This is a genomic window from Nocardioides daeguensis (assembly GCF_019192965.1).
GTDB classification, from domain to species: Bacteria; Actinomycetota; Actinomycetes; order Propionibacteriales; family Nocardioidaceae; genus Nocardioides; species Nocardioides daeguensis.
The window spans coordinates 56,080-112,508 of record NZ_JAHTKU010000001.1 but is presented as its reverse complement, the minus strand read 5'-3'; the positions used below and the strand labels follow the sequence as shown (position 1 = coordinate 112,508).

General features: G+C 71.2%; 53 protein-coding genes (2 of these 53 only partly in view). 40 read left to right on the top strand and 13 right to left on the bottom strand.

Annotated elements, in window-relative coordinates; translation table 11 throughout:
• The 9 genes in view from KU893_RS00555 to KU893_RS00515 are tightly spaced (each overlapping or abutting the next) and all read left to right on the top strand, a layout consistent with a single transcriptional unit that may run on beyond the window.
• Nucleotides 1–906, top strand: partial view of an MCE family protein gene (locus tag KU893_RS00555; protein ID WP_218232355.1) — the 3' portion only. The gene continues 75 nt to the left of window position 1, outside the view; 906 of the gene's 981 nt are visible here — the last part of the coding sequence; its start codon lies beyond the left edge, outside the window; it ends in the stop codon at nucleotides 904–906.
• Entirely contained in the window at nucleotides 903–2,027 is a 1,125-nt protein-coding gene (locus KU893_RS00550) for an MCE family protein (RefSeq protein ID WP_218232354.1), read from the top strand. The genes KU893_RS00555 and KU893_RS00550 overlap by 4 nt, the downstream gene beginning before the upstream one ends.
• On the top strand, nucleotides 2,024–3,280 hold the full coding sequence (locus KU893_RS00545) for an MCE family protein (protein ID WP_218232353.1): 1,257 nt from the start codon (nucleotides 2,024–2,026) through the stop codon (nucleotides 3,278–3,280). The genes KU893_RS00550 and KU893_RS00545 overlap by 4 nt, the downstream gene beginning before the upstream one ends.
• Nucleotides 3,277–4,629 carry an MCE family protein gene (locus KU893_RS00540; protein ID WP_218232352.1) on the top strand — a complete coding sequence of 451 codons (1,353 nt, stop codon included), beginning with the start codon at nucleotides 3,277–3,279 and terminating at the stop codon, nucleotides 4,627–4,629. Before KU893_RS00545 ends, KU893_RS00540 begins: the two co-directional genes overlap by 4 nt.
• Nucleotides 4,596–5,114: an Rv1363c family protein gene (locus KU893_RS00535; RefSeq protein ID WP_218232351.1), complete on the top strand. Its 519-nt coding sequence runs from the start codon at nucleotides 4,596–4,598 to the stop codon at nucleotides 5,112–5,114. Before KU893_RS00540 ends, KU893_RS00535 begins: the two co-directional genes overlap by 34 nt.
• The gene (locus tag KU893_RS00530; RefSeq protein ID WP_218232350.1) at nucleotides 5,111–5,656 is read left to right on the top strand and encodes an Rv1363c family protein; all 546 of its coding nucleotides are present in this window, start codon (nucleotides 5,111–5,113) and stop codon (nucleotides 5,654–5,656) included. The genes KU893_RS00535 and KU893_RS00530 overlap by 4 nt, the downstream gene beginning before the upstream one ends.
• Nucleotides 5,656–6,411 carry a hypothetical protein gene (locus tag KU893_RS00525; RefSeq protein WP_218232349.1) on the top strand — a complete coding sequence of 252 codons (756 nt, stop codon included), beginning with the start codon at nucleotides 5,656–5,658 and terminating at the stop codon, nucleotides 6,409–6,411. Before KU893_RS00530 ends, KU893_RS00525 begins: the two co-directional genes overlap by 1 nt.
• Nucleotides 6,408–7,028: a cytochrome c oxidase subunit 3 gene (locus KU893_RS00520; protein WP_218232348.1), complete on the top strand. Its 621-nt coding sequence runs from the start codon at nucleotides 6,408–6,410 to the stop codon at nucleotides 7,026–7,028. The genes KU893_RS00525 and KU893_RS00520 overlap by 4 nt, the downstream gene beginning before the upstream one ends.
• On the top strand, nucleotides 7,025–7,276 hold the full coding sequence (locus KU893_RS00515; protein ID WP_218232347.1) for a cytochrome C oxidase subunit IV family protein: 252 nt from the start codon (nucleotides 7,025–7,027) through the stop codon (nucleotides 7,274–7,276). Before KU893_RS00520 ends, KU893_RS00515 begins: the two co-directional genes overlap by 4 nt.
• A 23-nt stretch (nucleotides 7,277–7,299) precedes the next feature.
• On the opposite strand, the gene KU893_RS00510 is transcribed toward KU893_RS00515, so the two are convergent.
• From KU893_RS00510 to KU893_RS00500, 3 genes are all read right to left on the bottom strand, one after another.
• A complete protein-coding gene (locus tag KU893_RS00510; RefSeq protein WP_218232346.1) occupies nucleotides 7,300–8,004 on the bottom strand; it encodes a nitroreductase in 705 nt (234 codons plus the stop codon).
• An 86-nt stretch (nucleotides 8,005–8,090) separates the two neighbouring features.
• Nucleotides 8,091–8,498, bottom strand: a complete 408-nt coding sequence (locus KU893_RS00505; protein WP_218232345.1) for a helix-turn-helix domain-containing protein — start codon at nucleotides 8,496–8,498, stop codon at nucleotides 8,091–8,093.
• A 708-nt stretch (nucleotides 8,499–9,206) separates the two neighbouring features.
• A complete protein-coding gene (locus KU893_RS00500) occupies nucleotides 9,207–10,175 on the bottom strand; it encodes an alpha/beta hydrolase (RefSeq protein WP_218232344.1) in 969 nt (322 codons plus the stop codon).
• Nucleotides 10,176–10,313: 138 nt separating this feature from the next.
• On the opposite strand from KU893_RS00500, the gene acmB reads away from it, so the two are divergent.
• On the top strand, nucleotides 10,314–11,516 hold the full coding sequence (gene acmB, locus KU893_RS00495) for a methyl acetate hydrolase AcmB (RefSeq protein WP_218232343.1): 1,203 nt from the start codon (nucleotides 10,314–10,316) through the stop codon (nucleotides 11,514–11,516).
• A 13-nt stretch (nucleotides 11,517–11,529) separates the two neighbouring features.
• Here the strand turns inward: acmB and KU893_RS00490 are convergent, their stop codons facing one another.
• On the bottom strand, nucleotides 11,530–12,105 hold the full coding sequence (locus KU893_RS00490) for a dihydrofolate reductase family protein (protein ID WP_218232342.1): 576 nt from the start codon (nucleotides 12,103–12,105) through the stop codon (nucleotides 11,530–11,532).
• Nucleotides 12,106–12,263: 158 nt separating this feature from the next.
• Between KU893_RS00490 and KU893_RS00485 the strand changes: the two genes are divergently transcribed.
• Entirely contained in the window at nucleotides 12,264–14,174 is a 1,911-nt protein-coding gene (locus KU893_RS00485; protein ID WP_218232341.1) for an ABC transporter ATP-binding protein, read from the top strand.
• Between the two features lie 131 nt (nucleotides 14,175–14,305).
• Entirely contained in the window at nucleotides 14,306–17,125 is a 2,820-nt protein-coding gene (locus KU893_RS00480; RefSeq protein ID WP_218232340.1) for an aconitate hydratase, read from the top strand.
• A gap of 90 nt (nucleotides 17,126–17,215) precedes the next feature.
• Here the strand turns inward: KU893_RS00480 and KU893_RS00475 are convergent, their stop codons facing one another.
• Nucleotides 17,216–19,621 (bottom strand): alkaline phosphatase family protein, encoded by a 2,406-nt coding sequence (locus KU893_RS00475; RefSeq protein WP_218232339.1) that lies wholly within the window; start codon nucleotides 19,619–19,621, stop codon nucleotides 17,216–17,218.
• Nucleotides 19,622–19,914: 293 nt separating this feature from the next.
• Between KU893_RS00475 and KU893_RS00470 the strand changes: the two genes are divergently transcribed.
• The 3 genes from KU893_RS00470 (at nucleotide 19,915) to KU893_RS00460 (ending at nucleotide 21,144) form a co-directional block, all read left to right on the top strand.
• Nucleotides 19,915–20,106 (top strand): hypothetical protein, encoded by a 192-nt coding sequence (locus KU893_RS00470; RefSeq protein ID WP_218232338.1) that lies wholly within the window; start codon nucleotides 19,915–19,917, stop codon nucleotides 20,104–20,106.
• Between the two features lie 13 nt (nucleotides 20,107–20,119).
• Nucleotides 20,120–20,419 carry a thiamine-binding protein gene (locus KU893_RS00465; protein WP_218232337.1) on the top strand — a complete coding sequence of 100 codons (300 nt, stop codon included), beginning with the start codon at nucleotides 20,120–20,122 and terminating at the stop codon, nucleotides 20,417–20,419.
• A 137-nt stretch (nucleotides 20,420–20,556) separates the two neighbouring features.
• The gene (locus tag KU893_RS00460) at nucleotides 20,557–21,144 is read left to right on the top strand and encodes a thioredoxin-like domain-containing protein (RefSeq protein WP_218232336.1); all 588 of its coding nucleotides are present in this window, start codon (nucleotides 20,557–20,559) and stop codon (nucleotides 21,142–21,144) included.
• On the opposite strand, the gene KU893_RS00455 is transcribed toward KU893_RS00460, so the two are convergent.
• Nucleotides 21,145–21,900 carry a class I SAM-dependent methyltransferase gene (locus tag KU893_RS00455; protein WP_218232335.1) on the bottom strand — a complete coding sequence of 252 codons (756 nt, stop codon included), beginning with the start codon at nucleotides 21,898–21,900 and terminating at the stop codon, nucleotides 21,145–21,147.
• 44 nt (nucleotides 21,901–21,944) lie between these two features.
• Here KU893_RS00455 and KU893_RS00450 point away from each other — a divergent pair, with 44 nt between their 5' ends.
• From KU893_RS00450 to KU893_RS00425, 6 genes are all read left to right on the top strand, one after another.
• On the top strand, nucleotides 21,945–22,883 hold the full coding sequence (locus tag KU893_RS00450) for an SMP-30/gluconolactonase/LRE family protein (RefSeq protein WP_218232334.1): 939 nt from the start codon (nucleotides 21,945–21,947) through the stop codon (nucleotides 22,881–22,883).
• An 18-nt stretch (nucleotides 22,884–22,901) separates the two neighbouring features.
• Nucleotides 22,902–24,824 carry a 1-deoxy-D-xylulose-5-phosphate synthase gene (gene dxs, locus KU893_RS00445; RefSeq protein WP_218232333.1) on the top strand — a complete coding sequence of 641 codons (1,923 nt, stop codon included), beginning with the start codon at nucleotides 22,902–22,904 and terminating at the stop codon, nucleotides 24,822–24,824.
• Nucleotides 24,805–26,058, top strand: a complete 1,254-nt coding sequence (locus tag KU893_RS00440; RefSeq protein ID WP_218232332.1) for a gluzincin family metallopeptidase — start codon at nucleotides 24,805–24,807, stop codon at nucleotides 26,056–26,058. The genes dxs and KU893_RS00440 overlap by 20 nt, the downstream gene beginning before the upstream one ends.
• A gap of 55 nt (nucleotides 26,059–26,113) precedes the next feature.
• Nucleotides 26,114–27,061 (top strand): proteasome assembly chaperone family protein, encoded by a 948-nt coding sequence (locus tag KU893_RS00435; protein WP_218232331.1) that lies wholly within the window; start codon nucleotides 26,114–26,116, stop codon nucleotides 27,059–27,061.
• Nucleotides 27,061–27,939 (top strand): acyl-CoA thioesterase, encoded by an 879-nt coding sequence (locus tag KU893_RS00430; RefSeq protein WP_246591394.1) that lies wholly within the window; start codon nucleotides 27,061–27,063, stop codon nucleotides 27,937–27,939. Before KU893_RS00435 ends, KU893_RS00430 begins: the two co-directional genes overlap by 1 nt.
• 148 nt (nucleotides 27,940–28,087) lie before the next feature.
• The gene (locus tag KU893_RS00425; RefSeq protein WP_218232330.1) at nucleotides 28,088–30,166 is read left to right on the top strand and encodes an elongation factor G-like protein EF-G2; all 2,079 of its coding nucleotides are present in this window, start codon (nucleotides 28,088–28,090) and stop codon (nucleotides 30,164–30,166) included.
• 5 nt (nucleotides 30,167–30,171) lie between these two features.
• On the opposite strand, the gene KU893_RS00420 is transcribed toward KU893_RS00425, so the two are convergent.
• Nucleotides 30,172–31,017, bottom strand: a complete 846-nt coding sequence (locus KU893_RS00420; protein WP_218232329.1) for a MaoC family dehydratase — start codon at nucleotides 31,015–31,017, stop codon at nucleotides 30,172–30,174.
• Between the two features lie 2 nt (nucleotides 31,018–31,019).
• Complete coding sequence (locus KU893_RS00415) at nucleotides 31,020–32,354, bottom strand: 3-oxoacyl-ACP reductase (protein ID WP_218232328.1); 1,335 nt, start codon at nucleotides 32,352–32,354, stop codon at nucleotides 31,020–31,022.
• A 96-nt stretch (nucleotides 32,355–32,450) separates the two neighbouring features.
• Between KU893_RS00415 and KU893_RS00410 the strand changes: the two genes are divergently transcribed.
• Entirely contained in the window at nucleotides 32,451–33,731 is a 1,281-nt protein-coding gene (locus tag KU893_RS00410) for an acetyl-CoA C-acetyltransferase (RefSeq protein WP_218232327.1), read from the top strand.
• Nucleotides 33,732–33,831: 100 nt separating this feature from the next.
• Here KU893_RS00410 and KU893_RS00405 read toward each other — a convergent pair whose 3' ends face one another.
• The 4 genes from KU893_RS00405 to KU893_RS00390 form a co-directional block, all read right to left on the bottom strand.
• The gene (locus KU893_RS00405) at nucleotides 33,832–34,518 is read right to left on the bottom strand and encodes a TetR/AcrR family transcriptional regulator (RefSeq protein ID WP_218232326.1); all 687 of its coding nucleotides are present in this window, start codon (nucleotides 34,516–34,518) and stop codon (nucleotides 33,832–33,834) included.
• 361 nt (nucleotides 34,519–34,879) lie between these two features.
• Nucleotides 34,880–35,182, bottom strand: coding sequence for a hypothetical protein (locus tag KU893_RS00400; RefSeq protein ID WP_218232325.1), 303 nt, complete (start codon nucleotides 35,180–35,182; stop codon nucleotides 34,880–34,882).
• A gap of 22 nt (nucleotides 35,183–35,204) precedes the next feature.
• On the bottom strand, nucleotides 35,205–36,716 hold the full coding sequence (locus KU893_RS00395; RefSeq protein WP_218232324.1) for an ATP-dependent DNA ligase: 1,512 nt from the start codon (nucleotides 36,714–36,716) through the stop codon (nucleotides 35,205–35,207).
• A gap of 4 nt (nucleotides 36,717–36,720) precedes the next feature.
• The gene (locus KU893_RS00390) at nucleotides 36,721–37,326 is read right to left on the bottom strand and encodes a TetR/AcrR family transcriptional regulator (RefSeq protein WP_218232323.1); all 606 of its coding nucleotides are present in this window, start codon (nucleotides 37,324–37,326) and stop codon (nucleotides 36,721–36,723) included.
• Between the two features lie 150 nt (nucleotides 37,327–37,476).
• Between KU893_RS00390 and KU893_RS00385 the strand changes: the two genes are divergently transcribed.
• From KU893_RS00385 to KU893_RS00310, 16 genes are all read left to right on the top strand, one after another.
• Nucleotides 37,477–38,433, top strand: a complete 957-nt coding sequence (locus tag KU893_RS00385) for a DNA-3-methyladenine glycosylase family protein (protein WP_218232322.1) — start codon at nucleotides 37,477–37,479, stop codon at nucleotides 38,431–38,433.
• A 100-nt stretch (nucleotides 38,434–38,533) separates the two neighbouring features.
• Nucleotides 38,534–39,358, top strand: a complete 825-nt coding sequence (locus tag KU893_RS00380; RefSeq protein WP_218232321.1) for an MlaE family ABC transporter permease — start codon at nucleotides 38,534–38,536, stop codon at nucleotides 39,356–39,358.
• On the top strand, nucleotides 39,358–40,227 hold the full coding sequence (locus KU893_RS00375; RefSeq protein WP_246591392.1) for an MlaE family ABC transporter permease: 870 nt from the start codon (nucleotides 39,358–39,360) through the stop codon (nucleotides 40,225–40,227). The genes KU893_RS00380 and KU893_RS00375 overlap by 1 nt, the downstream gene beginning before the upstream one ends.
• Before the next feature lie 9 nt (nucleotides 40,228–40,236).
• A complete protein-coding gene (locus tag KU893_RS00370; protein ID WP_218232320.1) occupies nucleotides 40,237–41,295 on the top strand; it encodes an MCE family protein in 1,059 nt (352 codons plus the stop codon).
• Nucleotides 41,292–42,308, top strand: a complete 1,017-nt coding sequence (locus KU893_RS00365; RefSeq protein WP_218232319.1) for an MCE family protein — start codon at nucleotides 41,292–41,294, stop codon at nucleotides 42,306–42,308. The genes KU893_RS00370 and KU893_RS00365 overlap by 4 nt, the downstream gene beginning before the upstream one ends.
• A gap of 5 nt (nucleotides 42,309–42,313) precedes the next feature.
• The gene (locus KU893_RS00360; protein WP_218232318.1) at nucleotides 42,314–43,288 is read left to right on the top strand and encodes an MCE family protein; all 975 of its coding nucleotides are present in this window, start codon (nucleotides 42,314–42,316) and stop codon (nucleotides 43,286–43,288) included.
• On the top strand, nucleotides 43,285–44,340 hold the full coding sequence (locus tag KU893_RS00355) for an MCE family protein (protein ID WP_218232317.1): 1,056 nt from the start codon (nucleotides 43,285–43,287) through the stop codon (nucleotides 44,338–44,340). The genes KU893_RS00360 and KU893_RS00355 overlap by 4 nt, the downstream gene beginning before the upstream one ends.
• Before the next feature lie 16 nt (nucleotides 44,341–44,356).
• Entirely contained in the window at nucleotides 44,357–45,616 is a 1,260-nt protein-coding gene (locus KU893_RS00350) for an MCE family protein (RefSeq protein WP_218232316.1), read from the top strand.
• 3 nt (nucleotides 45,617–45,619) lie between these two features.
• The gene (locus KU893_RS00345) at nucleotides 45,620–46,708 is read left to right on the top strand and encodes an MCE family protein (RefSeq protein WP_218232315.1); all 1,089 of its coding nucleotides are present in this window, start codon (nucleotides 45,620–45,622) and stop codon (nucleotides 46,706–46,708) included.
• The gene (locus KU893_RS00340; RefSeq protein ID WP_218232314.1) at nucleotides 46,705–47,268 is read left to right on the top strand and encodes a hypothetical protein; all 564 of its coding nucleotides are present in this window, start codon (nucleotides 46,705–46,707) and stop codon (nucleotides 47,266–47,268) included. The genes KU893_RS00345 and KU893_RS00340 overlap by 4 nt, the downstream gene beginning before the upstream one ends.
• A gap of 31 nt (nucleotides 47,269–47,299) precedes the next feature.
• A complete protein-coding gene (locus tag KU893_RS00335; protein ID WP_257440712.1) occupies nucleotides 47,300–48,562 on the top strand; it encodes a phospholipase D-like domain-containing protein in 1,263 nt (420 codons plus the stop codon).
• A gap of 41 nt (nucleotides 48,563–48,603) precedes the next feature.
• Nucleotides 48,604–49,296 carry a TetR/AcrR family transcriptional regulator gene (locus KU893_RS00330; protein ID WP_218232313.1) on the top strand — a complete coding sequence of 231 codons (693 nt, stop codon included), beginning with the start codon at nucleotides 48,604–48,606 and terminating at the stop codon, nucleotides 49,294–49,296.
• Nucleotides 49,271–50,152 carry an SDR family oxidoreductase gene (locus KU893_RS00325; RefSeq protein ID WP_218232312.1) on the top strand — a complete coding sequence of 294 codons (882 nt, stop codon included), beginning with the start codon at nucleotides 49,271–49,273 and terminating at the stop codon, nucleotides 50,150–50,152. The genes KU893_RS00330 and KU893_RS00325 overlap by 26 nt, the downstream gene beginning before the upstream one ends.
• Nucleotides 50,149–50,709 (top strand): carboxymuconolactone decarboxylase family protein, encoded by a 561-nt coding sequence (locus KU893_RS00320; RefSeq protein ID WP_218232311.1) that lies wholly within the window; start codon nucleotides 50,149–50,151, stop codon nucleotides 50,707–50,709. Before KU893_RS00325 ends, KU893_RS00320 begins: the two co-directional genes overlap by 4 nt.
• 147 nt (nucleotides 50,710–50,856) lie before the next feature.
• Nucleotides 50,857–52,983: an excinuclease ABC subunit UvrB gene (gene uvrB / locus KU893_RS00315; protein ID WP_246591390.1), complete on the top strand. Its 2,127-nt coding sequence runs from the start codon at nucleotides 50,857–50,859 to the stop codon at nucleotides 52,981–52,983.
• A 299-nt stretch (nucleotides 52,984–53,282) separates the two neighbouring features.
• Entirely contained in the window at nucleotides 53,283–54,614 is a 1,332-nt protein-coding gene (locus KU893_RS00310; RefSeq protein ID WP_218232310.1) for an MFS transporter, read from the top strand.
• On the opposite strand, the gene KU893_RS00305 is transcribed toward KU893_RS00310, so the two are convergent.
• On the bottom strand, nucleotides 54,595–55,281 hold the full coding sequence (locus KU893_RS00305; RefSeq protein ID WP_257440711.1) for an ion channel: 687 nt from the start codon (nucleotides 55,279–55,281) through the stop codon (nucleotides 54,595–54,597). The two genes, KU893_RS00310 and KU893_RS00305, sit on opposite strands and share 20 nt — an antisense overlap.
• A gap of 181 nt (nucleotides 55,282–55,462) precedes the next feature.
• On the opposite strand from KU893_RS00305, the gene KU893_RS00300 reads away from it, so the two are divergent.
• Both KU893_RS00300 and KU893_RS00295 read left to right on the top strand, forming a co-directional pair.
• Nucleotides 55,463–56,236 carry an MlaE family ABC transporter permease gene (locus tag KU893_RS00300; RefSeq protein ID WP_257440710.1) on the top strand — a complete coding sequence of 258 codons (774 nt, stop codon included), beginning with the start codon at nucleotides 55,463–55,465 and terminating at the stop codon, nucleotides 56,234–56,236.
• Nucleotides 56,236–56,429, top strand: partial view of an MlaE family ABC transporter permease gene (locus KU893_RS00295; protein ID WP_218232309.1) — the start only. It continues 646 nt past the right edge of the window; only the first 194 of its 840 coding nucleotides appear in the window; it begins with the start codon at nucleotides 56,236–56,238; its stop codon lies off the right edge, out of view. Before KU893_RS00300 ends, KU893_RS00295 begins: the two co-directional genes overlap by 1 nt.

Sequence of the window (56,429 nt, the reverse complement as noted above, 5' to 3'; positions counted from 1 at the left end):
CGCCTCGACAGCCTCCCGCTGGTCGGCGACAACGACCTGGTGCGGGCCGACTTCGGCGAGGTCGGAGGGCTGACGCCCGGCGACGACGTGATCATCTCCGGCGCCACCGTCGGCAAGGTCAAGGAGGTCGAGCTCGACGGCGCGAAGGTGCGGGTCGGGTTCACGCTGGCCGACCGCACCGCCGACCTCGGCGACCGGACGGAGGCCAAGATCGTCACCGTCACCCTGCTCGGGCACGCCGCGCTCGAGCTGGTTCCCGGCGGCGAGGGCGAGTTCGACCGGGACCGAACCATCCCCGTGGAGCGGACCTCCTCGCCGTACGACGTCACCAGCGCGCTCGGCGACCTGGCCACCGAGGTGGACGAGATCGACGTCGACCAGCTCTCCGCGTCGCTGACCAGCATCAGCCGGACCTTCGAGAACACGCCGCAGGACGTCCGCAGGGCGCTCGCCGGCATCGACCAGGTCGCGGCCAACCTCGGCGACAACGCGCAGGTGCTCCAGCAGCTCCTCGACCGGTCCGCCCGGGTGAGCGGGGTGCTGGCCGATCGCAACGAGCAGGTGACCACCCTGCTCACCGCCGGGCAGAGCCTCTTCACGCAGGTGCAGGACCGGGAGGCGGTGCTGGTCAGCCTCCTCACCGAGGTCCGCCAGCTGGCCCGCACGGTACGCGCGGTGATGCGCGAGAACGACGCCGACCTGGGCCCCGCGCTCAAGGAGCTCACCGCGCTCACCCAGCAGCTGAATCGCAACCGTAAGAACATCCTCGGGGCGATCGACGGGCTGCGCGGCTACGCGTACCCGTTCGCCGAGGCGGTCTCCTCCGGTCCGTTCTTCGACGCCTACATCCAGAACCTCACCGCGCCCACCACCCTGCTCCCGATCGTGTCAGGACTCGTGCAATGACCAACCTCCTCCGCTCCTCGCGTGCACTGGTCGTGGTCGGCACGGTGCTCGCGCTCGGCCTTGCCCTGCTGCTGTGGGACGGCGCCGGCGGCAAGCAGACCTTCACCGTGCAGTTCGCCTCCACCTCCGGCCTCAACGTCGGCGACGACGTCCGGGTGCTCGGTGTCCGGGTCGGCCGGGTCACCGAGATCGAGCCCGGCGCGGAGCGCGTCGACGTCACCGTCGAGGTGGACGGGGACCGACGGGTGCCGGCCGAGGTGAAGGCCGCGATCGTCGCGCCCAGCCTGATCTCAGGTCGGTTCATCCAGCTCAGCCCCGCCTGGACCGAGGGACCCACGCTCGAGTCCGGCGCGGTCGTCTCCGTGGACCGCACGGCTGTGCCCGTCGAGTTCGACGCGGTCAAGGAGGAGCTGACGGCTCTCGCGACCGCGCTCGGTCCGGACGGCCCGCACGCGAAGAAGGGGGCCTTGCGCAAGGCCGTGCTGACCGCGGACGAGAACCTCGCTGGCACCTCGGCAGCGGACCTTCGCGCCTCGATCGCGAACATGCGACGCGCCTCCGAGGGGCTCTCCGGCGGCCGCACCGACCTGTTCGCCACGATCCGCGAGCTCAACACCTTCGTGGCGAACCTCGTCGTGCACGATCAGGCGGTCCGCGGCTTCACCAAGGAGCTGTCCGGGGTCTCGGACCTGCTGGACCGCAACAGCGACCTGCTCGTGGACACCGTCGACGACCTGGCAACGATCCTGCCGGAGCTGCGCCGGTTCGTGCGCAAGCACGACGGTCCGCTGACCACCTCGCTGCGCGCCATGGACGTCCTGGCCAGCACGCTGGCGGCCAAGAACAAGAGCCTGGCCGACATCGTGCACGTGGCGCCCGGCGCGGTGAACCAGCTGATGTACACGGTCGAGGACTCCGCCATCACCGGTCGCGTGGTGCTGGCCAACCTGGACAACACCGCCCAGCTGCTGTGCGGCGCGATCTTCGGCGTCGGCGGAACCACCGACACCTGCCGCAGCGCGCTCGGCCCGCTCGTCGAGCTGCTCGGCCTCGGCCGGGTGCCGGGCGGCACCCCGGACCAGCGCACCGACGTCCCTGCCCTCGAAGGAGGCGACGAATGAGCTTCCTGCCACCTCGCCGCGCACTCCGCGGCGCCGCGGGTGTGGTCGCGGCCGTGGTGCTCGCCGGCACGTTCAGCGCCTGCGAGCTCCAGCCGAACGACAACACCCTTCCCGGCCAGGTCGCCACCGGTGAGGAGGGTTACGACGTCACCGTCGTCTTCGAGCAGGTCGAGAACCTGGTGCCCAACTCGCAGGTGATGCTGGACAACGTCACCATCGGCACGGTCGCGAAGATCGACGTCGAGGACTGGCAGGCCAAGGTGCGCCTGCGTCTGCTCGACTCCGTGGAGCTGCCCGCGGACGCCACCTTCTCGATCGGGCAGAAGACCCTGCTCGGCGCCCAGTTCGTCGAGGTCGCCACCGACGGGTCGACCGCGGCGGACCGGCTCGCGCCGGGTGCCACCGTGCCGGTCGGCCAGACCGGCGTGCGGCCCTCCACCGAGCAGGTCCTGGCGTCCGCGTCGCTGCTGCTCAACAACGGCGGCCTCTCGCAGATCGCCACCATCACCGAGGAGATGACCACGGCGCTCGACCAGCGGGTGCCGGACGCCAAGACCCTGATCGGGCGGATGAACGAGCTGCTCGACGTGCTCGACGCCAACAAGGACGACATGGTCACGGCGCTGCGGGCGATGGACTCGCTGTCCGGCACGCTCGCCTCGGAGCGCGACGTGGTGGCGACGGCTCTCCAGGAGATCGGCCCCGGCATGCGCGTGCTCAACCGCGAGCGCCGGACGCTGACCCAGGCGTTGCGCCGTACCAGCCGGGCGGCGGACTCTGCCGGCAACCTGGTGGCGCTCAACGAGGGCGTGCTGCTGTCGAACCTCGAGGCGCTGCTGCCGACCCTGACGAGGCTGGGGGAGTCGGCGACCGAGATCCCCGAGGCGCTGAAGTACGCCATCACGGTCCCGTTCCCGCTGATGACCTCCCAAGAGGTGATCCGCGGCGACTACGCCAACCTGTTCGCCACCATCGACGTATCGGTGAACGAGCTCGCCGGGCAGTTCCTGCGGGGCGGGCTGCTGCCCGGACTGGCCGGCGGCGACCCGCTGCGCGACCCGGTCGAGGCACCGTTCGGCACGCAGTCCGGGGCGGCGGAGACGCCCGGGACGACCGACCCGGCCACCCCGTCGGCACCTGCCGCCGAGGGAGGCGTCGAGACCCCCGCTCCGGACACCGGCGCCCCCGCTCCGGCGCCGCAGGGCGCGCCCGTCTGTGGCCTGCTCAAGCAACTGCTCGGAGGATGCCGATGATGATCACCCGCCTGATCCGCAACCAGCTGCGGATCTTCGCCGTGATCGCGGTTCTCGCCCTGTCCTGGGTCGGGGTCGTCTACGCGGAGCTGCCGAGCCGGTTCGGCTTCGGCCACTACGCGGTCGACGTCGAGTTCGGCGAGGCCAGCGGCCTGTACCCGCGCGCCAACGTCACCTACCGGGGCAAGAAGGTCGGCAAGGTCGCGGCACTCGAGCTGACCCGCGACGGCGTGCGGGCCGAGCTCGCCATCGACAGTGGTACGACGATCCCGGCCGACGTCCGCGCCGAGCTCCGCAGCACCTCGGCCATCGGCGAGCAGTACGTCGACCTCGTGCCCCAGAGCGCGAAGGGTGAGCTCGCCGACGGTTCGGTGATCCCGGTGGAGCAGACGGTGGAGATGCCGCAGATCGGTCCGGTCCTCGACGAGCTGACCGACCTGATGGACTCCGTCCCCGCGGCCGCCAGCGAGCGGCTGCTCGATCGGGTCGACGCCGGCCTCACCGGCACGGGTGAGGACCTGGGCGGCCTGCTCGACGAGGCCGACCAGCTGCTCGTCGAGGCCACCCGCAACGTCGAGGCCACCACCGGCCTGGTCCGGTCCTCCGCGCCGATGCTGACCACCCAGCAGGACCTCGCCGGGGACACCCGGGCGTGGATCGAGCAGATGGCGAAGGTGACCACGTCGTTGGAGGCCGGGGACGACTCGGTCGACGCCCTGCTCGACGAGGGGACGGGTGGCCTGGACGCCACCGCTCGGTTGCTCGCGGACGTGGACCCGGTGCTGCCCAGCCTGCTGCACAACACGCGCGCCGTCGCCGAGCCGCTGCGCGTCTACAACAGCTTCCTGGAGCAGACGCTCGCCACCTATCCCGCACTGATGTCGCGGTTCCAGTCCATCTCGGTGGGCCGTCAGCAGTACGGCGACGCCCGCCTCGACATCCGCACGATGTTCGGCGACCCCGACTCGTGCGTGAACGGGTACGTGCCGGTGAAGAGCCGCCGCAACCCGTCCGACGCCACGCTCAGCACCGGCCCGAGCGGCAGCTACTGCAAGGAGGGACCCGCGAACGTGGCGGTGCGGGGCGCGCGGAACATCCCGTGCCCGGACGACACCGGCCGCCGGGCGCCCACCGCGGCGGCCTGCGGGATCGAGCTCACCGAGGGCGTGCCGGCGGCCGGCGTGACGACGTACACCAGCTTCGCGCCGCAGGACGCCGTCGAGGGTCGCTACCGCGACGAGACGGGGCGCCAGCACCGGCTCGACACCCCACCGGTCGGCCTCGACGCCGACGGTGACGACGGGAAGGACGAGGGATGGAAGAGCCTGCTGACCGCCGCACTGCGATGAAGGAGGGCCTGCGCTGGGCGAGCCTGGTCGTGCTGTCGACCGTCTGCGTCGTCGCGGCCTGGACTGCGGTGAGCGGCCTCCTCGACGCGCGTGACCTGGACCGGCGCCAGGACGACCGTGCGGCCGCGGTCGCGGCCGCGGAGAAGAAGGTCGTGGACCTGACCACGCTCCGCGCCGAGAGCGGCGAGCAGGACCTGGCGCGCCTGCTCGAAGGCACCACGCCCACGTTCCGCAAGGAGTTCGAGGCCCAGGCCGACTCCTTCGTCGCCTCCCTGCGCCAGGGCAAGGTCGACGCCGAGGGCAAGGTCACCGAGGCCGCCGTCAAGCAGATCGGGGACGACACCGCCTCGGTGCTCGTCGCCGCCTCGGGCAGCGTCTCGAACAGCGAGGCGCAGGACGCCCAGCCCCGTTACTACCGCCTGCTGGTGAACCTCGTCCGCGACGACGACGACTGGCTGGTCGACCGGATGGAGTTCGTGTCATGACCCTGCTGCGACGGATCGCGGCCGGCGTGCTGAGCCGGTTGCGGAGGCTCCGCCCGACCGGCGCGCCGGGACGCACCCAGCTGGTCCGCTTCGCCGTGCTGGCGCTGGTGCTCTCCGGGGGTGCGTGGTGGGTCCAGCGTGACCTGGACGACCGGGAGGCGCTCGAGCGCACGCGCATCGAGGCGCTCGCCTCGGCCGAGGAGCGGGTGCCCGCGTTGCTCAGCTACGGCCACACGACGCTGGACCGCGACCTGGCGAACGCGCTCGCGCAGACCACCGGCACCTTCCGTCGGGAGTACGAGGTGCTCGTCGACGAGGTCATCGCGCCCGGCGCGACGGAGGGCAAGGTCGACACGTCCGCCTCGGTGAGCGACGCCGCCGTCGTCTCGGCCACCGACGACGAGGTCGTCGTGCTGCTGATGTTGCTGCAGTCGACGACCCGCGGCGACGCGAGCGTGCCGGAGGTCGGCGGCAGTCGGGTCCGGGTGACGATGAGCCGGACCGACGGGGACTGGCTGGTCTCCGCCCTGCAGCCGGTCTGATGAGTGCCGCCTCGATCGTGGAGGAGGGCACGGTGCAGAGCACGGTCCCGGACCCCGCGTCGGCTGCGGCTGGCGACCCGGGACTGCGCGTCCTGGCGGTGGCCGGCGTGGCCGGCGTGGCGCTCATCCTGAGCGGCATGCTCGTGTCCGGGTACATCCCGGCGCCGGGCGCCGCATGGTCCCCGGAGCGGATCCAGGAGTTCTACGCCGGGGCGGCCACGCAGCGCCGGCTCGGCATCTTCTTGATGATCCTCGGTACGCCGCTGTTCGGCGCCCTGGTGGCCGGGATGAGCCGGGTCCTGGTGCTCGGCGGTGGCAACCGTGGCGGTTGGGCGAACCTGCAGACGGTCGTCGGTGGATGCGGCACCGTGCTGCTGGTGCTCTTCGCGATGGTGCTCGCCGTGGCGGCGTACCGGCCCGAGCGGGACGCGGAGATCACCCAGGCGCTGCACGACCTCGGCTGGTACTTCGCCTTCATCTCCGCGGTGCCGTTCGTCATCCAGGCGCTCGCCATCGCGTGGGTGGTGCTGAGGTCGGGTGTGCTGCCGCGCCAGTTCGGCTGGGCGAACCTGTCGGTGGCGATCCTGCTGCTGCCGGGCGCGGCGATGCTGTTCTTCCACACCGGACCGGTGGCGTACGACGGCTTGCTGACCTTCTGGGTCCCGCTGACCGACTTCGGTCTGTGGATGCTGCTGCTGGCTTGGGGCATGTGGGTCAGCGCCGACAGGGACGCGGTAGCGGGGGAGCGGCGATGAGTGCACCCGTCGTCACCCGTCCCTCGGCCACAGTGTCGGAGGGTGCGGGCACCGCGCGGCGGGTTCCGGGGGAGCCGGGCGTCTGGCTGCTGGTCCTGCTCGACATGAGCGTCTTCGCGGTCCTGTTCGTCGCCTTCCTGCTGGACCGCCGCAACGAGCCGGAGGCGTTCGCGGCCGGGCAGGCCGACCTGACCCTCGTCCTCGGCCTGGTCAACACCCTGGTGCTGGTGACCAGCTCCGCGCTGGTGGCCGGCGTGGTCCGCCGCAGCCGGGCGGGTGTTGGGGGGACCGAGCGGTTGCTGCTCGGGTCGCTGGCGTGCGGCGTCGTGTTCGGCGTGCTCAAGGTCGTCGAGTGGGCGCACCTGCTGGACAAGGGCGTCGAACCCGACACCGGCACGTACTCGATGTGGTTCTTCGTGCTGACCGGTCTGCACCTGGTGCACCTGCTGATCGGCTCGCTCGGCCTGGTCACGCTGCTGGTCATCGGGCGTCGCGACGCCCACCGGGAGGTCGCCGCGGACCGGCGTGCTCTCGTCGAGGTCGTCGCCACCTACTGGCACATGGTGGACCTGCTCTGGTTGGTCATCTTCCCGCTCGTCTACCTGGGGGCATCGTGACGGCACGTCGGCTCGCGTGGGTGTGGCTGGTCCTCGTGGCGGTGACCCTGGTGTCCTGGGCGACCGCGTCGAAGGATTCCGTCAGCGAGGGTGCGGCCGCGGTGGCGGTCGCGCTCGCCTTCCTCAAGGCGGGGCTCGTCGGCTGGGAGTTCATGGACCTGCGCCGCGCGCCGGCCTGGCTGGCGGGTGTCTTCGGGGCGTGGGTGGTCGTGGTGGGCGCCGTTCTCGTGGTGCTCAGCCTCTCCTGAGGCGGGCCGCCTCCCCAGGGCGTCTACGCGGTCCCGCCGAGGCCGGCGACCGCGTTCGCGACGGACTCCCGCTCCGTTCGGAATCCGTTGGCGGGATGCTCGGCGTCGGCGTAGCCGATGGAGACGGCGCACACGATCCACCGGTCCTCGGGGACGTCCAGGTGGTCGCGTACGGCGTCGGAGTACATGGCGATGGCACCTTGGGCGATCGCGTCGAGCCCGAGTGTCTCGGCAGCGGTCAGGAGGTTGGCGACGTAGCCGCCGCAGTCCATGACGCCGTAGGTGCCGAGGGCGACCGGGCTCGTGATGATCGCGACGTGGGGGGCGCCGAAGAACCGGAAGTTCTCGAGGGCCTGGTTCAGGCGTCCCATCGGGTCGTCCTGGGCGATGCCCACCGCGTCGTAGAGGGCGCGACCGCAGGTGCGTCGTCGATCCCGGTAGACGCCTTCGTATGCCTCGGGGGTGGCGATGTCGGGTCGCTCGGTGGGGTCTTGGAGCCGGTCCAGGAGCCGCGCCGACAGTGCCTCGGCGGCTTCGCCGCTGAGGAGCTCGACCTGCCACGCCTGGGAGTTGCACCACGACGCGGTCCGTTGGGCGATGGTGAACAGTCGCCTCAGGTCCTCCTCGGGCACGGCCCTGTCGGTGAACGCGCGGCAGCTGTAGCGCGTCGTCAGCAGGCCCTCCAGCACGTCGGAGGCAGAGAGCTGGGCGCGGACGTCGGTGTTCATTCGGTTGCGTGACTCCATGAGGGGGGAAGCGACCCTCGATAATAAGTGGACTTATCTTTCCGGGGCAAGGGGATCGGCGCGGCTGATCAGCGTCCCGCGGTCCCCGGCGTCGGCTGAGTCGTGCCCCCGCCCGGCGTCGGCAGGTCCAGCACCGTCGACCGGCGCAGCCGGTGCATCAGGAACGCGGTGCCGAGGCGCGTGCGACCGAAGCCCTGCAACGGGTCGAACCCGAGATCGGCCCTGATGATGTCGCACCGCGCCTGCAGCGTGCTGTGGTGGACGTTCAGGGAGCGCGCCGCCTCGCGCACGGTCTGCGTCGTGACGAGCGCGGCGACGGTCTCGAGCGCCCAGGGGTGCTGCGCGACCGCGTCGAGGTTGTCGGCGTAGTCGTGCCGCGCGTCGTCGTCGGCGTCGGCCAGCAGCTCGACCAGCCCGCCGTAGGCGTCGGCGGCGACCATCGGTTCGCGCGGCGCGGCGCACAGCCGCAGCGCCACGACGGCGCTGCGGAACGACCGGTCGAGCCGGTCTGCAGGTGCGGGGACGCCGATCCCGCACGGCGAGGCCCCGGAACGGCTCGTGGGTCTCGGGGACGACGACGGCGTGGATCGGGCCGAAGCGGGTGCCGATCACGTCCTCCGGTCCGGTGGGGCGGCCCTCCCAGACGGCGAAGAGCGGTGCGGCCACGATCCGGTAGCGCCGGGAGGCGACCAGGCCGAGGGCACCGGCCGCCTCGAGCCGCTCCTCGGCGGTGCTGCCTCGCTCGGTGAGCACCCCCAGGTGGCGACGGTTGTCGATCTCGCGCAGTCCCCGTCCGTGCCGGATCCGCACGGCGAGGGCGAGGCGCTCCAGGATGATGGCGTCGTTGGCCGCGGGCTCCCCGTCTCGTTCGAGCCACACGGTCATCCCCCCACCCACCTGCGCGACGAGGTCGTCACGCACCGGCGGCGCCGGGTCCTGGGCGACCTGCCCCCTCGGGGTGATCCGCATCGCCCGCTGGGCATCGGCCTGCCGGAACCCGGACGTGCAGCCGGCGAGCGAGGCCGCGGCCGCGAGCAGCGCCCGGGTGTTGACGTTGCCCACGATGAGCTCGTCGAAGCAGGCGATCACGCGCAGCCCCAGGCTCGAGGTCGGGTCGAGGCGGGCGATCCGCCCGAGGAGCTCTTGCATCTCACCCGTCCCTTCGCTGTCGCGGCCGCCGGCACTCAGTCGGCAAGGATCTTCTCGACCCAGGCGTTGCGCGTGTGGATCATCGAGCGGCCCACGCTGGTGTGGGGGGCGAAGATGTCGCAGGCGTGGAAGGCGCCCGCCCAGACGTGCAGCTCGGCGTCGCCGCCGGCGCGCCAGATCCGGGAGGCGTAGTCGATCGCCTCGTCGCGGAAGATCTCGGCGGCCCCGACGTCGATGAAGGCCGGCGGGAGGCCGCCGAGGTCGCTGGCCCGGGCCGGAGCGGCGTACGGCGAGACGGCGTCGCCGCCGCGCCGGTCGCCGAGCATCGCGTCCCACCCCGTCTGGTTGCTGACGCGGTCCCACACGCCCACGCCGTCGAACTGGGCGGTCGAGGCCGTGACCAGGCGGTCGTCGAGCATCGGGTAGTCGAGGACCTGGCCGCACAGGCGTGGCCCGCCACGGTCGCGCGCGGCCAGGGCAAGACCTGCCGCGAGGCCGCCGCCGGCGCTGGCGCCCGCCACCATGATCCGGTCGCGGCGCACGCCGAGCTCGCCCGAGCTCGCTGCCACCCACTCGAGCGCGGCGTACATGTCCTCCCACGGGAAGGGGTCGGGGAACTCCGGTGCCAGCCGGTAGTCGACGGTGACCAGGGTGGCGCCGAGCTCGCTGACCCAGTCCAGCACCAGGTCGAGCCCGCTGAACTTGTCGCCGAACATCAGTCCGCCCGAGTGGGCGTACAGGACGGTGGGCCGGGGGCCGCTGGCGTCGCGCGAGCGCAGCACGGCCGCGGTGAGGTCGGCTCCCTGGTAGCCCGGCAGCACCACGTCGGTGACCTCGATCCGCCGGTCACGGAACGGGTCGGCCATCGGCGGTGAGGCGTACGAGACGCGCATGAAGTCGATGAGCTCGGGCGTGATCGTCGGCGGGAACATGCCGCCGACGACCGCCAGGCCCGCCCGCAGCTCGGCGTCGAACGCAGGCCTCGGCACCGCGTTCGTCGTCATGCTCGGAGTCTATTCGTGGGCCTGCGCTCGGTCGCCCGCCACGTGGCGGGAGATCGGCGGGGATCTGCGCCGCGGCGTCGGTTGTGGTGCCCGTCACACGACCGCGAGGGTGGGGGTCCCCGAGGAAAGGAAAGTTCCATGAGCGACAAGCTGGCTGCCGCGGTCGACGCCGTCGTCCAAAGCGTCTCCCGAGGACCGGTCTCCGGAGAGGGGCGGGTGCCTGGTGTCGTCGCCGGCGTCACCGACCGCGACTCCGACATCTACCTCGGCGCCTCCGGGGTGCGGGACCTGTCGTCCGGCGCCGCCATGACCACCGACTCGGTGTTCAACATCTGGTCCACGACCAAGGCGATCACCGGCGCGGCCTGCCTGCAGCTGGTCGAGTCCGGCGACCTGGACCTGCAGGCGCCCGCCAAGGAGTACGCGCCCGCCCTCGCCGACGTGCAGGTGATCGAGGGCTTCGACGCGGACGGCCAGCCGGTGCTGCGCGCGCCCGCCAGCGACCTCACCACCCACCACCTGCTGACCCACACGGCGGGCTTCGGGTACGACTTCTTCAACGAGACCTACCTGCGCCTGGCCCAGGAGCACGGCCAGCCGAGCGTCGCCACGGCCAGCCGGGCCGCGCTGCGGACCCCGCTGCTCTTCGACCCCGGCACCCGGTGGGAGTACGGCAGCAACATCGACTGGGCCGGCCAGGTCGTGGAGGGCATCACCGGCAAGCGGCTGGGGGAGGTGTGCCAGGAGCGCATCTTCGAACCGCTGGGCATGACCTGCTCGACGTTCGCCCCGAGCGAGGAGATGCTGGCCCGCAAGGTCCGGCACCACCAGCGCGAGGAGGACGGCACGCTCACCCCGAGCGACTTCGCCGCGCCCATCGAGCCCGAGGTCGACTTCGGGGGCCACGGCCTCTTCTCGACCGTGCCCGACTACCTGAGGTTCATCCGGATGTGGCTCAACGAGGGGCGCAACGGCGCGGGCGAGCAGGTGCTGTCGCCCGCCTCGGTCGACCTCGGCTTCCGCAACCAGCTCCCCGACCACCTGCGGGTGACGATGCTGCCCGGCGTCATCAAGGCGCTGTCCAACGACGCCGAGTTCTTCCCGGGGCTCGAGAAGACCTGGTCCTACACCTTCCAGTACACCCAGGACCCGTTCCCGACCGGACGGCCGACCGGGGCCATCGGCTGGGCGGGCCTGGCCAACCTCTACTACTGGATCGACCGCGACAACGGCTTCGGCGGCTACTGGGCCACGCAGATCCTTCCGTTCGCCGACGGTCCGGCGTTCACCGGCTTCGTCGACTTCGAGACCGCGGCCTACGACGCCGTCGCCAAGGGGTAGAGCCGGGCGAGGGTCAGCGCACGACGTCGTAGCAGAGCTTCTGCACGCCGTTGGCGTACGCCGCGCTCTCGACGAGCTCCAGCTTCTGCCGGTCCTTGTCGGTCTCGCTCCACATCCGCTTGCCGGCACCGAGGACCCACGGGAACACCAGCAGGTGGTAGCGGTCGAGCAGCCCGGCGTCGGCGAGGCCGCGGGCCAGGCTCGCCGAGCCGTGGATCGAGATCGGGCCGCCGTCGGTCTCCTTGAGCGCGGCGACGTCGTCGACGGAGCGCAGGATCGTGGTCTCCCCCCAGTTCGTGACGAGGTCGTCCTCCTCGAGGGTGGTGGAGACGACGTACTTCGGCATCGCGTTGTACTTCGGGAACTCCTCGGTCATGGAGGGCCACACCGGCGCGAACGCCTGGTAGCTGACCCGGCCGAGCATCAGCGCGCCCGCCTCCTCCTGTTCGCGGCCCTTGAGCTCGTAGACCTCCGGGAGGAAGTCGATGCCCTGGAAGGTCCAGCCGCCGTTGCGGTAGCCGTCCTCGGGGCCGGGGGCCTGGACGACGCCGTCGACGGAGACGAAGGCGGTGTAGATCAGGGTGCGCATGGGTGACCTCCGGGGTCGGGATGGGGGCGCTGACATCCTCTCCACGAACGGGGCAGCAGCGGTACGACGGGCCGGCCGGATCTTTTTTCGGTGATTTCCGCGGGCCGTGACGCCGCCGGCTTGTCCTCAGGTCGGCTTGAGGTTCTACCGTCACCGACATGAGCATGGAGTCGATCGCCTGGAACCAGGTGTACCGGGGGATGCACGGGCCGGACGAGGAGCGGGCGTTCAGCGCGGCGACCGCGCGGCGGATCCTGCGCTTCGCGCGCCCGCACCGCCGCAAGCTGGTCGGGTTCGTGGTGCTCAGCGTCGTGACCTCCGGGCTCGCGGTCGCGACGCCGGTGCTGGCCGGGCGGGTCGTCAACGCGATCGTGGCCGGTGACGAGCGCGCGGTGGTCGTCCGCCTGGCGGCCGCGATCGCGGTGCTGGCGGTGCTCGACGCCGCCTTGGGGCTGGTGTCGCGCTGGCTGTCCTCGAGCATCGGCGAGGGGCTGATCCTCGACCTGCGGACCGCGGTCTTCGACCACGTCCAGCAGATGCCGGTCGCCTTCTTCAGCCGGACCCGCACCGGGGCGCTGGTCAGTCGGCTCAACAACGACGTGATCGGGGCACAACGGGCCTTCAGCCAGACCCTGTCCGGGGTCGTCGGCAACCTGGTCACCCTGGCGCTGACCCTGGTCGTGATGCTCGGCATCTCGTGGCAGGTCACGCTGCTCGCGCTCGTCCTGCTCCCCGTCTTCGTCGTCCCGGCGCGGCGGATGGGGCGACGGCTGGCGGGCATCCAGCGCGAGGCGGCCGACCACAACGCCGCGATGGGCAACCAGATGACCGAGCGCTTCTCGGCGCCCGGCGCCACGCTGGTCAAGCTGTTCGGGCGTCCCGAGCAGGAGTCGGCGGAGTTCGCTGCCCGAGCCCAGCGGGTCGCGGAGATCGGCGTGCGCACGGCGATGGTGCAGACCACCTTCGTCACCGCGCTCACCCTGGTCTCCGCGCTGGCCGTCGCCGTGGTCTACGGCCTCGGCGGCACCCTGGCGCTGGCGGGCACGCTCGACGCGGGTGACGTGGTCGCCCTGTCGCTGCTGCTCACCCGTCTCTATGCACCCCTGACCGCGCTGGCGAGCGCCCGGGTGGAGGTGATGAGCGCGCTGGTCAGCTTCGAGCGCGTCTTCGAGGTGCTCGACCTCGAGCCACTGATCCAGGACCGCGCCGACGCCCGACCGGTGCCCGCCGGCCCGGTCGCGGTCGAGCTCGACGACGTCCGGTTCGCCTACCCGTCGGCCGACAAGGTCTCGCTCGCCTCGCTCGAGGCGGTCGCCACGCTCGACACCCGCGGCGGTGAGGAGGTGCTGCACGGCATCTCCCTGCGCGCCGAGCCCGGGCAGGTCGTGGCCCTGGTCGGCTCCTCGGGCGCCGGGAAGTCGACGATCGCGCAGCTGGTGTCCCGGCTGTACGACGTCGACGCGGGCGCCGTACGCCTGGCGGGGGTGGACGTGCGGGACCTCACCGCCGACTCCATCCGCGCCACGGTCGGCATGGTCACCCAGGACGGGCACCTGTTCCACGACTCCATCCGCGGCAACCTGCTGCTGGCTCGCCCGGAGGCCACGGAGCAGGAGCTGTGGGACGCGCTGAGCCGGGCCCGCCTCGCCGACCTGGTCCGTGCCCTGCCCGACGGCCTGGAGACGGTGGTGGGGGAGCGCGGCTACCGGCTCTCCGGCGGCGAGCGGCAGCGGCTGACCATCGCGCGGCTGCTGCTCAAGCAGCCGCAGGTGGTGATCCTCGACGAGGCGACCGCGTCGCTGGACTCGACCTCCGAGGCCGCGGTGCAGGCGGCGCTCGGGGAGGCGCTCGCGGGCCGTACGGCGCTGGTGATCGCGCACCGGCTCTCCACGATCCGGGCGGCCGACCTGATCGCCGTCGTCGAGGACGGGCGGATCGTGGAGCGGGGGACCCACGCGGCCCTGCTCGCCGCGGGGGGCCGCTACGAGGAGCTGTACCGGACCCAGTTCGCCGAGGACGCGCCGGTCGCGGACCTCCGTGGAGATCTGCCCACCGATCGTGTATCTTGATATCAAGAGATATCGGGAGTCCGGTGTCCGCAAGACTTAGGTCAGCCTCACTATCCGATCCGCCGTTCGCGGCGGCAGGATGCAACAGGAGACCTAGCGACCACGATGAAGTCGATGAGGACGGAGACGCGATGGCCAGCAAGAACAGCTTCGGCGCCAAGAGCACCCTGGACGTGGACGGCAAGTCCTACGAGATCTTCCGCCTCGACGCGGTCAAGGGAGAGGGCCTCGACGTCGAGAGCCTGCCCTTCTCGCTGAAGGTGCTGCTCGAGAACCTGCTCCGCACCGAGGACGGCGCGGACATCACGGCCGAGGACATCAAGGCCCTCGCCGGCTGGGACGAGACCGCCCAGCCCGACAAGGAGATCCAGTTCACGCCCGCGCGCGTGATCATGCAGGACTTCACCGGCGTCCCCTGTGTCGTCGACCTCGCCACCATGCGCGAGGCCATGGCCGACCTGGGTGGCGACGCCACCAAGATCAACCCGCTCGCGCCGGCCGAGATGGTCATCGACCACTCGGTCATGGCCGACGTCTTCGGCACGCCCGAGGCCTTCGCCCGCAACGTGGAGATCGAGTACGAGCGCAACCGCGAGCGCTACCAGTTCCTGCGTTGGGGCCAGGGCGCCTTCGACGACTTCAAGGTCGTCCCCCCGGGCACCGGCATCGTCCACCAGGTCAACATCGAGCACCTCGCCCGCACGGTGTTCACCCGTGAGGTCGACGGCGAGCTGCTGGCCTACCCCGACACCTGCGTCGGCACCGACTCGCACACCACCATGGTCAACGGCATCGGCGTCGTCGGCTGGGGTGTCGGCGGCATCGAGGCCGAGGCCGCGATGCTCGGCCAGCCGGTCTCCATGCTGATCCCGCGCGTGGTCGGCTTCAAGCTGTCCGGCGAGCTGCCCGAGGGCTCCACCGCCACCGACCTGGTGCTCACCATCACCGAGATGGTCCGCAAGCACGGCGTCGTCGGCAAGTTCGTCGAGTTCTACGGTCCCGGTGTCGCGGCCCTGCCGCTGGCCAACCGCGCCACCATCGGCAACATGTCGCCCGAGTTCGGCTCGACCATCGCGGTCTTCCCGATCGACGAGGAGACCACCACCTACCTGCGCCTGACCGGCCGCTCCGAGGAGCAGATCGCGCTGGTCGAGAAGTACGCCAAGGAGCAGGGCCTCTGGCTCGACCCCACCGCCGAGCCGCGCTACTCCGAGAAGCTCGAGCTCGACCTGGCGACCGTCGTCCCCTCGATCGCCGGACCCAAGCGCCCCCAGGACCGGGTCCTGGTGTCCGAGGCCAAGCAGTCCTTCCGTACCGCGCTGGTCGACTACGCCGGCGAGGTGCAGGACACCAAGGGCTACGACGAGGCCGTCGACGAGTCCTTCCCGGGCTCCGACGCCCCCTCGCACGACCCGGCGCAGTCCAACGGCGAGGACGCCCCGGGCGCCCACCTCTCCGCTGCGGCGACCGACGGTGGCCGGGCCTCCACCCCCGTCCAGGTCACCCTCGAGGACGGCACCACCTTCACGCTCGACCACGGTGCGGTGACGATCGCCTCGATCACCTCGTGCACCAACACCTCCAACCCGTCGGTCATGATCGGCGCCGCGCTGCTCGCCAAGAAGGCGGTCGAGAAGGGCCTGACCCGCAAGCCGTGGGTCAAGACCACCCTCGCGCCCGGCTCGCAGGTCGTCTCCGACTACTACGACAAGGCCGGCCTGACGCCGTACCTCGACAAGCTCGGCTTCAACCTGGTCGGCTACGGCTGCGTCACCTGCATCGGCAACTCCGGCCCGCTCATCCCCGAGGTCTCCGCCGCGGTCAACGAGAACGACCTCGCCGTCGTCTCGGTGCTCTCCGGCAACCGGAACTTCGAGGGCCGGATCAGCCCTGACATCAAGATGAACTACCTGGCCTCCCCGCCGCTGGTCGTCGCGTACGCGCTGGCCGGCTCGATGGACGTCGACCTGTTCAACGACGCGCTGGGCAACGACACCGAGGGCAACCCGGTCTACCTCAAGGACATCTGGCCCTCGCCGGCCGAGGTCGAGGAGACCATCCGGGGCGCGATCAACTCGGAGATGTTCGCCGAGTCCTACGCCGACGTCTTCAAGGGCGACGAGCGCTGGCGCTCGCTGCCCACCCCCGAGGGCAACACCTTCACCTGGGACGAGGCGTCGACGTACGTCCGCAAGGCGCCGTACTTCGACGGCATGCCCGACCAGCCGGCCCCGGTCACCGACATCTCCGGTGCCCGCGTGCTGCTCAAGCTCGGCGACTCGGTCACCACCGACCACATCTCGCCGGCCGGCTCGATCAAGGCCGACTCGCCCGCGGGCAAGTACCTCACGGAGAACGGCGTCGCCCCGCGCGACTTCAACTCCTACGGCTCGCGCCGTGGCAACCACGAGGTCATGATCCGCGGCACGTTCGCCAACATCCGCCTGCGCAACCAGATCGCGCCCGGCACCGAGGGCGGCTTCACCCGTGACTTCACGGCTGCCGACGCCCCCGTCACCACGGTGTACGACGCCTCGGTCAACTACCAGGCCGCGGGCATCCCGCTCGTCGTCCTGGCCGGCAAGGAGTACGGCTCCGGCTCGTCGCGCGACTGGGCGGCCAAGGGCACCTCGCTGCTGGGCGTCAAGGCGGTCATCGCCGAGAGCTACGAGCGCATCCACCGCTCCAACCTCATCGGCATGGGCGTCATCCCGCTGCAGTTCCCCGAGGGCCAGAACGCCGAGTCGCTGGGCCTGACCGGCGAGGAGACGTTCGCGATCGCCGGCATCACCGAGCTCAACGCGGGCACCACCCCGTCGACGGTCAAGGTCACCACCGACACCGGCGTGGAGTTCGACGCCGTGGTCCGCATCGACACCCCCGGCGAGGCGAACTACTACCGCAACGGCGGCATCATGCAGTACGTCCTGCGCAACCTGCTGCGCGGCTGACCTGCCGCATCTGCTGCACCTGCTCGACCCGACGGCCCGTCCCTCCTTCAGGGACGGGCCGTCGGTGGTTGGAGCGGTGGTGGAGCGGCCTCAGCGGATCCTGCGGGTGGTGCGGGAGGTGGCCACGCTCGGCGCGTACCCGTCGTGACGGGCCGTGACCTCGACCATGACGTGCGTGCCGCGCAGCCTCTTGGTCAGCCTCAGCCGGGACTGCTGGGCGCCGGCGATCCGCTTGCCGTCGGCGAACCACTGGTAGCTCAGCTGCACTCCGCTCGGCGTGACGCGTCCGGGCTTGGCGAGGAGAACCTTGCCCACCCGTCGACTGCCGAGGATGGCCGGTGCCTTCACGTCGATCCGACCGGCGCGCACGGTGACGGCGTCGGAGGTCACCACGCGGTCGTCGTAGCCCTCCTTGGAGGCCCGCAGCTGGACGGCGAGCGGCTTGCCGAGGTCCTGGGGGCGGACCTGGAAGCTCGCTGCGGTGGCGTCCGGAACGGGTTCACCCGCCACCAGCCACTGGAAGGCGAAGCGCACGCCGCTCTCCCAGCGGCCGGTGGCCGCCGTGACCTGCTGCCCCACCGCTGCGTCGCCGGAGACGACCGGTGCCACGGCGGCCAGCGTGCCGCGGGGCGCCTCCAGCGGGCGGTCCAGATCCACCGAGGTCACGGTGTTCAGCTCGGCGAAGTAGGGCAGGGCGTCCAGCTGGACGTCGATGACCGTGAACGTTGCCCGGTCGGCGTGCTGGGCGTAGGCCCGGAAGGTCGCGATCCCGCGGGCATCGGCGACCGAGGTGAGCTCGCTCGTGCGGCCGTCCGCGACCAGTCGTGCGGTGACCTTCGCCCCGGCGGCGGGCCGGCCGTCGGCTTTGGCGATCCGCACATCGGCGTCGACCCGCCACGGCGTGGTCGGGCCCGGCGTGTCCAGGCTGGTGGTGGTGGCGGCGATCGAGGTGATCGCCAGCTGGGAGGCCTCGCGCTGGTGCACCCGGACCTGGTCGAGCGCCCAGTAGTAGCTGTTCTCCCCGTAGTAGCGGAAGCGGAGCTGGAGCCCGGTCGCTCCGGCAGGCGGGGTGAGGTCGATCCTCTCGAAGCCGTTGGTGTTGTGCAGCGAGCCGTCGCCGTACTCGCGGACGAGCTGCGGCTCGGCGCCGTCCCACACGGCGTAGACCTGCCCCACCTGCCGGGAGCCGTCCCACTGGTAGTTCGTCGCGTAGCTGACCTCGACCCGTCCGGCGCCGTTGATGGGGTAGGTGGGGCTGACCAAGGTGGAGTCGAACGGCCCGTTGTTCGGGAGGTCGTCCCACTCGTCGGAGTCGGCCACAGCGAACACGTCGCGCATCCGCACCGAGGACTCTCGCTTCTGCTTGAGCTCGACGTTGGTCCAGAACTCGTCCGTGGTGAAGGTCCAGCCCCGCAGCTCGGTGACGCCGTCCTCGGGCATCGCGCTGTTGTCGATGGACCAGCCCTCGGGCGCCTGGTGGGTCCAGCCGAGCACGTCAGCCCCCGGCCTCGTCTCGTCCACGCGGGTCTGCAGGTGGGGTCGAACGGAGTCGAAGTCGTCTCCGACGAGCTCGGTGATCGGGGCTCCGTCCAGCTTCCAGGCGGGGTCGATGGTGACGTCGAGGTGGTCGAGGACCGACGGTGCGATGTCGACGCTCTTGATGTCGTAGCGTCGTTGGGCTGCGTCGATGCCGTCGCCGACGGCGACGACGAACGATCCCCGTTCCGCCGGGGTGTTGCCGCCGTGTCCGCCCGTCGAGGTGTGACCGTGGTCGTTGGTCACGATGATCTGCCAGTTCTCCTCGCCGTAGGTGGCGCGGTCGCGGACGGCGTCGAGGATGGCGCCGATCCGCTCGTCGGCCTCGGTCAGGGCCGTGCGGTAGGCGGCGCAGGTGTGCCCACAGCTGTGACCAGCGCCGTCGACCTCGTCGAGGTGGACGAAGACCGCATCGGGATTGCCGTTGCGCAGCAGGTCGGTGGCCTGTGCGGTCGTCTCGGTGTCGTCGGGCTGGGGCAGGCGGACGTCGGCGCCGGTGAGGATCGTGCTGGGGATCGGGCCCCAGGTGCCGACGACCAGCGTGGACAGCCCGGAGTCGGCCCGCTCCAGGCGGGTCATGTAGTCGGGGTAGTTCGCGCGGTCCGCACCCTCGAAGGAGTTGTCCACGACACGATGCTTGTCCGGCCACACGCCCGTGGCGATGGTGGACCACCCGGGGCCGGAGACGGTCGGTGCCATGGGCTCGGCGGGCAGGTTGAAGGTGGAGGTCGCGCCGGCTGCCATGAGGGCGTTCAGGTTCGGCAGGTCGAGTCCCTGCCAGACGTCCAGCATCGCGCCGTCGACGCCGATCACGAGGGACTTGTTGGCGCGCGTCCCGTCCGGCAGTCCGTTGTAGGCGTCGGCCCAGGCGCCGGACGCTTGGGCGACGGTGAGCGGGACCAGGGCGGCCGCGGCCAGCCCCGCGGCTGCGCGCCGGGTGCGGCGGTTCTGCGATGTCATCTGGTTTCTCCGTGGGTCGAGGGGGGTTCGGTCGCAGGCGCGACAGCCAGAACGCTGCCGACGACCTGGCGCTCCAGCAATCGTGTTCCCCTTCTTGTTCAGACAAGTTGGTTCGCGGCTTCCCTGCCGATCACGGCCGTTCACCGGACCTATCCGGATCGGTGACGATTGATCTCGCGGGAGCAGAGGCAGGCAGGGCCGCGCCTGTCTGGACAGGCTGTCCCCCGCGTGACCCCGTCGACGGTCAAGGTCGCCACCGGTTCTCCGGGCCTCGGGTGTGCCACGCTGGACGCATGGTCGTCGCCGTCGTGGTCCTGGCACTCGGACTCCTGGCGCTCGCGCTGCTCACCGGGATCGGCGAACGCCGGCGCGGTGCCGGTGGGGCGGTGGTGGTCGTGGCCGGCCTCTTCTTCCCGCTGGCCTGGCTGGTCTGGCACCTGCGCGACGAGCAGCCGTACCGCCGGGGGGCGGCACCGCTGCACTGACTACGGTGGACGCATGCTCGTCGCGTTCAGCATCAGCCCCTCCAGCTCCGACGACACCGGCGGCGTGTCCGAGGCGGTGGCCGCCGCGGTCCGGGTGGTCCGGGAGTCCGGGCTGCCCAACGAGACGACGTCGATGTTCACGACGATCGAGGGGGAGTGGGACGAGGTGATGGCGGTCGTGAAGCAGGCGGTCGACGTCGTCGCCGCGACCTCGCCGCGCGTCGGGCTGGTCCTCAAGGCCGACATCCGGCCGGGCTTCACCGGTGAGCTGGCCGCCAAGGTCGAGCGGGTCGAGCGGGCGCTCGAGCGGTGAGCCAGCCGCCGTTCCCTCCGCCACCTCCTCCTCCACCGCCGCCACCGCCCGGGTTCCCGCCACCGCCCGGGTTCCCGCCGCCGGCCTTCCCCCCACCCGGCTTCCCGCCTGCGCGGAAGCGCTCGCCGCTGCCGGTCGTGCTCGCCGTGCTGGCCGCGGTCCTGGTCATCGCGACCGCGGTCCTGGTGCCGCTCGTGCTGGCGAAGGACGACGAGTCCGACGCCGGCGACGACGGGGAGCAGCCGCTCGACACGAGCAGCCTCGACGCCGTGCGGGAGTACCCCGGACTCACCAACCAGCACGTCGCGCCGGGCGAGGAGCCGGACTACCCGCAGTCCCCGCCCGTGGGAGGCGACCACGCGCCGTACTGGATCGAGTGCGGGGCGTACGACGAGCCGATCCCGGAGGCCAACGCCGTCCACGACCTCGAGCACGGGACCGTGTGGCTGACCTACCGTCCTGACGACGTCGACGCCGCGGGCGTCGACCAGCTGACCGGGCTGCTGCCGGCCAACGGCATCCTGTCGCCGTACGACGACCAGGAGGCGCCGGTCGTGGTCACGGTCTGGGGCCGCCAGCTCGCGCTGACCGGCCCGGACGACCCGCGGATCGCCCTGTTCGTCGCGCAGTTTGGAGCGGGTGACACCGCGCCCGAGCCGTTCGCGTCGTGCAACGGGGGAGTCGACCCGGCCGACCTGCCGCCGGTCGGGGGACCGGTCGTCTGATCAGCGCTCGAGCACCAGCTGCCAGGCGAAACCCACCCGGTTGAAGGGCTCGCGGTCACACAGCTCCAGCTCGAGGGCGAGCAGCTCGTCGCGGAAGGCAGGGTCGTGCTTGGCGGCCTCGTCGACGAGCAGGTCGTTGGCGATCCGGTTGCCGAACAGGCCGCGGACCCGCAGTCCCGCGGCCTGCGCCTCGTCCCGCGCATCGGTCCAGCGGACCTTGCGGGCCGTGGTCCGGAAGGTCTCGACGCCGGCGCGCTCGGCGTGCAGCTCCTCCAGCGCCGCTGTCGGGCCGTCGTTCAGCAGGGAGCGCAGCACCCGGCCGTCCGGGTTCACCTCGACCAGCGACAGCCGCCCGCCGGGGCGGACCCGGCTGGCCAGTGCCGCGACGTCGCCGGCCCCGGCGGGCCGGTAGCGAAGCACGAAGTGGCACAGCACGAGGTCCCACTCGCCCTCCGGCAGGTCGTCGAGCCCGCCGGCCAGCGTCGACATCGCGACCCCGGCCGCGGCGGCCCGCCGCTCTGCCTCGGCGAGCCATGCCGGGGACGGGTCGACGACCGTCACGTCGTGGCCAGCGAGGGCCAGCGGCAGTGCGTCCTGCCCGTCGCCGCCGCCGACGTCGAGGACCCGAAGCCGCCCTCCGAGCGCTGCGGCCTGGCGACGGAGCACCTCGCCGACCACGGCGTACCGGATCCGCGCCCACGGGGTCCGCGCATACTCCTGCCAGGCCGCCAGCTGCTCGTCGAACAGGTCCGTCACACCGTCAGTCTCGACCACGCCGCGACGAGGGCTAGGGTCGGCACGTGACCTCCCTCACCGTGATCCCTGTTCCCGGCCACGGCGCGGAGGACGTCGTCGTGGCGACGTCCGGCCCCGACCAGGGCTGTGTCTTCACCGGCACCGAGGACGGCGCGATCTTCCGGGTCAGCGCCGACGGCGCGAAGGTCGACCGGGTCGCGCACACCGGTGGACGGCCGCTCGGCATCGAGTTCGCGACCGACGGCCGGCTGCTCGTGTGCGACGCCCACCGCGGCCTGCTCTGGGTCGACCCGGCCAGCGGCGAGGCCGAGCTGATCACGGCCGAGGTCGAGGGCCGGGCGATGGTGTTCTGCAACAACGCGGCGATCGCCGCCGACGGCACCATCTGGTGGTCCGACTCCTCGACCCAGTTCGGGATCGCCCGGTGGAAGGACGACTTCGTCCGCAACACCCGCACCGGCCGGCTGATGCGCCGGGACCCCGACGGCACCGTCACGGTCGTGCTCGACGGGCTGGCGTTCGCCAACGGCGTCGCGCTGTCGGCCGCCGGCGACTTCGTCTGCGTCGCCGAGACCGGCGCCCGCACGGTCGTGCGGCACTGGATCAGCGGTGAGAAGGAAGGCAACCGCGACTTCCTCGTCACCGACCTGCCGGGCTACCCCGACAACATCGCCCGTGGCTCCGACGGCCTGATCTGGATCACCATCGCCAGCCCCACCGACCCGCTCGTCGAGCGGCTGCAGCGCGGCCCGATGGCGCTGCGCAAGCTGGCCACCCGGCTGCCGGAGGAGTTCCAGCCGAAGCCGAGGCAGACCGTCCGCGTCGTGGCGTACGACGAGCACGGCACCCTGGTCCACGACCTCGACCTGCCTGCGGGGAAGCACGGCGCGGCCTACCACATGGTGACCGGCGTACGGGAGCACGAGGGCCGGGTCTGGCTGGGCAGCCTGCACGAACCTGCGATCGCGTTCGCCGACCTGTGACCGCCTAGACTGGCCGCCATGCCTGTCCTCGAGAACATCACCTCCCCGCGTGACCTGCGGACCCTGTCCGAGGACGAGCTCACCCAGCTGGCGGCCGAGATCCGCGACCTGATGATCCGCACCGTCGCGACCAACACCGGTCACCTCGGGCCCAACCTCGGCGTCGTCGAGCTGACCCTCGCGATCCACCGGGTCTTCGACTCGCCGCGCGACAAGATCGTCTTCGACACCGGTCACCAGTCCTACGTCCACAAGCTCGTCACGGGCCGCGCCGCCGGCTTCGACACGCTGCGGCGTGAAGGCGGCCTCAGCGGCTACCCGAGCCAGGCCGAGTCCGAGCACGACCTGGTCGAGAACTCCCACGCGTCGACCGCGCTGAGCTACGCCGACGGCATCGCCAAGGCGTTCCGGATCCGCGGCGAGGACCGGCACACCGTGGCCGTGATCGGCGACGGCGCGCTCACGGGCGGCATGGCCTGGGAGGCGCTCAACAACATCGCGATCCAGCACGACTCGAAGCTCGTGATCGTGGTCAACGACAACGGTCGCTCCTACACGCCGACCATCGGCGGGCTCGCGACCGCGCTGACCAGCCTGCGCACCAACCCGCGCTACGAGCACCTCCTCGACAGCGTGAAGCGCCGGCTGACGGCGGTCCCCGGCGTCGGCGCGGCGGCCTACGACGCGCTGCACGCGATGAAGAAGGGGCTCAAGGACGCGCTCGCCCCGCAGGGCCTGTTCGAGGACCTCGGCCTCAAGTACGTCGGCCCGGTCGACGGGCACGACCGCGCGGCCATGGAGCAGGCGCTCGGGCAGGCCAAGCGTTTCGGCGGACCGGTCATCGTGCACGCGATCACCCGCAAGGGCTTCGGCTACGACCCGGCCGAGCGGCACGAGGCCGACCAGTTCCACGCTCCCGGCCCGTTCGACGTGCAGACCGGAGCCGAGAAGCCCAAGGGCCCGATCTGGACCGACCACTTCGCCGAGCACGTCGTTGAGATCGGCGAGCGCCGTCCCGACGTCGTCGCGATCACGGCCGCGATGATGCACCCGGTCGGGCTCGACAAGTTCCAGGCCAGGTTCCCGGAGCGCACCTTCGACGTCGGCATCGCCGAGCAGCACGCCACGACCTCCGCGGCCGGCCTGGCCATGGGCGGGCTGCACCCCGTCTTCGCGGTCTACGCGACCTTCCTCAACCGCGCCTTCGACCAGGTGCTGATGGACGTCGCGCTGCACAAGTGCGGCGTCACGTTCGTGCTGGACCGTTCCGGTGTCACCGGCGACGACGGAGCCAGCCACAACGGCATGTGGGACATGTCGATCCTGCAGGTCGTGCCGGGTCTGCGGCTGGCGGCGCCCCGCGACGTCACGCGGATGCGTGAGCTCCTCGACGAGGCGGTCGAGGTCACCGACGCGCCCACCGTCGTCCGGTTCCCGAAGGGCCCACCGCCCGAGGACGTCCCGGCGATCGGTACCGAGGGCGGATGTGACGTCCTGGTCCGCAACGGTGCCCGCGACGTGCTCGTCGTCTCGGTCGGCTCGATGGCCTCGGTCGCCGTCGACGTCGCCCAGCGGCTGGTCGACCAGGGCATCGGCGTCACGGTCGTCGACCCCCGGTGGGTCAAGCCGGTCGACCCCGCGCTCGTCGAGCTCGCCCGCACCCACGCCCGCGTCGTCACCATCGAGGACAACGGCGTGGTGGGCGGCGTCGGCGCGGTGCTGCTGCAGACCCTCGCGGCGGCCGACGTCCGTACCCCGGTGCGGATCCACGGCATCCCGCAGGAGTTCCTCGACCACGCCAAGCGGGCCGCGATCCTCGAGCGGATCGGTCTCACCCCTTCGGCGATCGCCCTCGAGGTCCTCCACGACATCGCTCGGGACGGCGTCGAGGAGCCCGCTCCGGAAGGACGGGCACTCCTCGATGTCGACGGTTCGCGCTAGGAGCCTGGCCGCAGTCCTGCCGCTCCTCCTGCTCCCGCTCGCCGCCTGTACCGACGACCCGCCGCCGCCGTACGCCGGCAGCGGGTACGACGACGTCGCGACGCTGATGCAGAGGACCCTCGACAAGCGGGCGCGCGGGCTGCGCACCCACGACATCGCCCGGTTCCGGCGCGCCCTGGACCGCTCCGACGCGGGTCTGGTCGAGGAACAGCAGGTCTACTTCGACAACCTCGCCCAGCTGCCGGTGGGCGAGCTCCACTACGAGCTCGCCACCGAGACGATCACCCCGGTCGAGGGCAGCGAGGACTACTGGGTCGAGGTGGTGCTCAGCCTCGGCCTCGACGGCTACGACACCGCGCCGTCCCGGACCCGAGACAGGTTCCTGTTCACCCCGGCCCGCGACGGCCGCCGACTGCTCATCACCTCGACCACCGACGACACGTGGGAGGCCGCGCACCCCGGCAACGTGCAGCCGTGGGACGTCGGTCCGGTCCGGGTCGAGCGGTCCGTGGGCGTCCTCGGCATCTTCGACGACACGACGGTGCGTCGCGCCGGCACGGTGCTGGACGCGGCCAGCAGCGGCCGCTCCGACGTGCGCAGCACGATCGGGTCGACCAGTGGCGCCACCCCCTCGGGCGTGGTCGTGTACGCCGTGGGCGACCCGGCGTTCCTGCACGGCCTCACCGACCAGACCGTGGGCGACCCCGACCGCGCGGACGGCCTCACGATCGCCGTGCCCGTCGACAGGACCGACCCCCGCCAGGGCGTCGCGTCCTACCGGGTCTTCCTCAACCCGCGTGTCCTGGACCAGCCCTCCGGCGTGCTCGGCCGGCTGGTGCGCCACGAGCTCACCCACGCCACGCTCGGCTCCCGCGGCCGCGGCGCACCGCTGTGGCTCAGCGAGGGCGTCGCCGAGTACGTCTCCGTCCAGCCGATGACACCGGCCCGCCGCCGGCTGCCCGCCCGGGCGCTCGACCTCGCCGCGACGGTCACCGACCTGCCGGGTTCCGCCGAGTTCGGCGGTCCGGACGCCGAGGGCTGGTACGCCGTGTCCTGGTGGGTGTGTGAGTACGTCGCCAGCGTCTACGGCGCGCCGATGCTCTTCGTCCTGCTCGACCGCCTCGCCGACGGGGCCGACCAGGCGCAGGTGCTGCCCGCAGTCCTCGGCGTCGGTCCCGCGCAGCTGGCCCAGCGCGGTGTGGGACTGATGGAACGCACCTACTCGGGCCAGTAGCGGCCAGTAGCCGGTGGCGGAACCGGCTCGACGGGGCGACCACTAGGCTTTCCGTGTGACCTCATCGCCCCGCCTCGTCCACATCGTCGACGAGGTGCCCGAGCTGGAGGGCGTCGAGGACCTCGCGCTCGTGGTCGCGCTCGACGGCTTCCTCGACGCCGGCAACGCCGGCGCGCTCGCGTCGCGCCACCTGGTGCGGACCGGTGCGTTCTCCACCGACGGCGGGGGCGTCGTGGTCGCGACCTTCGACGTCGACCAGCTCCACGACTACCGCGCGCGGCGCCCGCCCCTGACCTTCGCGCGCGACCACTACGAGGGCTACGAGGCGCCGCGGCTGGTCGTCCGGATGCTGCGCGACTCCGGCGGGACGCCGTACCTGCTCCTGCACGGACCGGAGCCCGACATCCGCTGGGAGGCCTTCTGCCGCGGCGTGCGCGAGGTCGTCCAGCGCTTCGGCATCACGCTGGTCGTCTCGATGGGCTCGGTCCCGATGGCGGTGCCGCACACCCGGCCGATCGCGATCACCCACCACGCCAACAACCCCGACCTGCTCACCGGCACCAGCCCGTGGCGCGGCGAGCTCCGGGTGCCGAGCAGCGCTCAGGCACTGCTCGAGGTCCGGCTCGGCGACTGGGGCCACGACGCTCAGGGCTTCGTCGCCCACGTGCCCCACTACCTCGCCCAGCTCGACTACCCGCGCGCCTCGGTGTCCCTGCTCGAGCAGGTCGAGCTCGCCGCCCGGCTGACCATCGACCTCTCCGAGCTGCGTGAGTCCGCCGACGACCGCGAGGAGGAGATCGGCCGCTACCTCTCCGCCAACGACGAGGTCCAGGACGTCGTCACCGCGCTGGAGCAGCAGTACGACACCTTCGCGCGTGCCGAGGAGGAGGGCAGCAGCCTGCTCGCCGAGGACGAGCCGCTGCCGACGGGCGAGGAGATCGGCCGCCAGTTCGAGCAGTTCCTGGCCGGCCTCGAGGGGCCCGACGAGACCGGAGGCGCGTGATGACCGAGCCCAAGACCGAGCGCGTGATGGGGGAGGCGACCCGGAAGCTGGTCGCCCTGCTCGACCTCGAGCAGCTCGACACCGACCTGTTCCGTGGCCAGCAGCCGGAGACCATCCGCCAACGCGTGTACGGCGGCCAGGTGGCCGCCCAGTCGCTGATCGCCGCGTCACGGACGGTCGAGGAGGGGATGCAGGTGCATTCGCTGCACTCCTACTTCCTGCTGCCCGGCGACTACAACGTGCCGATCATCTACGACGTCGAGCGGATCCGCGACGGCAAGTCGTTCGCGACCCGACGGGTGCTCGCCCGTCAGCACGGCCGCCCGATCTACTACCAGTCGCTCAACTTCCAGCGTGCCGAGGACGGCCTCGAGCACCAGGACGTGATGCCCGCGGTCAAGCCGCCCGAGGACGGTCTCGACCTGATGGCGCTGATGGCCGAGCGCGGCGCCGACGACGGGCTGAGCAAGGAGTGGGCCGCGCTCGACGTGCGCTGGCTCGGCAACTCCGCCCATGGCCTGGAGCCGGACCCGATGCACCCGTCGCGGACCCAGGTCTGGATCCGGGTCGACGGCCGCCTCAGCGACGACCCGCTGGAGCACCTCGCGACGTTCACCTACGCCAGCGACGTCTCCCTGCTCGGCGCGACGCTCGCCGCGCACCCCGAGCACGGGCCGCACCAGGTGCAGATGGCCTCCCTCGACCACACCATCTGGTTCCACCGGCCGTTCCGGGCCGACGAGTGGTGGCTCTACGACCAGTGGTCCCCCTCGGCGAGCGGCGCCCGCGGCCTCGCCCTGGGCCGGATCTTCACCCAGGACGGCACCCTGGTCGCGACGGTCGCGCAGGAAGGCCTGATCCGGCCAAGGACGCAGTAGCCCGCGAGGAACGAGCGGGCTGCGTGGGCGTCCGCAGATTGAGCAAGCGACGCGACTGAGGGACGAAGTCGCGTCGGCGCGTCGAAATCCATTCGCTCTCTGCCTCACGGCCCTTGTGCCCGTCGCCGCACAGGAGTTACGTGAACCCATGGCGGACAAGCGCGCAGAGAGGCGGGGCGAGCACGACCTCGCGGTGACCGGGCCCGACCAGGTACGCAACGTGGTCCTGGTCGGGCCTTCCCACTCGGGCAAGACCTCCCTCGTGGAGGCCCTGCTCGTGCACACCGGGGCGATCAACCGGGCGGGCAGCACGGCCGACGGCACGACGGTGTGTGACACCGAGGAGGCCGAGCGCAGCCACGGCCGCTCGATCTCGCTGGCGGTCGCGCCGCTCGTGCACCGACGGGTGAAGGTGAACCTCGTCGACACCCCCGGGTACGCCGACTTCGTCGGTGACCTCCGCGCCGGGCTGCGCGCCGCCGACTGTGCGCTGTTCGTCATCGCGGCCAACGAGGAGGTCGACGAGGGCACCCGCGCCCTGTGGCGCGAGTGCGACCAGGTCGCGATGCCCCGTGCGGTGGTGGTCTCCAAGCTCGACCACCCGCGCGCGGACGTCGACGCCGTCGTCGCGCAGGCCCGCGCGGCGTTCGGTGGCAAGGTGCTCCCGGTCTACCTCACCGGCACGGACGGACTGACCGGCCTGCTCACCGGCGACACCGACGACCCGCGCCGGGGCGAGCTGATCGAGGCGGTCATCGAGGAGTCCGAGGACGAGGACCTGATGGACCGGTACGTCGGCGGCGAGGAGGTCGGCCTCGACGTCCTGGTCGCCGACCTGGAGACCGCGGTCGCCCGGGCCACCTTCCACCCGGTGGTCCCGGTCTGTGCCGCCACCGGGGTCGGGCTCGGCGAGCTGCTCGACCTGTGCGTCGACGGCTTCCCCTCACCGCTGGAGCACACCTCGCCCGAGGTGTTCACCCCCGCCGGCGCGGCCGTCGGCCGGGTGTCGTGCGACCCGACGGGGCCGCTGGTCGCCGAGGTGGTGAAGACCGCCGGCGACCCGTACGTCGGCCGGGTCAGCCTGGTGCGGGTCTTCTCCGGGACCCTCGAGCCGGACACCGCGGTGCACGTGTCCGGCCACTTCTCCTCCTTCTTCGCCGCCGACGCCGGCCACGAGGACCATGACGAGGACGAGCGGATCGGCGCCCTCGGCCACCCCTTCGGGGCCGCGCAGGTGCCCGCCGCCCGGGTGCTGGCCGGCGACCTCGCGACCGTCGCCCGGCTCTCCCGCGCCGAGACCGGCGACACCCTCTCGGCCGTCGACAAGCCCCTGGTGCTGCGGCCCTGGTCGATGCCGGACCCGCTGCTGCCAGTGGCGATCGAGGCGGCCACCCGCTCCGACGAGGACAAGCTCTCCCAGGCGCTCGGGCGGCTGGCCGCCGAGGACCCCAGCCTGCGGGTCGAGCACAACGCCGAGACCGGACAGCTCGTGCTGTGGGTGATGGGGGAGTCCCATGCGGACGTCGTGCTGGAACGGCTGGCCGACCGGCACGGGGTCGCCGTCGAGCAGCGCGAGCTGCTGGTCCCGTTGCGCGAGTGCGTCGCCGGTCGGGCGGCGGGCCACGGCCGGCACGTCAAGCAGTCCGGCGGGCACGGTCAGTACGCCATCTGCGACATCGAGATCGAGCCGCTGCCCGAGGGCAGCGGCTTCGAGTTCGTCGACAAGGTGGTGGGTGGCTCGGTGCCGCGCAACTACATCCCCAGTGTCGAGAAGGGGGTCCGCGCCCAGATGGAGCGCGGCCTGCGCCACGGCTACCCGGTCGTCGACCTGCGGGTCACCCTCACCGACGGCAAGGCGCACAGCGTCGACTCCTCCGACATGGCGTTCCAGAGCGCCGGCGCCCTGGCGCTGCGCGAGGCCGCCGAGGCGTCCGGGGTCTCCATGCTGGAGCCGTACGACGACGTCGGTGTCCTCGTCCCCGACGACCTGGTCGGCGCGGTGATGAGCGACCTGTCCGCGCGCAGGGCCCGGCTGCTCGGCAACGAGAACGTCGACGGCGGCCGGACCCTCGTGCGGGCACACGTCCCTCAGCGCGAGCTGGTGCACTACGCCGTCGACCTGCGGGCCGCGACGCGAGGTGCGGGCACCTTCACCCGCACCTTCGCGCACTACGAGCCGATGCCCGAGGAGCAGGCGCGGCAGGTGACACCGCGCCTGCACCACTGACGGAGCTACAGCGCGGTGGTGCGACCCAGCAGGTGGGGCGCGCCGTTCTTGGGGTTCACCAGGGTGAAGTCCCACCCGGTGGCGTTGGCCTCGGCGCCGAACTGCGCCTTGCCGGGCAGGAAGATCGGCTTCTTGAACGCGACCTCGACCTTGACCGCGTCGGGCAGCCGGTTCTCCAGGGCCGCGATGCAGCGGGCCTTGCTCCACATGCCGTGCGCGATGTGGCGCGGGAAGCCCAGCGCCTTCGCGGTCAGCGGGTAGAGGTGGATCGGGTTCCGGTCGCCCGACACCGCGCCGTACGTGCGCCCGATGTTCTCCGGGATGCTCCACACCGGGCCCTTTGCCGTGATCGCGTTCAGCGACATCCCGGGGTCGCCGTTGTCCTTGTCGCCCTTGCCGACCCGCAGGTACGTCGACACCGACTCCCACACGACCTCGTCACCCACGGTGCCGGTGACGTTCATGTCCCAGGCGCGGCCCTTGGTGCTGGCCCGCAGGTTGTCGGCCCTCAGCGAGAGCGACACGGTCTCGCCGATCGCCACCGGACGGTGCTGGACGATGGTGTTCTCCAGGTGCACCGATCCGATGGCCGGGAAGGGGAACCTCGCGTCGGTCATCAGCTGCAGGTGCAGCGGGAACGCCAGCATGTGCAGGTAGGGCACCGGCGCGACGTCGCGGTTCGGGAAGCCGCACACGGCGGCGTACCGCTCCACGGCCGAGCGCTCCACCAGCACGTCGTTGCGCGACAGCGTGAGGTCCGGCAGTGCACCGCCGGACTTCTTGATGCCAGGTAGCTGGTTCACGCCGGGGACTGCGGGCAGCGCGGCCTTCAGCATCACGGGGAGCGCCATGGTCAGGCTCCCAGCATCATCTGGCCGCAGACCCGCACGACGTTGCCGTTGACGGCGGTCGAGGCGGGGGAGGCGTACCAGGCGATGGTCTCGGCGACGTCGACCGGCAGGCCGCCCTGGGACATCGCGTTGAGGCGCTGGCCGACCTCGCGGGTCGCGAACGGAACGGCGGCGGTCATCTGGGTGATGATGAAGCCCGGCGCGACGGCGTTGATCGTGATGCCGTCCTCGAGCTTCTCAGCCAGCGAGTCCACGAAGCCGATGACGCCGGCCTTCGAGGCCGCGTAGCTGGTCTGGCCCAGGTTGCCGGCGATGCCCGCGATCGAGGCGACGCCGATGATCCGGCCGTTGGGGTTGACCACCTTCTGGGCGAGCAGCTCGGCGGTGATCCGCTCGGGCGCCTCGAGGTTGATCTGCAGCACCTTGCCGAAGCGCTCCGGCGTCTGGTTGGCGAGCTTCTTGTCCATCGTCACACCCGCGTTGTGCACGACGATGTCCACACCACCGTGCTTCTCCTTGAGGTGGTGGGCGATGCGCTGCGGCGCGTCGGGCGCGGTGATGTCGAGGGTGAGCCAGTCACCGTCGAGCTCGTTCATGACCTTGACCAGCTCGGCGGCGGCCTGCGGGACGTCGAGGCCGACGACCTTCGCGCCGTCGCGGTGCAGCACGCGGGCGATCTCCTCGCCGATGCCGCGGCTGGCGCCGGTCACGAAGGCGACCTTGCCGGCCAGCGGCTGGGTCCAGTCGGTGAGCGCCGCGCCGTGGGTCTCCTCGTGGGCGCCGATGCGGACCACCTGGCCCGAGACGTAGGCCGACTTCGGGCTGAGCAGGAAGCCGAGGGTGGACAGGACCGAGTCCTCGTAGCCGGTCGCGACGTAGACCAGCTGGACGGTGCCGCCCTTGCCGATCTCCTTGCCCAGGCTGCGGGTGAAGCCCTCGAGGGCGCGCTGCGCGACCTGCTCGCTGCCCTCGACCAGCGCCGGCGGCGTACCGATGACGACGACGCGGGCGCAGCTCTTCAGGCTGCGCATGACCGGGGTGAAGAAGGTCTGCAGCTCGACGAGCTGCTCGACCGTCGTGATGCCGGTGGCGTCGAAGACCAGGCCCTTGTACTTCTCGCCCTCGGCCTGCGCGGTGACCGAGGCGATGCCCAGCACGTCGAGCAGGCCCGGCAGCGACTCGACCACGCGACCACGGCCACCGACGAGGACGGTGCCGTCGACCAGCGGGTCGCCGGCCCGGTAGCGGTCCAGCTTGGTGGGGTTCGGCAGTCCGAGGTTCTTGACGAGGAGCTTGCCGATCGGGGAGCTCACGAAGCCCTGGTACTTGTCAGTCATGACACCATGTAACTAGATGTGTAACTCTGAGTCCACATTTCGTGATCTCGCCCTCAATCGGTTCTCCGACGGGCCCCGCTGAGTGAGGATTGACCCATGACCGAGACTGTTCGCCGGGCCGCCGTACTGGGCGGTAACCGCATTCCGTTCGCCCGTTCCAACGGTGCCTACGCCACCGCCTCCAACCAGGAGATGCTGACCGCTGCTCTCGACGGCCTCGTGGCGCGCTTCGGGCTCGAGGGCGAACGTCTGGGTGAGGTCGCCGGTGGCGCCGTCCTCAAGCACAGCCGCGACTTCAACCTGGTCCGCGAGTCGGTGCTGAGCACCCGGCTCGCCCCCGAGACCCCGGCCATCGACCTGCAGCAGGCCTGCGGCACCGGCCTGCAGGCGATCAACTACATCGCCAACAAGATCAAGCTCGGGCAGATCGACTCCGGCATCGGTGGAGGCGTCGACACCACCTCGGACGCGCCCATCGCGATCTCCGAGAAGCTGCGCAAGAAGCTGATCCAGCTCAACAACGCGCGCAGCACCAAGGACCGCCTCGCGATCCTCGCGACCATCCGCCCCGGTGACATCGGCCTCGCCGTCCCGTCCAACGGCGAGCCGCGCACCAAGCTCTCCATGGGCGAGCACCAGGCGCTGACCGCGCTGGAGTGGCAGATCACCCGCGAGGCGCAGGACGAGCTGGCCGTCACCTCGCACCACAACCTCGCGGCGTCGTACGACGAGGGCTGGCAGGACGACCTGGTCACGCCGTTCCGCGGCCTCGAGCGCGACAACAACCTGCGTGCCGACTCCTCGCTGGAGAAGCTGGCCAAGCTCAAGCCGGTCTTCGGCAAGGGCGAGGCGGCCACCATGACCGCCGCCAACTCGACCCCGCTGACCGACGGCGCCTCCGCCGTCCTCCTCGGCACCGACGAGTGGGCCGAGGCCCACGGCCTCGAGGTGCTCGCGTACTTCGTCGACTCCGAGGTCGCCGCCGTCGACTTCGTCAACGGTGCCGAGGGCCTGCTCATGGCGCCGGCGTACGCCGTCCCGCGGATGCTGCAGCGCAACGGCCTTACCTTGCAGGACTTCGACTTCTACGAGATCCACGAGGCCTTCGCCTCGCAGGTGCTCTCCACGCTCGCGGCGTGGGAGAGCCCCGTGTTCTGCAAGGAGCGCCTCGGGCTCGACGCGCCCCTCGGCTCGATCGACCGGGCCAAGCTCAACGTCAAGGGCTCCTCGCTCGCCGCGGGTCACCCGTTCTCCGCCACCGGCGGGCGGATCGTGGCCAACACGGCCAAGCTGCTCAAGGCCAACGGCGGCGGCCGGGCGCTGATCTCGGTCTGCGCGGCCGGTGGCCAGGGCGTCGTCGCCATCATGGAGCGCTGACGACCGAGCTCGTCGAGTAGCCCGAGGCGCTAGCCGAGGGCGTATCGAGACGGCCCGTCCCCCCTGGTGGGGGACGGGCCTTCGTCTTGATGACTGCTCGTCAGGCGGTGACGAGGGCGAGCGCCGAGCGCACCAGGTAGGAGCGCACCTGCGCCGCCGAGATCTGCCCGACCGTCGGGATGCCCGGGGCGGCCTCGCTGACCAGGATCCCGAGCCGGGCCAGCTGCAGCGCGCCGAGCCCACTGGCGTAGAGCGCGTTGGCGAGCAGCACCGGGTCGTCGCTGAGCGTGAACGCGCCCTGCTCGACGCCGTGGCTCAGGGTGTCGGAGAGGACGGTCAGGCAGGAGGTGATGCCGCGCCCGAGCCGGAACAGCGGCCCCTCCGCGATCTCGTCGAGCAGTTCGTCGCCGGGCCGCACCATCAGCGCCTGCGCGCAGTCGACGAACGCCGGGTGGGCGACGCCGTAGTCGACGAAGGCCCCCACGATCCGCTCCAGCTTCTCGCCCGGCGCGCTCGCGCTCGCCGCGGCCGCCGCCATCGCGTCGTGCAGCTCCTCGAGGTAGCCGACCAGGGTGAGCGCGAACAGCTCCTCCTTGCCGGTGAAGTGCCGGTAGACGATCGCCCGGTTGATCCCGACCGCGCTCGCGATCTCCTCGATCTGGACGTCGCGGACGCCCTTCGAGTCGAAGATCTGCCGGGTCGCGGTGATGATCTCCGCCTGCCGGGCCCTGCGACGCGCAGCCGCTGCCTTGCGGCGCCCGTCGGTCACCGGTGCGTTCGTCGCCATGGGTGAAGTGTACGAGACGTGCAACTCGGTGTTGCAACATCTCCGTCGGGGCGAGACGGCGCGCGGCTCAGGGAGTCGCGAGCGCGCGCACCGTCTCGATCGTGTCCGCCTCGTCGGCGGACTTGCCGTCGCGGTAGCGCACCACCCGCGCGAACCGCAGGGCCAGCCCACCCGGGTACCGCGTCGAGCGCTGGAGGCTGTCGAAGGCGATCTCGACGACCTGCTCGGGCGCACGGTGACGACCCAGCCGTCGTCCTCGACCTCCAGCTCGCGGAAGCGGGCGTTCTGCCAGGCGAACATCTCGTCGGTCATCCCCTTGAACGTCTTGCCGAGGCGGCACCGAGGGCCGAGGGTGTTCGCGCTAGTCGGGCAGGGCTGCCATCTCCATCAGTCGCAACAAGCCAATGACGTGGGCAAGTCCGTGCCACGAGGGGGCGGCGTCCCCGCTGGCGTTGATCTCTTGAAGTTCGTTGAGGTCATCGCTGACCTGTCCGACGGTGAGCGTCGAGGGCTCGCGGGACAGGTCGAATGCAGTACCGACCGGGAGGTGCCAGTAGTGATCGTGGCCAATCCGAATGTGACTGCCCTGCTCGGACTCGAACGCATCAAGAGCAAGCGCCACTGCCGTGCGAACATCTGCGACTCGAAGGACGTCTGGCGACATGCGCTTACCTTTGCACGGCCGATTACCAGAGGTGAGCGCGAACCGTGTCGATCGTGTCTGCCTCTGCTGGCGTCTTGTCATCGCGATACCGAACGACTCGGGCGAACCGAAGCGCAACGCCACCCGGGTAGCGGCTCGACCGCTGAACCCCGTCAATTGCGATCTCCACGACCTGTTCGGGGCGCACTGTTACGACCCATCCGTCATCTGAAACCTGGAGGCCTTTGAGCCGCTCGGTCTGCCAGGCGAGCATCTCGTCGGTCATCCCCTTGAACGTCTTGCCGAGCATCACGAAGCCGGTGGGGGAGGACGGGTCGCGGGCGCCGAGGTGGATGTTGGAGAGCCAGCCGCGCCGACGGCCGGAGCCGTGCTCGACGGCGAGGACGACGAGGTCGAGGGTGTGCACCGGCTTCACCTTGACCCAGGCCGAGCCGCGGCGCCCGGCGTCGTAGGTGGCGTCGACCGACTTCACCACGACGCCCTCGTGCCCCGAGGCCAGGACCTCGGCGGTGAAGGCGGCGGCCGCCTCGACGTCGGAGCCGATCCACCGCTGCACGCGGTGCTCGCTCGGCACGAGCTCGTCGAGGACCTGCCAGCGCTCGCGGGCGGGGCGGTCGATGAGGTCGGTGCCGTCGAGGTGCAGCACGTCGAAGAAGTACGGCGTCACGACCGAGTCGGCGAGCGCCGAGGACGCCGTGCGCGAGGCGGTCTCCTGGAAGGGACGGGGCCGGCCGTCGGCGGCCAGCCACAGGGCCTCACCGTCGAGGACGACCTGCGACGCCGGCAGGGAGCGGGCGATCGCCACGACCTCGGGCAGGCGGTGGGTGATGTCGTCGAGGCTGCGGGTGGCGACCACCACGTCGTCCCCGGAGCGGTGCACCTGGATCCGGATGCCGTCGAGCTTCGCATCGACGCCCACGACCCCGGAGCCCGCCTTCGCCACCGCCGCGGCCACGTCGGGCGCCGAGGAGGCCAGCATCGGCAACACCGGACGGCCCACGGTCAGGCCGACCGCCTCGAGGGCGGCGGCTCCCGCGAACGCGTCGTCGACGACGTACGTCGCCCCGCCGGCCAGCATCGCCGCCCGTCGTACGGCCGCCAGCGGCACGTCGGCCGCGGCGGCGAGGGCCTCGGTGACGACCGCCTCGAGCGCGCCTTGGCGGACCTCGCCGACGGCGACGGCGCGCAGCCACGCCTGCTCGGGCGCGCTCGCGCGGCCGAACAGGTCGGCGACCGCCGCCGTGCGCAGGCCCGCGGACCCCGGTCCGGACAGCAGGGACATCGCCTCGAAGGCGGCGTCGACCTCGGCCACCTCGAGCTCGGAGCCGGCAGCGGGGGCGGGCAGTGACTGGAGGCCGCGCCAGCCCAGTCCGGTACGGCGCTGCCGCAGCCGGCCGCTGAGGAGGTGGGCCACGAGCGCCCGCTCCCCGGGTTCGGCGGCGAGCAGCAGCTCGCTGATCAGTCGGGTCTTCTCCTTGCGCGAACGCGTCGCCGCGACCTGACGGGAGACGTCGACCAGGTCGCGGAGCAGCATCGGCTCAGTGGGAGGCGTCCAGCGACGCGGCCGTCACCGCACCGTCGATCACGTGCTCGTAGACCTCGTCGAGGTCGAGATCGGCGTTGGTGCCGGACAGGTCGCCGAAGTAGCCGGCGACCTCCAGGGACACGAAGCCGTGCAGGCAGGCGAAGAGCGCCATCGCGTTCTGCAACAGCCGTTCGTCGGAGAGCCCGGCGGAGCGGCCCATGATCGCCAGCGCCTCGATCGCGTCGAGCGCGGCGGCGTAGAAGGCCTCCCGGTCGATCGGCGGTCGGGTGAGGGCGGCGTAGCGCTGCGGGTGGGTGCGGGCGAAGGCGCGCAGCGCGTGGCTCAGGGCCCGCAGCCCGCCGACGCCGGCATGACCCATCGCGGCGCCGCGGACGTGGTCGCCGAGCAGGCGCATCGCGCGCACCTGGATCAGGGCGCGCAGGTCCTCGAGGTTCGCGACGTGGTTGTAGAGCGAGGACACCCGGGCCTCGAGCTCGGCGGCGAGCGAGGTCATGGTGAGGGCGTCGTACCCGTCGCGGTCGACGAGCACCTCCGCCGCCTGGAGCACCGCCTCCTGGTCGAGGCGGGTCCGGCGACGACGGGTCGTGTCGATGCTCAACTGCCCCTCCGGAGCCTGGGAAGATGTCGGCGACGAACGAAAGAGATTCGTCGTTGGGTGACAGAGCCTAGTGCGTTGCGCCCGTGAGCGCAGCGGCCGGCCGTCGTCCCGCGGCCTGCCCCGGGCGGAGCGCGGCCTTACAGTGCTCCCGTGACCTCCCCGGACGCAGCGGTCGCCCCCGACGCCGAGCGCGTGTGGCTCCCCGGTCGTCCCGTTCCGGTCGGCGCCCTGCTGCGGCAGCAGCGGCACGGAGGCGGCGACCCGACCCACCGGCTGGCCCTCGCGGGTCGGCACTGGCGGGCCTCCCGGACGCCCGAGGGCGAGGTGACGCTCGCCGTCCGCGACCAGGACGCCGAGGGAGCGATCGCCGCCCAGGCCTGGGGGCCGGGCGCCGGCTGGGCGCTCGCCCAGCTGCCCGCGCTGCTCGGCGACCTCGACGACTGGACCGGGTTCGAGCCCCGCCACCCGGTGCTCGAGGAGGCCCGGCGCCACCACCCGCACCTGCGGCTCGGCCGGACCGGGCTGGTCCTCGAGGCGCTGGTGCCCGCGATCATCGAGCAGAAGGTGACCGGTCAGGAGGCCTTCGCCGGCTTCCGGGCCCTGGTACGACGCCACGGCACTGCCGCGCCCGGGCCGGGTGCCGCGCTGGGGCTGATGGTCCAGCCCGGCGCCGCGACGCTGCGCCGGGTTCCCTCCTGGGAGTGGCTCCGGTTCCACATCGACCCGGCCCGGAGCCGGGCCGTGGTGACCGCCGCCCGGCACGCCGAGGCCCTGGAGCGGACCGCTGACCTGCCGGGCGAGGAGGCGGAGCGGCGGCTGCGGGCGCTGCCCGGGATCGGGGTGTGGACCGCGGCCGAGGTGCGCCAGCGCGCGCTCGGGGACCCCGACGCGGTGTCCTTCGGCGACTACCACGTGGCCAAGGACGTGGGCTGGGCGTTGGAGGGGCGGGTGTTCGACGACGCGGAGCTGGCCCGCTACCTGCGGCCCTGGCGGGGCCAGCGCGGCCGGGTCCCCTTCCTGGTGGCGGCGGCCGGGCTGCGGCGTCCCCGGCACGGTCCACGCATGGCGCCCCGTGATCATCTCGGGAGCCGTGACCAATTCGCGTGATAAGTGTTACACCGAGCAACAGGCAGTCAGGGGGGCGGCCTGGTGCCGGTCCGACCGGCGAAGAGGCAGGGGTGGATATGCGCGACAGGCGGATGGCCTGATGAGCACCGTGGTGGCCGGGGGACGCTCCCTCCTCGACAACATGACCGGCAGGTTCCGGGCCGGCGTGATCACCACCGGAGAGCTCGTCAAGCTCGCCGTGGAGTCCATCCAGTGGGGCTTCTCCGACATCGTCGCCCGCAGGTTCTCGTGGTCGGAGTTCCTGCTCCAGTGCTGGTTCATGACCCGGGTCTCGCTGCTCCCGACGATCCTGGTCGCCATCCCGTTCGGCGTGATCACGTCCGTGCAGATCGGCGCGGCGGCCAACCAGATCGGCGCCCAGTCGTTCATCGGCGCGGTCAACGGCATCGGCGTGCTCCGCCAGGGGGCGCCGCTCGTGACCTCGCTGATGATCGCGGGCGCGGTCGGGTCCGCGGTCTGCGCCGACCTCGGCGCGCGCACCGTGCGCGAGGAGATCGACGCGCTCAAGGTCATGGGCATCTCGCCCATCCAGCGCCTGGTCGCTCCCCGCATCCTCGCGGCCCTGCTCGTCTCGGTCCTGCTGACCATCGTCGTCGCGATGACCGCCATGACCACCGCGTTCGTCATCGTGGTCGGTGGCGGCCAGATCTCCTCGGGCACCTACCTCGACTCGTTCGTCGGCCTCGCCCAGCCCGGTGACCTCGTGCTCGCCGAGTTCAAGGGCCTGCTGTTCGGCTTCGTCGCGATCATCGTGTGCGCCCACAAGGGTCTGAGCGCCCACGGCGGCCCGAAGGCCGTCGCCGACGCCGTCAACCAGGCCGTCGTGCTCAGCGTCATCATCCTGGCCGTGATCAACGTGGGCCTGACCCAGGCCTACGTGATGCTCTTCCCCGGAGGTGCCTGATGGCCGAGGTCCAGCTCGGTCGCGGAATCGGCGCCCGGTTCTCCGACGCCCTCGTCGGCATCGCCGACTCGGTGATGAGCACGCTCGCGATGCTCGGCTCCTTCGTGAGCTTCTCCGGCAAGGTCTTCCGCGAGGTCCCGGCGACGATCGCCCTCTATCCCAAGGAGGTGCTGCGCCAGATCAAGGACATCGCCTGGGGGAGCGGCGCCCTCCTGGTCGGTGGCGGCACGGTCGGTGTGATGATCCTGCTCTCCGTCGCCGCCGGCACGTCGATCGGCATCGAGGGCTTCAACGGCCTCGAGATCGTCGGCCTCGCGCCGCTGACCGGCTTCATCTCCGCCAGCGTCAACACCCGCGAGCTCGCCCCGCTGATCGCCGCGCTGGCGCTCGGCGCCCAGGTCGGCTGCCGCTTCACCGCGCAGATCGGCTCGATGAAGATCCACGAGGAGATCGACGCGCTCGAGGTGATGGCGGTCAGCGCGGTGCGCTACGTCTGCACCACGCGCGTGATCGCCTGCATGGTCGCGATCCTGCCGCTCTACCTGATCGGCCTGATCGGCAGCTACCTCGCCTCCCAGGCCTCGGTCGTGGTCCTGTTCGGGCAGTCACCCGGTCAGTACGACCACTACTTCTCGACCTTCATCCAGGGCCGGGACATCGTCTTCTCGATCGTCAAGATCCTGATCTTCGCCCTCACCGTGGCCCTGATCCACTGCTGGTACGGCATGCGGGTCGGCGGCGGTCCCCAGGCGGTCGGCGAGGCGACCGGCACCGGCATCCGGGCCAGCATCGTCTCGATCGTCCTCCTCGACATGGTCCTCACCCTGGTGTTCTGGGGCGGCGACCCGGGCTTCCGGATCTCCGGGTGAGGTGACGACATGGCACGAGAGACCTCCCGCAACCAGCTCGCCCGCCGCGGCCTGATCGCGATCGTCGCGCTCGCCGTCGTCGGCGCCTTCATCACCCTGCGCAGCAACGGCACGTTCGGCACCAGGCCGCACGTGAGTGCCGAGGTCGCCAACGCCGGCGGCGCGCTGCGCGCCGGCTCCGACGTGAAGATGAACGGCGTCATCGTCGGCAAGGTCACCCGGATCAGCCGCGCCGCCTCCGGCGGCGTCACCGTCGACATGGAGATGTCGGAGAAGGACCTGGACGTCGTCCCGGGCAACGTCGTGGCGCGGATCCTGCCGGCCACCGTGTTCGGCACGACCTTCGTCGACCTCGTCGTGCACGGCAAGCCCTCCGGCGAGCTCGAGGCCGGTGCCAGGGTCCCGGCCGACGGCACCCAGGCGACCCTGGAGCTCCAGCAGGCGCTCGACGACATCGACCGCCTGGTCAAGGCGCTCGGCCCGGCCGAGCTCGCCTCCGCCATCGGCTCCGCGGCCGAGGCGCTCGACGGACGTGGTGGCCAGGTCGGACGGACCGTCCGCACCCTCAACGGCTATCTCGACCGGATCAACCCGCGGATGCCGCAGGTGCGGGCCGACCTGCAGGCGCTGGCGTCGACGACCCAGCTGGTCGACGAGATCGCGCCCGACCTCCTCGACGCGACCGACGACGTCCTGGTCACGCTGCACACCATCGTCACCCAGGAGGCCGCGATCACGGCCCTGATCAGCGGAGGCACCAACCTGGCGAAGACCTCGCGGGCGTTCCTGGCCGAGAACGAGAAGGACCTGGTGGACTTCATCAACGGATCCGCGGTGCTGCTCGACGCGGTCTACGACAACCGCAAGGCCGGCATCACCGACGCCCTCGCGACCAACATCCTGCTCGGCACGAACCTGCCGCAGGCCGCGCGCGGCGGTTTCGTGCAGACCGACGGCACCCTGCGGCTCTCGCCGCCGCCGTACTACACCAGCGGCCAGCAGCCCGTGTACCGCACGGGCAGCACCGACCCCGCCGGGGTGGGGCGGCTCTGGGGGGAGCGCCGATGACCGGGCTGCGCTCGATCGCGATCAAGTTCGCCGCCTTCGCGGTGGTCAGCGGACTGATGCTGCTCCTGCTGGTCAACACCATGCAGAACGGCGTCTCCGGCGGCACCCACGAGTTCAAGGCGGAGTTCTCCGACGTCAGCGGCCTGCGCGTCGGCGACGACGTGAAGGCGGCCGGCGTCCGGGTCGGCCAGGTCAAGGACATCAGGGCCACGGCCGCCGGTGCCGAGATCAAGGTGGAGCTGGTCGAGGACCAGGAGCTGCTCGACACCACCAAGCTGGTCATGCGCTACCAGAACCTGCTCGGCCAGCGGTACATCTCCCTGGTCCAGGGGGCCCAGCGCGGCCCCGCCCTCGAGGACGGCGCGACGGTGCCGGTCTCCCGCACCGACCCGGGCTTCGACCTGACCGGCCTGCTCAACGGCTTCCGGCCGCTGTTCAAGGTCCTCCAGCCGGGTGACGTCAACAAGCTGGCGACGTCCCTGGTCAAGGTCCTCCAGGGCGAGGGCGGGACGGTCGAGCAGCTGCTCGCCCAGACCGGGCAGCTCAGCAGCTTCCTCGCCGACCGCGACACCGTGATCGGCGAGGTGATGACCAACCTCAAGCCGGTGCTCGACAACATCGCGGGCCAGGGCGACCAGCTCTCCCAGACGGTCGTCGAGCTGCGCAAGCTGATGACCGGTCTCGCCGAGGACCGCAAGTCCATCGGGGCGTCGATCGACGGCGTCAGCCGGCTCGTCGGCGCGACCAGCTCGCTGCTCAAGGAGGTCAAGGTGCCCCTGACGAGGACGACGGACCGGCTGGTCACGGTCGCGGACATGTTCGAGAGGTCCCGCGAGAGCCTGGTGGAGGCGATCCCCGCGTTCACGACCGTCTTCGAGTCGCTCGGTCGTGCGACGTCGTACGAGAACGCGCTCAACGTCTACGTGTGCTCGTTCTCGGTGGCGCTCACTCCCAACGGCAGCGGCATCAACCCGGTGGGCAACAACGGCCCGTGGTCGGCGGCGTGCCGATGAAGCCCATGAACGAGCGCAACCCGCTGCGCGTCGGCATCGTCACGCTGGTGGTCATCGGCGTGGTGGCCGCGGCCGTCATCGTCCTCAGCGTCAGCAACTTCGGCACGAAGAGCTACACCGCGCTGCTCGAGCACACCGCCGGACTGCGCAAGGGCGAGGACGTCCAGGTGCACGGCGTCATCTCCGGCAAGGTCACCGGGATCGAGATCCAGGACGACCACGTCGAGGTGAGGTTCGCTCTGGACTCCGACATCTCCCTGGGCGACCGGTCCACGGCGACGGTCAAGGTGGCCACCCTGCTCGGCACCCACTACCTCGAGGTCGACCCGAACGGCACCGGCAGCCTCGCGAGCAACCAGATCCCGCTCGACCGGACCTCGGTGCCCTACAACCTCCAAGACGTCATCGAGAAGGGCTCCGACACCCTCGAGGAGCTCGACCCCGAGCTGCTCGCCAAGGCGCTCACCGCAATGGCCGGCACCCTGGGGGCGAGCCAGGAGGAGATCGGGCCGGCGCTCGAAGGGGTCGCGCGTCTCTCCGAGGTCGTCTCGAAGCGCTCCGACCAGGTGGGCGACCTGCTCGCGTCGACCCGCAAGGTCACCGACCAGCTCTCCGCCAGCAGCCAGGACATCGTCGGGCTGATGAAGCAGACCAACCTGGTCGTCGGCGAGATCACCGCCCGCCGCGAGGCCATCCACCGGCTCCTGGTCGAGACCACCGACCTGTCCAAGGCGCTGACCGCGATCGTGAAGTCGACCGACGGCAAGCTCGAGCCGGCGCTCAAGGACGTCAGATCGGTCCTCGACACGCTCAACAGCCAGGACGAGCAGCTGTCCCGCCTGCTGGAGAACATGGCGCCCGCGGTCCGCTACGTCGCCAACGCGACCGGCAGCGGCCCGTTCCTCCCGCTCTACCTCGAGCCCCCGGCGATCCCGGCCGACGACACCACCTGCAAGCTGGAAGGGACGTGTCAGCGATGACCGCGGCGCTGAAGACAGGACAGGTCCGCCGCGGCGACCGCGCCACCGGCGCGGCGTTCGCCGCCCTCGCTGTCCTGCTCACCACCGGGTGCGGCGTCGTCGGTGGGTCGGACACGATGACCGTGAAGGCCTACTTCGCCGACTCCGCAGGCCTGTTCGTCGGCAACGACGTCGGCGTCCTCGGCGTCACCATCGGCTCGATCACCTCGATCGAGCCCGACGGCGACAAGGTGCTCGTCACCATGGAGATCGACTCCGACCAGCCGGTGCCGGCCGACGCCGGCGCCGTGGTCGTGGCCCGCTCGGTCGCCACCGACCGGTACGTCGAGCTCACGCCGGTCTTCCACCAGGGCGACCAGCGGCTGGCCGACGACGCGACCATCGCGCTCGACAAGACCCAGACCCCGGTCGACTTCGACCAGGTGCTGGAGTCGCTCAACGACTTCGCCACGGGCATCGGTGGCAACGCCGAGACCACGAAGGCCGTGCAGCGGTTCGTCGACGCCGGCACCGAGGCCCTGCAGGGCCGTGGCCCGCTGCTCAACCAGACGATCCACGCGCTCGCCGACGGTGTCGACGGCATCGCCACGCACCGCGAGGACGTCGCCGCCACGCTGAAGTCACTCGACGTGCTGCTCACCACGATCGCGGCCAACGAGGACACCGCCCGCACCTTCATCCAGCAGGTGTCGGAGGCGTCCCAGCTGCTCGCCGACGAGCGGGGCAACTTCCAGCAGGCGCTGCGCTCGCTCGACAAGGCCGTCACCACGGTCGCGGAGTTCGCCGTCGACAACCGCCAGTCGATCGTCGACAGCCTGGACGGCTCGACCACGCTGATGAAGACACTGCTCACCAAGCAGGACCAGCTCGCCGAGATCCTCCGGGTGATGCCGCTCGCGCTGCAGAACCTGCGGATGATCCAGGGCGACCGGCTCCCGGTCCGGATCGACCCGTTGATCCTGGACCCGCTGGGCGGCCTCCTGCAGCAGCTGTGCAAGGGCCTGCTCGGCCCGCTGTGCACCGTCATCAACGGCACGCAGCCGGGAGCGTGAGGGAGCGATGACTGCGATGAAGCCGACTGCCGCGAGGACGACGGCGACCGCGCGGGCCACCGCGGTGCGGACCGCCCTGGTCGCCGTGCTCGCGCTGGTGCTGGGCGTGCTGTCCGCCTGCAGCACGACGATGCGCGACCTGCCGATCCCCGGAACCGGCGTCTCGGGCGACACCATCGAGATCGGCGCCGAGTTCGACGACGCGCTCAACCTCGCGGTGGGCGCGCCGGTCAAGGTCAACGGGGTCGACATGGGCAAGGTCAAGTCCATCGAGGCCGACGACTTCACGGCCCGCGCCACGCTGACGGTCAAGAAGGACGCGCAGGTGCGCGAGGGCGCTCAGGCGCGGCTGCGCTACACCACGCCCCTCGGCGAGCTCTTCGTCGACGTCACCAACCCGGTCGACGGCACCGTGCTGGCCGACAAGGCGGTGCTCTCGCGTGAGAGCACCACGACGGCACCCTCCGTCGAGGACGCGCTGGCCCAGGCCTCGCTGCTCATCAACGGGGGTGGCCTCGACCAGCTGCAGACCGTGACCGAGGAGCTCAACACCGCGCTCAACGGCAACGAGGCCGACTACCGGGCGCTGCTCGACAAGGCGTCGGTGTTCCTGACCCAGGCCAACTCGACCACCCAGGCCCTCGACAGCGTCCTCACCTCGATGAACTCGCTGTCGACCACGCTCAACGGGCGGAAGAAGACCATCAACCGGGCGCTCGAGGACATCCGGCCGGCCGCGAAGGTGCTGCGGGAGCAGACCCCGGCCTTCACCGCCTTGCTCGCCGAGGTCGATAAGTTCAGTGGCGCGGCCAACGACACGGTCACCAAGACCCGCTCCCAGCTGCTGACGATGCTGAGCGAGCTGGAGCCGGTCCTGGCTGAGTTCGCGGCCAACAACGGCACCTTCGAGAAGTCGCTGCAGGCCGTGATCAAGGCGTCCGGCTCGGCCGACGCGGTGATCGGCACCGACTACCTCAACATCGCCCTCGAGCTGCACCTCGACAACCTCAACGTCGACGGTCTGCTCAACGGCGCCCTCAACGGCCTGCTGGGCGACGTGCTCGCGCTGGTCGGGCTCGACAAGCTGCTCCCGAACCTGCCGCTCCTCGGCGGCAGCAAGACCGGCGCCAAGACCGGCGCCAAGACCGGCGTCAAGACCGGCGCGAAGGGCGGGACGGCCCCGGGCGGCACCGGCAGCAACGGGACGGGGACCACCGCGCCCGACCCGCTGGGACTCAACGGCCTCCTCGGCGGCCTGTTCGGACGGGGGGCCTGAGCCATGATGAAGATCCTGGGCAATCGGCTCTACCTGAGCCTGGCCGGCATCATCGCTGTCCTGGTCGTGACGACGGCGTACATCTTCGCCGCCGTCCTCGACCAGCCGCTGACCTCGCGGCCGGTCGAGGTCAAGGTCCAGCTCGCGCAGACCGGCGGCCTCTTCGAGGGCTCCGTGGTCACCTACCGCGGTATCAAGGTCGGCAAGGTCAGGTCCATCGTGCCGACCGCCGACGGCGTCGAGGCCACCATCCGGATCACCACGGGCACCGAGATCCCCAAGGACTCCCTGGCCCGGGTGCGCAGCCTCTCGCCGGTCGGCGAGCAGTACCTCGACTTCCAGCCGAAGCAGGCCAAGGGGCCCTACCTCGCCAGCGGCGACGTCATCCCGGCGGAGTCCACCGACCTGCCGAAGAGCCTGAGCTCGACGGTCGTCGCGGTCAACGACGTGCTGCGCCAGATCGACGACAAGGAGCTGCACATCGTCCTCGACGAGCTCAGCACCGGCCTGAAGGGCACGGGGGAGGACCTCGGCCAGATCCTCGACCAGGGCACCGCGATCCTGGAGACCCTCGACGCCGTGTGGCCCGAGACCGACCGGATCATCAGCAGCTCCGGGAGCGTCTTGTCGATCGCGACCGACAACGCCGACTCGCTGCGTCGGTTGGCGACGTCCGCCAAGCAGTTCGCGACCTTCCTGCGCAACTACGACCCGGAGCTGCGCGACCTCCTCGAGCGCGGACCGGGCCAGGTCGACGAGCTGGTCAAGCTGGTCGAGGATGCCAACCAGGTCCTGCCCGGGTTCTTGTCGACGGGGGTGAGCTTCACCGACGTGTTCCGTTCCTACGAGCCCCACCTGCGTGCGCTGCTGCAGAACTACTCGCCCGGCCTGCAGTCACTGCTGTCCAAGGTGCGTGACGGCGAGCTGCGCATCGAGATCATCCCGGACATGGACCCGCGCTGCAGCTACGGCACCGCGCGTCTGGACCCGAAGCGGACCGAACGCCGCCCGCTGCAGAAGGACGGCCGCTGCGCCGCCTCCTTCGCCACCCTGCAGCGCGGTGCCGCCCACGCCCCGGGACCGGTGCGATGAACGCGACGACCCGAACCCCTCGCGCTCGCGGGCCGGTGGCGCTGCTGTGCGCCGCGCTGCTCGCGGTCGGGCTGCTGGCCGGTGGCTGCGGATCGAGCTCGGACGACAAGGCGCTGAAGGACGCGCAGGCCGAGGTCCAGGAGCTGACCGCCCGCAACGACGCGGAGAAGGCGGCGCTCGAGGCGGCGAAGAAGGTGCTGGTCGAGATCACGTCGTACTCGTGGCAGGACGGCGAGCACGACTTCGCCTGGATCGACCAGATCGCGAACGCCGAGCTCAAGGAGAAGCTGGCCCCCAACGTCGGCGACCTCCAGAAGGCGATCGTCGACGGCAAGGTGACGGCCAAGGGCCAGGTCGTCGACGCGGCCGGCCGCGTGGTCGACGACACCCAGGTCGAGGTGCTGGCGTTCGTCGACCAGGCGATCACGGACGACACGAACACCGACGTCAAGATCGAGGAGCAGCGGGTCAGCATGACGATGACGCTCGTGAAGGGTGAGTGGCTGGTCGACCGGCTGGACCTGCTCAGCGGCACCAACGCCGGAGAGGGCGCGCAGTAGCCCGCCTCGGCCTGTCGCTAGATTGACGCGCGTGGCGCACGACGACGGAGACTCGCTGGCCGGCCTCAGGACCGTGCTCCGGCGGGTGCTGCTGACCCTGGTCGGGGTGCCGTTCGTCGTCGCCATCGCGATGTCGCTCGTCGACTCCTACCGGCGGCGGGGCAAGCGGCCCAAGCCGTTCCCGACCACCGATCCGCGGACCGTGGCGGTCGGCGACGGGGACGTGACGACGTACACCTTCGGCCGCGACCTGTACGACGACATGCTCGCGGCCATCGAGGGCGCACAGCGGCAGATCCTCTTCGAGACCTACATCTGGAAGGGCGACGCGACCGGGGAGCGCTTCAAGCGCGCGCTCATCGCCGCGGCGGAGCGCGGGGTCGACGTCTACTGCATCTACGACGGGTTCGCGAACCTGGTGGTCTCCCCGGCCTTCCAGCGGTTCCCGTCGAGCGTGAAGGTGCTGCGCTACCCGGTCTACACCGCCGGCTGGCGGTTCTTCGACCTGCGCCGCTACGGGCGCGACCACCGCAAGATCCTCGTCGTCGACGACAACGTCGGCTTCGTCGGCGGCTACAACATCGGCTCGGCCTACGAGTCGGAGTGGCGCGACACCCACGTGCGGATCACCGGCCCGGCCGTGTGGGACCTCAAGCGGGCCTTCGCCGACTTCTGGAACCTCAACCGGCGGCGCCGGCTGCGCTCCTCCGAGCGGCCCCTGCTGCTCGAGACCGCGTCGACCTGGGAGCCCCGCGTGCGGCTGCAGCGCAACGTGCCGCGGCTGTGGATGTTCCCGATCCGGGCGATGTACATCGAGGCGATCAACCGGGCCAGCCGCAACGTGTGGATGACCCAGGCCTACTTCCTGCCCGACGAGGACTTCATCGACGCGGTGAAGGCGGCGGCGCGGCGCGGGGTCGACGTACGTCTGCTGCTGCCGCTCAAGTCCAACCACATCGTGGCCGACTGGATCTCCCGCGGGTACTTCACCCAGCTGCTCGACGCGGGCGTGCGGATCCTGCGCTACCGCGACGCGATGGTGCACGCGAAGACGGCGACCGTCGACGGGACCTGGGCGACCGTCGGCACCGCCAACATCGACCGGCTCAGCCTCACGGGGAACTTCGAGATCAACATCGAGATCATCGACGAGGGCTTCGCCCGCGAGCTCGAGGCGATCTTCGAGGTCGACCAGTCCCACTGCCTGGAGCTCACCAGCGGCGAGTGGGAGGCCCGGGACATGCACCGCAAGTTCACCGAGGCGGTGCTCGCCCCGCTGCGACCGCTGCTCTGAGGCGATTGACGAACAGCCATGTTCGTGAAAGCGTCCGGGGCATGGCGACACTGCCGCGGGGCCGGCACGGGCTGAGCCGTGCCGTCGTCGCGGCCGACCAGCGGGAGCGGATGTTCCACGCCCTGGCGGAGGCGATGGCCGAGCGCGGGTACGTCGCCACGCCGGTCGCCGAGATCATCAAGCGGGCCGGTGTCTCGCGGGAGACCTTCTACCAGCAGTTCGGGTCCAAGCAGGACTGCTTCATCGCCGCCTACGGCTGGGCGACCGACGCGCTGCGCGCCGGCTTCGCCGAGGGTCTGGGAGCCGCCGGGTCGCCGCTCGAGCGCTTCTCCGAACTGCTCGGTCGCTACCTCGCTGCGCTCGCCGAGGACCCGGACCGGGCCCGCCTGTTCCTCGTCGAGGTGTACGCCGCCGGGCCGGAGGTGATGCGCCGCCGGCTCGAGGTCCAGCGGGAGGCGGCCGACACGCTCGCCCACCTCTTCGACGCCCGCGACGAGCAGGCGCGCTTCGCGTGCGAGGCGCTGCTCGCCGCGATCGTGCAGATGGCGACGGCGCGGATCACCCTCGACGAGCCCGAGACGCTCGCCGCCCTGCACCCGTCCCTCGTTGCCCTCGCGGCGTCCTTGTTCCCGAGCCGACTCCCGAGCCGACTCCCGAGCCGACTCCCGAGCCGACTCCCGAGCCGACTCCCGAGCCGAGGAGGAGACCATGTGGTTGCGTGCTCCCGTCCGTGACCTCGCCGGCAAGCAGGTGCTCGTCACCGGCGCCGCCAGCGGCATCGGTCGCGCGGTCGCCGAGCAGGCCGCCGACCGGGGCGCCGTGCTGCACCTGACCGACGTCCAGCCCGAGCGGCTGGCCGAGGTCGCCGCCGCGATCCGGGCCCGCGGTGGCCGGGTCGGCTCCGCCGAGGTCGCCGACGTCTCCGACCACGCGCAGGTGCGCCGCCTCGCTGCTGTGGTGACCGAGCGGGCGGGCGCGATGGACGTCGTGCTCAACGTCGCCGGCATCGCGATCTGGGGCACGGTCCGCAGCCTCGAGCCCGAGCACTGGCAGCGCCTGGTCGAGGTCAACCTGATGGGCCCGATCCACGTCATCGAGGAGTTCGTGCCCCCGATGATCGACGCCGGCCGCGGCGGCCAGCTGGTCAACGTCTCCTCGGCCGCCGGCATCATCGCGATGCCGTGGCACGCCGCCTACAGTGCCACCAAGTTCGGCCTGCGCGGCGTCTCCGAGGTGCTGCGCTACGACCTGCGCAAGCACCGGATCGGGGTCAGCCTGGTCTGTCCCGGCGGCGTCGACACGGGGCTGGTCGAGACCATCCGGATCGCCGGGATCGACCAGCACAGCAAGGCGTTCGTCCGCGCCCGCCGCCACTTCCAGAAGCGCGCCGTCCCACCCGAGCAGGCCGCCGCCGCGATCTGGAGGGGAGCGCTGCGCAACCGGTACTGGGTCTACACCTCGCCCGACGTCCGGCTGGCCCACTGGCTGCAGCGCTACTTCCCTCCCGGGTACGCCGTCGCGATGCGCGCCTTCAACTACGGCGCCAACCGGGTGCTCCCCGCCGTCGAGCAGGCGCGGCGACCCGCATGAGCGAGCCGCCGAGCACGCCCCGGATCGCGCCGGGCGGCTGGCGCGAGGTCGGCCCGCTCGTGGCTGCCTTCGCCCGGGTCGCCGGCCGCGTGCAGGGCACCGAGCCACCGGCGGTCTTCCTGACCCTGGGGCGGCACCGCCGGCTGTTCTGGGGCTGGCTGCACTTCGCCGGTCGGCTGATGCCCGGTGGCCGACTGTCCCGGCGAGAGTCGGAGCTGGTCATCGTCCGGGTCGCGGCGCGCCGCGGGTCGTCGTACGAGCTCGCGCAGCACCGCCGACTGGCCCGGCGGGCCGGGCTCTCGCGCGAGGAGGTGGCAGCGATCGAGGCCGGTGCGACCGACGGCACGTTCACCGGCCGGGAGCGGCTGCTGCTGCGCGCCACCGACGAGCTGCTCGCCGACGAGGACCTCTCCGACCCTCTGTGGGCCGCGCTGGGGGAGCGGTTCGAGGACCGCGAGCGGATCGAGATCGTGATGCTCGTGGGCCACTACGCGATGCTCGCCACCGCCCTGCACACGCTGCGGGTCCAGCCCGACCGGGCGCGCCGCTCCTTGTAACTAAGTGTTACAGCGCGCATTTGGGGCTGGTGGGGCTGATGTGGTGGATAACCGTGACGTAACACTTAGTTACAAGGCGCCGACCACTCCGGCCCACCTCCGACCCGGCTAGCCGGGCATGTCGGCGGGCCCTCGTACGCTGGCACCATGCGTCCGGTCACCGATCTCGAGCGTCGCGTCGCGCCCTTCCACGTGCAGTCCGACTACCAGCCCTCGGGCGACCAGCCGGCGGCGATCGCGGAGATCACCAAGCGCCTCAACGACGGCGTCCAGGACATCGTCCTGCTCGGCGCCACCGGCACCGGCAAGACCGCCACGATCGCGTGGGTGGCCGAGCAGGTGCAGCGCCCGCTGCTGGTGCTCCAGCCCAACAAGACGCTGGCCGCGCAGTTCGCCAACGAGCTGCGTCAGCTCTTCCCCGACAATGCGGTCGAGTACTTCGTCTCCTACTACGACTACTACCAGCCCGAGGCCTACGTCCCGCAGACCGACACCTACATCGAGAAGGACTCCTCCATCAACGAGGAGGTCGAGCGGCTGCGCCACTCGGCGACCAACAGCCTGCTCACCCGCCGCGACGTGATCGTGGTCTCGACCGTGTCGTGCATCTACGGTCTCGGCACCCCGCAGGAGTACGTCGACCGCATGGTCCGGCTGCGCGTCGGGGAGGAGCACGACCGCGACTCGGTGCTGCGCCGGCTGGTCGAGATCCAGTACACCCGCAACGACCTGGCGTTCACCCGCGGCACCTTCCGGGTGCGCGGCGACACGCTCGAGATCTTTCCGGTCTACGAGGAGCTGGCGGTCCGGATCGAGTTCTTCGGCGACGAGATCGAGCGGCTGATGACGCTGCACCCGGTCACCGGCGAGGTGCTCACCGAGGACCAGGAGCTCTACGTCTTCCCCGCGAGCCACTACATCGCCGGCCCGGAGCGGATGGAGCGCGCGATCAACGGGATCGAGGCCGAGCTCGCCGAGCAGCTGGCGACGTTCGAGCGGCAGGGCAAGATGCTCGAGGCGCAGCGGCTGCGGATGCGCACGACGTACGACATCGAGATGATGCGCCAGGTCGGCTCCTGCTCGGGCATCGAGAACTACTCGATGCACATGGACGGCCGGTCGCGGGGGAGTGCGCCCAACACGCTGCTCGACTACTTCCCCGAGGACTTCGTGCTCGTCGTCGACGAGTCCCACGTCGCGGTGCCCCAGATCGGTGGCATGTACGAGGGTGACATGTCCCGCAAGCGCAACCTGGTCGAGCACGGCTTCCGGCTGCCGAGCGCCATGGACAACCGGCCGCTGCGCTGGGAGGAGTTCCTCGAGCGGATCGGGCAGACCGTCTACCTGTCCGCGACGCCCGGCGACTACGAGCTCGACAAGGTGCAGGGCGACGTCGTCGAGCAGATCATCCGCCCGACCGGACTGGTCGACCCGGAGGTCGTGGTGAAGCCGACCAAGGGCCAGATCGACGACCTGATCCACGAGATCCGCATCCGCGCCGAGAAGCAGGAGCGGGTCCTGGTGACCACGCTGACCAAGAAGATGTCCGAAGACCTCACCGACTACCTCCTCGACGCCGGCATCCGCACCCGCTACCTCCACTCCGAGGTCGACACCCTCAAGCGGATCGAGCTGCTGCGCGACCTGCGGCTGGGCGCCTACGACGTCCTGGTCGGCATCAACCTGCTCCGCGAGGGCCTCGACCTGCCCGAGGTGTCCCTGGTGTCGATCCTCGACGCCGACAAGGAGGGCTTCTTGCGCTCCGACAAGTCGCTCATCCAGACCATCGGCCGCGCGGCACGCAACGTGTCCGGCGAGGTCCACATGTACGCCGACCGGATCACGCCGTCGATGGAGTCGGCCATCGACGAGACCAACCGGCGCCGGGCCAAGCAGGTCGCCTACAACGAGGCGCACGGGATCGACCCGCAGCCGTTGCGCAAGAAGATCGCCGACATCACCGAGATGCTCGCCCGCGAGGACGAGACCACCCAGGAGCTGCTGCAGACCTGGGCCGACGTCGGCCAGAAGGGTCGTGCCGGCGGCGTGAAGCCGAAGTCGCCGACGCCGCACCTGCGCACGACCGACATCGGCGGCCACGCCGCCGAGCTGGCCGGCCTGCCGAGCTCGGACCTCGCCCAGCTGATCCAGGACCTCACCGAGCAGATGAAGGCTGCCGCGGCGGAGCTGCAGTTCGAGCTGGCAGCCCGGCTGCGCGACGAGATCGGCGAGCTCAAGAAGGAGCTGCGTCAGATGATGGAGGCAACCAAGTGAGGAGGGAGCGCCGAGCGAGGGACGAGCTCGAAGCGCTCCCGACGAGCGCGGGAGCGCGCGAGCGCCAGCGAGCGCTGGCGACGAAGTGAGCTCGGGCGTCGTTGAGTTGCCGCATCCTCACCGTTGAGGTGCCCGGAACTCACCGTCGAGCTGTCCGCACTCACCATTGATCGGCAGGTCAACGGCGAGAAAGTGGCAACTCAACGGTGAGGATGCGGCAGGTCAATGGTCCGACCCGTGAGCCGTCGCACGTCCCCGCGGAGGCGGTCCGGGGCGGACCGAGCCGATAGCGTGCCGGTGTGAGCAACGAGCCTGGGCCGGTCCCCGGGCGCCGCTACACCGTCTGGATCGTCGGCCTCCTCGTCTACGCCCTGGCGGTCTTCCACCGCAGCAGCCTCGCGGTCGCGGGCCTGGCCGCGACCGAGCGCTTCGACATCTCGGCCAGCCAGCTGGCGTCGTTCACGGTGCTCCAGCTGCTCGTCTACGCCTCGATGCAGATCCCGGTCGGTCTGCTGGTCGACCGGTTCGGCTCGCGCACGGTCCTGACCGTCGCCGTGACGGTGGTCAGCGTCGGGCAGGCGGCGTTCGCGTTCGCCGACAGCTATGTGCTGGCCCTCGGCGCCCGGGTCCTGGTCGGTGCGGGCGACGCGATGACCTTCATCTGCGTGCTGCGCCTGGTCGGCTCCTGGTTCCCGCCGCGCCAGGTGCCGTTGGTCAGCCAGCTGACCGGCAACTTCGGCCAGCTCGGTGCCCTGGCGGCGGCTGCCCCGATGACCTGGGCGCTGGGCCACCTCGGCTGGACCCGGGCCTACCTGGGCGGGGCGGTGGCCGGCGCCGTCGTCCTCGTCCTGCTGCGGGCGCTGCTCCACGACACGCCCACCCGGGCCCACCTGCGCGGCGTGCCCCTGGGCGCGCGGGCGCTCGTCGCCAGCCTGGCCGCGTCATGGGCGCAGCCGGGGACCCGGCTCGGGCTGTGGGTCCACTTCGTCACCCCGTTCAGCACCGCGCTGATGGCGCTGCTGTGGGGATTCCCGTTCCTGGTCACCGCCGAGCACGTCTCCCCGGGTACGGCGAGCGCGCTGCTCTCGTTGCTGGTCGTGGCCTCGGTCGGCTACGGCCCGCTGCTGGGCTGGGTGGTCGGGCGACACCCGTGGCACCGCTCGACGACCGCGCTGGTCATCGTCGCGGCCCTCGCGACCGTGTGGGCGCTGGTCCTGCTCTGGCCGGGCGACGCCCCGCTGCCGCTGCTCGTGCTGCTCATCGTCGTGGTCGGCGCGGGCGGCCCGGGCTCGATGATCGGCTTCGACGTGGCGCGCACCAGCAACCCCGACCACCGTACGGCGAGCGCCAGCGGGATCATCAACGTCGGCGGGTTCACCTCGGCGCTGCTCGCGGTGCTCGCGGTGGGCGCCGTGCTCGACGCGCTGACGCCGGGCTCGGGGGACTACACCCCGGAGGCGTTCCGGTGGGCGATGGCCAGCCAGTACGTCCTGTGGGCCGTCGGCGTCGTCCAGGTGGTCCGCTACCGGCGGCGAATCCGCTCCCTCACGACCCGCGAGCAGGTGGCGTCGGGGTCCTCGATGGTCGACCTGCGCGACCTGGGCGACCCGGTCAGCCGCGACGCGCGCTGAGTCCGACGAGACGGGCCACGACGAGCGCGACGTAGAAGACGCCCGCGACCTGCTCGACCATCACGAACGACCTCGCCTGGTTGACCACGGGGTAGACGTCGGACAGCCCGACGCTGGTCAAGGTGGTGAAGGACAGGAACAGCAGCTCGAACCAGCTCAGCGGGTCCGTGCCGTCGGGACTGTTGAAGCCGACGAAGGACCCGGGCCAGAGCACCTGGGCGGCGGCGTACAGGTAGGCGAAGCCCCAGGCGACGACGGTGAACGCCGCGCCGGTGGCGAACAGCTCGTCCAAGGTGACCTGGTCGTCGTGGAAGAGGTAGCGGATCATCGCGTAGGAGACGAACAGGTAGAACGGCACGTGGAACGCCGCGGACGCCAGCACGATCGCTTGGTCCGCGGGCTGCACCGCCTCGAGCACCGCGAGTACGACGGCCGGGCCGCCCAGCAGCAGCGCGACCCAGGTGAGCACCGGGGTGCGCCGCACGGCCCACACGGCGCTGAGGACGACGGCCATCTGGAACACGCCGACCACGGCCCGCCCGGCGGCCGAGCCGGCGAGCGCGGGGTAGGCGAGCACGACCACGAGCTGGGCGGTCAGCAGGACGGCCGACGGATGGCGGCCGACGGCTTCCAGCGGCCGGGACGAACGCGACGCGAGGCTCTGCACGTCCCGATCCTAGGGAGCCCCTGCCGTGACCCTGACCACACCGAGCCCGTTGAGGGAGGCGGGGGAGGAAATTCGACCACGGGCTGGCCGAGTCGCCTTGGTCACAACGAGAACGTGTTCTAATATCGCCGGGTCCCTGGAGGGGGACCGGCTTTGCACATATGGGGAGAGGAGTCGGGGCGTGGCGTTCAATGCCATGGCGGTCGTGCGTGGCCCCGGCGAGATCGCGCTGATGGTCGTCGAGGTGACCAAGCGGATCTTCACCCGGCCGTTCCAGCTCCGGGAGTTCCTCGAGCAGGCCTGGTTCGTCACCAGCGTGACGCTGATGCCGACGATCATGGTCTCGATCCCGTTCGGCGCCGTCATCTCGCTGCAGGTCGGGAGCCTGACCGGCCAGCTCGGCGCGCAGTCCTTCGCGGGCGGTGCGGCGGTGCTCGCCACGGTGCGCGAGGCGGCGCCGATGGCGGCCGCCATGATCATCGCCGGTGCGGCGGGATCGGCGATCTGCTCCGACCTCGGGGCCCGCAAGATCCGCGAGGAGATCGACGCCATGGAGGTCCTCGGCATCGATCCGCTCGAACGGCTGGTCGCCCCGCGGGTGGTGGCGACGATGTTCGTCGCGCTGATGATCAACGGCATCGTGATCGGGACCGGGATCGGCGGCGGCTACTTCTTCACGGTCATCGTCCAGGGCGGCTCCGCCGGCGCGTTCCTGTCGTCGTTCACCGCCCTCGCCTCGCTGCCCGACCTCTACATCGCGATGATCAAGGCCGTCATCTTCGGCTGGCTCGCCGCGATCATCGGCGCCTACAAGGGCCTCAACGCGGGCGGCGGGCCGAGCGGCGTCGGTCGCGCGGTCAACGAGTCGGTGATCATCGCCTTCATGGCGCTGTTCTTCCTCAACGCCGTGATCACCGCGATCTACTTCCAGATCGCTCCGCCGGTGGGGTTGTGATGGCGGTCGTCAACGAGATGGTCAAGGACTCCGTGCGCTCGGGCCGCAACGGCCTCGAGGGGTACGGCGACCAGCTGCTCTTCTACGTCAAGGCGCTGGCCTGGGTGCCCCGCGCGATCGCGCGCTACCCGCGCGAGATCACCAAGACCCTGGCCGAGGTCGCGTTCGGTGCCGGTGGCCTGAGCGTCATCGC

Coding starts and splice junctions, on each gene's coding strand:
- KU893_RS00550 (WP_218232354.1), top strand. CDS start 903: ATGACCAACCTCCTCCGCTCCTCGCGTGCACTGGTCGTGGTCGGCACG.
- KU893_RS00545 (WP_218232353.1), top strand. CDS start 2,024: ATGAGCTTCCTGCCACCTCGCCGCGCACTCCGCGGCGCCGCGGGTGTG.
- KU893_RS00540 (WP_218232352.1), top strand. CDS start 3,277: ATGATGATCACCCGCCTGATCCGCAACCAGCTGCGGATCTTCGCCGTG.
- KU893_RS00535 (WP_218232351.1), top strand. CDS start 4,596: ATGGAAGAGCCTGCTGACCGCCGCACTGCGATGAAGGAGGGCCTGCGC.
- KU893_RS00530 (WP_218232350.1), top strand. CDS start 5,111: ATGACCCTGCTGCGACGGATCGCGGCCGGCGTGCTGAGCCGGTTGCGG.
- KU893_RS00525 (WP_218232349.1), top strand. CDS start 5,656: ATGAGTGCCGCCTCGATCGTGGAGGAGGGCACGGTGCAGAGCACGGTC.
- KU893_RS00520 (WP_218232348.1), top strand. CDS start 6,408: ATGAGTGCACCCGTCGTCACCCGTCCCTCGGCCACAGTGTCGGAGGGT.
- KU893_RS00510 (WP_218232346.1), bottom strand. CDS start 8,004: ATGAACACCGACGTCCGCGCCCAGCTCTCTGCCTCCGACGTGCTGGAG.
- KU893_RS00500 (WP_218232344.1), bottom strand. CDS start 10,175: ATGACGACGAACGCGGTGCCGAGGCCTGCGTTCGACGCCGAGCTGCGG.
- acmB (WP_218232343.1), top strand. CDS start 10,314: ATGAGCGACAAGCTGGCTGCCGCGGTCGACGCCGTCGTCCAAAGCGTC.
- KU893_RS00490 (WP_218232342.1), bottom strand. CDS start 12,105: ATGCGCACCCTGATCTACACCGCCTTCGTCTCCGTCGACGGCGTCGTC.
- KU893_RS00485 (WP_218232341.1), top strand. CDS start 12,264: ATGAGCATGGAGTCGATCGCCTGGAACCAGGTGTACCGGGGGATGCAC.
- KU893_RS00480 (WP_218232340.1), top strand. CDS start 14,306: ATGGCCAGCAAGAACAGCTTCGGCGCCAAGAGCACCCTGGACGTGGAC.
- KU893_RS00475 (WP_218232339.1), bottom strand. CDS start 19,621: ATGACATCGCAGAACCGCCGCACCCGGCGCGCAGCCGCGGGGCTGGCC.
- KU893_RS00470 (WP_218232338.1), top strand. CDS start 19,915: ATGGTCGTCGCCGTCGTGGTCCTGGCACTCGGACTCCTGGCGCTCGCG.
- KU893_RS00465 (WP_218232337.1), top strand. CDS start 20,120: ATGCTCGTCGCGTTCAGCATCAGCCCCTCCAGCTCCGACGACACCGGC.
- dxs (WP_218232333.1), top strand. CDS start 22,902: ATGCCTGTCCTCGAGAACATCACCTCCCCGCGTGACCTGCGGACCCTG.
- KU893_RS00440 (WP_218232332.1), top strand. CDS start 24,805: ATGTCGACGGTTCGCGCTAGGAGCCTGGCCGCAGTCCTGCCGCTCCTC.
- KU893_RS00430 (WP_246591394.1), top strand. CDS start 27,061: ATGACCGAGCCCAAGACCGAGCGCGTGATGGGGGAGGCGACCCGGAAG.
- KU893_RS00425 (WP_218232330.1), top strand. CDS start 28,088: ATGGCGGACAAGCGCGCAGAGAGGCGGGGCGAGCACGACCTCGCGGTG.
- KU893_RS00420 (WP_218232329.1), bottom strand. CDS start 31,017: ATGGCGCTCCCCGTGATGCTGAAGGCCGCGCTGCCCGCAGTCCCCGGC.
- KU893_RS00415 (WP_218232328.1), bottom strand. CDS start 32,354: ATGACTGACAAGTACCAGGGCTTCGTGAGCTCCCCGATCGGCAAGCTC.
- KU893_RS00410 (WP_218232327.1), top strand. CDS start 32,451: ATGACCGAGACTGTTCGCCGGGCCGCCGTACTGGGCGGTAACCGCATT.
- KU893_RS00405 (WP_218232326.1), bottom strand. CDS start 34,518: ATGGCGACGAACGCACCGGTGACCGACGGGCGCCGCAAGGCAGCGGCT.
- KU893_RS00400 (WP_218232325.1), bottom strand. CDS start 35,182: ATGTCGCCAGACGTCCTTCGAGTCGCAGATGTTCGCACGGCAGTGGCG.
- KU893_RS00395 (WP_218232324.1), bottom strand. CDS start 36,716: ATGCTGCTCCGCGACCTGGTCGACGTCTCCCGTCAGGTCGCGGCGACG.
- KU893_RS00380 (WP_218232321.1), top strand. CDS start 38,534: ATGAGCACCGTGGTGGCCGGGGGACGCTCCCTCCTCGACAACATGACC.
- KU893_RS00375 (WP_246591392.1), top strand. CDS start 39,358: ATGGCCGAGGTCCAGCTCGGTCGCGGAATCGGCGCCCGGTTCTCCGAC.
- KU893_RS00370 (WP_218232320.1), top strand. CDS start 40,237: ATGGCACGAGAGACCTCCCGCAACCAGCTCGCCCGCCGCGGCCTGATC.
- KU893_RS00365 (WP_218232319.1), top strand. CDS start 41,292: ATGACCGGGCTGCGCTCGATCGCGATCAAGTTCGCCGCCTTCGCGGTG.
- KU893_RS00360 (WP_218232318.1), top strand. CDS start 42,314: ATGAACGAGCGCAACCCGCTGCGCGTCGGCATCGTCACGCTGGTGGTC.
- KU893_RS00355 (WP_218232317.1), top strand. CDS start 43,285: ATGACCGCGGCGCTGAAGACAGGACAGGTCCGCCGCGGCGACCGCGCC.
- KU893_RS00350 (WP_218232316.1), top strand. CDS start 44,357: ATGAAGCCGACTGCCGCGAGGACGACGGCGACCGCGCGGGCCACCGCG.
- KU893_RS00345 (WP_218232315.1), top strand. CDS start 45,620: ATGATGAAGATCCTGGGCAATCGGCTCTACCTGAGCCTGGCCGGCATC.
- KU893_RS00340 (WP_218232314.1), top strand. CDS start 46,705: ATGAACGCGACGACCCGAACCCCTCGCGCTCGCGGGCCGGTGGCGCTG.
- KU893_RS00330 (WP_218232313.1), top strand. CDS start 48,604: ATGGCGACACTGCCGCGGGGCCGGCACGGGCTGAGCCGTGCCGTCGTC.
- KU893_RS00325 (WP_218232312.1), top strand. CDS start 49,271: ATGTGGTTGCGTGCTCCCGTCCGTGACCTCGCCGGCAAGCAGGTGCTC.
- KU893_RS00320 (WP_218232311.1), top strand. CDS start 50,149: ATGAGCGAGCCGCCGAGCACGCCCCGGATCGCGCCGGGCGGCTGGCGC.
- uvrB (WP_246591390.1), top strand. CDS start 50,857: ATGCGTCCGGTCACCGATCTCGAGCGTCGCGTCGCGCCCTTCCACGTG.